Annotated in this window: 42 protein-coding genes (1 of these 42 running past the window's edge); 17 read left to right on the forward strand and 25 right to left on the reverse strand. The window is 32.7% G+C overall.

Annotated features, from left to right (window positions below; all coding sequences use genetic code 11):
* Window positions 1-58: 58 nt before the first annotated feature.
* From HY951_14795 to HY951_14815, 5 genes are all read left to right on the forward strand, one after another.
* Window positions 59-2,065: a tetratricopeptide repeat protein gene (locus HY951_14795; protein MBI5541330.1), complete on the forward strand. Its 2,007-nt coding sequence runs from the start codon at window positions 59-61 to the stop codon at window positions 2,063-2,065.
* 7 nt (window positions 2,066-2,072) lie between these two features.
* Window positions 2,073-2,789: a response regulator transcription factor gene (locus tag HY951_14800; protein MBI5541331.1), complete on the forward strand. Its 717-nt coding sequence runs from the start codon at window positions 2,073-2,075 to the stop codon at window positions 2,787-2,789.
* A gap of 187 nt (window positions 2,790-2,976) precedes the next feature.
* Window positions 2,977-3,981 carry a hypothetical protein gene (locus HY951_14805; GenBank protein ID MBI5541332.1) on the forward strand — a complete coding sequence of 335 codons (1,005 nt, stop codon included), beginning with the start codon at window positions 2,977-2,979 and terminating at the stop codon, window positions 3,979-3,981.
* Between the two features lie 34 nt (window positions 3,982-4,015).
* Window positions 4,016-5,122 (forward strand): hypothetical protein, encoded by a 1,107-nt coding sequence (locus tag HY951_14810; protein ID MBI5541333.1) that lies wholly within the window; start codon window positions 4,016-4,018, stop codon window positions 5,120-5,122.
* A 123-nt stretch (window positions 5,123-5,245) separates the two neighbouring features.
* Window positions 5,246-6,079, forward strand: coding sequence for an OmpA family protein (locus tag HY951_14815; GenBank protein ID MBI5541334.1), 834 nt, complete (start codon window positions 5,246-5,248; stop codon window positions 6,077-6,079).
* 54 nt (window positions 6,080-6,133) lie between these two features.
* On the opposite strand, the gene HY951_14820 is transcribed toward HY951_14815, so the two are convergent.
* Window positions 6,134-7,231, reverse strand: a complete 1,098-nt coding sequence (locus tag HY951_14820; protein ID MBI5541335.1) for an ABC transporter permease — start codon at window positions 7,229-7,231, stop codon at window positions 6,134-6,136.
* A 10-nt stretch (window positions 7,232-7,241) separates the two neighbouring features.
* A complete protein-coding gene (locus tag HY951_14825; protein MBI5541336.1) occupies window positions 7,242-8,186 on the reverse strand; it encodes an ABC transporter ATP-binding protein in 945 nt (314 codons plus the stop codon).
* A 285-nt stretch (window positions 8,187-8,471) separates the two neighbouring features.
* On the opposite strand from HY951_14825, the gene HY951_14830 reads away from it, so the two are divergent.
* Window positions 8,472-10,298, forward strand: coding sequence for a PKD domain-containing protein (locus HY951_14830; GenBank protein ID MBI5541337.1), 1,827 nt, complete (start codon window positions 8,472-8,474; stop codon window positions 10,296-10,298).
* Between the two features lies 1 nt (window position 10,299).
* On the opposite strand, the gene HY951_14835 is transcribed toward HY951_14830, so the two are convergent.
* The 10 genes from HY951_14835 to HY951_14880 form a co-directional block, all read right to left on the reverse strand.
* On the reverse strand, window positions 10,300-11,019 hold the full coding sequence (locus tag HY951_14835; GenBank protein ID MBI5541338.1) for a cytosolic protein: 720 nt from the start codon (window positions 11,017-11,019) through the stop codon (window positions 10,300-10,302).
* Window positions 11,020-11,518: 499 nt separating this feature from the next.
* Window positions 11,519-12,592 carry a butyrate kinase gene (gene buk, locus HY951_14840; GenBank protein MBI5541339.1) on the reverse strand — a complete coding sequence of 358 codons (1,074 nt, stop codon included), beginning with the start codon at window positions 12,590-12,592 and terminating at the stop codon, window positions 11,519-11,521.
* A 140-nt stretch (window positions 12,593-12,732) separates the two neighbouring features.
* Window positions 12,733-13,641 (reverse strand): bifunctional enoyl-CoA hydratase/phosphate acetyltransferase, encoded by a 909-nt coding sequence (locus HY951_14845; protein ID MBI5541340.1) that lies wholly within the window; start codon window positions 13,639-13,641, stop codon window positions 12,733-12,735.
* A 242-nt stretch (window positions 13,642-13,883) separates the two neighbouring features.
* Entirely contained in the window at window positions 13,884-15,017 is a 1,134-nt protein-coding gene (locus tag HY951_14850; GenBank protein ID MBI5541341.1) for a response regulator, read from the reverse strand.
* 112 nt (window positions 15,018-15,129) lie between these two features.
* Window positions 15,130-15,522 (reverse strand): response regulator, encoded by a 393-nt coding sequence (locus HY951_14855; protein ID MBI5541342.1) that lies wholly within the window; start codon window positions 15,520-15,522, stop codon window positions 15,130-15,132.
* Between the two features lie 21 nt (window positions 15,523-15,543).
* Window positions 15,544-17,526 carry a histidine kinase gene (locus tag HY951_14860; GenBank protein MBI5541343.1) on the reverse strand — a complete coding sequence of 661 codons (1,983 nt, stop codon included), beginning with the start codon at window positions 17,524-17,526 and terminating at the stop codon, window positions 15,544-15,546.
* A 55-nt stretch (window positions 17,527-17,581) separates the two neighbouring features.
* Window positions 17,582-19,312, reverse strand: coding sequence for an iron hydrogenase small subunit (locus HY951_14865; protein ID MBI5541344.1), 1,731 nt, complete (start codon window positions 19,310-19,312; stop codon window positions 17,582-17,584).
* 27 nt (window positions 19,313-19,339) lie between these two features.
* The gene (locus HY951_14870; GenBank protein ID MBI5541345.1) at window positions 19,340-21,280 is read right to left on the reverse strand and encodes a 4Fe-4S binding protein; all 1,941 of its coding nucleotides are present in this window, start codon (window positions 21,278-21,280) and stop codon (window positions 19,340-19,342) included.
* 3 nt (window positions 21,281-21,283) lie between these two features.
* On the reverse strand, window positions 21,284-21,742 hold the full coding sequence (gene nuoE / locus HY951_14875) for an NADH-quinone oxidoreductase subunit NuoE (protein MBI5541346.1): 459 nt from the start codon (window positions 21,740-21,742) through the stop codon (window positions 21,284-21,286).
* A gap of 120 nt (window positions 21,743-21,862) precedes the next feature.
* Window positions 21,863-22,354, reverse strand: a complete 492-nt coding sequence (locus tag HY951_14880) for a response regulator (protein ID MBI5541347.1) — start codon at window positions 22,352-22,354, stop codon at window positions 21,863-21,865.
* A gap of 496 nt (window positions 22,355-22,850) precedes the next feature.
* Between HY951_14880 and HY951_14885 the strand changes: the two genes are divergently transcribed.
* Complete coding sequence (locus HY951_14885) at window positions 22,851-24,917, forward strand: Cache 3/Cache 2 fusion domain-containing protein (protein ID MBI5541348.1); 2,067 nt, start codon at window positions 22,851-22,853, stop codon at window positions 24,915-24,917.
* Window positions 24,918-24,921: 4 nt separating this feature from the next.
* Window positions 24,922-25,560, forward strand: a complete 639-nt coding sequence (locus tag HY951_14890) for a response regulator transcription factor (protein ID MBI5541349.1) — start codon at window positions 24,922-24,924, stop codon at window positions 25,558-25,560.
* 47 nt (window positions 25,561-25,607) lie between these two features.
* Here HY951_14890 and HY951_14895 read toward each other — a convergent pair whose 3' ends face one another.
* Together HY951_14895 and pruA are read right to left on the reverse strand one after the other, a co-directional pair.
* The gene (locus tag HY951_14895; GenBank protein MBI5541350.1) at window positions 25,608-27,158 is read right to left on the reverse strand and encodes an aldehyde dehydrogenase family protein; all 1,551 of its coding nucleotides are present in this window, start codon (window positions 27,156-27,158) and stop codon (window positions 25,608-25,610) included.
* Window positions 27,159-27,239: 81 nt separating this feature from the next.
* Window positions 27,240-28,868, reverse strand: coding sequence for an L-glutamate gamma-semialdehyde dehydrogenase (gene pruA / locus HY951_14900; GenBank protein MBI5541351.1), 1,629 nt, complete (start codon window positions 28,866-28,868; stop codon window positions 27,240-27,242).
* A gap of 326 nt (window positions 28,869-29,194) precedes the next feature.
* Here pruA and HY951_14905 point away from each other — a divergent pair, with 326 nt between their 5' ends.
* The 3 genes from HY951_14905 (at window position 29,195) to HY951_14915 (ending at window position 33,364) form a co-directional block, all read left to right on the forward strand.
* Complete coding sequence (locus HY951_14905) at window positions 29,195-30,628, forward strand: histidine phosphatase family protein (protein MBI5541352.1); 1,434 nt, start codon at window positions 29,195-29,197, stop codon at window positions 30,626-30,628.
* A gap of 159 nt (window positions 30,629-30,787) precedes the next feature.
* Window positions 30,788-31,234, forward strand: coding sequence for a GGDEF domain-containing protein (locus tag HY951_14910; GenBank protein ID MBI5541353.1), 447 nt, complete (start codon window positions 30,788-30,790; stop codon window positions 31,232-31,234).
* A 78-nt stretch (window positions 31,235-31,312) separates the two neighbouring features.
* Window positions 31,313-33,364: a T9SS type A sorting domain-containing protein gene (locus tag HY951_14915; GenBank protein ID MBI5541354.1), complete on the forward strand. Its 2,052-nt coding sequence runs from the start codon at window positions 31,313-31,315 to the stop codon at window positions 33,362-33,364.
* Window positions 33,365-33,705: 341 nt separating this feature from the next.
* On the opposite strand, the gene HY951_14920 is transcribed toward HY951_14915, so the two are convergent.
* The 5 genes from HY951_14920 to HY951_14940 all read right to left on the reverse strand — a co-directional run bounded on the left by HY951_14920 (window position 33,706) and on the right by HY951_14940 (window position 41,523).
* Window positions 33,706-35,241, reverse strand: coding sequence for an acyl-CoA carboxylase subunit beta (locus tag HY951_14920; protein ID MBI5541355.1), 1,536 nt, complete (start codon window positions 35,239-35,241; stop codon window positions 33,706-33,708).
* A gap of 19 nt (window positions 35,242-35,260) precedes the next feature.
* Entirely contained in the window at window positions 35,261-35,788 is a 528-nt protein-coding gene (locus tag HY951_14925) for an acetyl-CoA carboxylase biotin carboxyl carrier protein subunit (protein ID MBI5541356.1), read from the reverse strand.
* A gap of 24 nt (window positions 35,789-35,812) precedes the next feature.
* Window positions 35,813-37,315 (reverse strand): acetyl-CoA carboxylase biotin carboxylase subunit, encoded by a 1,503-nt coding sequence (gene accC, locus HY951_14930; GenBank protein ID MBI5541357.1) that lies wholly within the window; start codon window positions 37,313-37,315, stop codon window positions 35,813-35,815.
* Window positions 37,316-37,689: 374 nt separating this feature from the next.
* Window positions 37,690-38,442 carry a response regulator transcription factor gene (locus HY951_14935; GenBank protein MBI5541358.1) on the reverse strand — a complete coding sequence of 251 codons (753 nt, stop codon included), beginning with the start codon at window positions 38,440-38,442 and terminating at the stop codon, window positions 37,690-37,692.
* Window positions 38,443-38,487: 45 nt separating this feature from the next.
* A complete protein-coding gene (locus tag HY951_14940; protein MBI5541359.1) occupies window positions 38,488-41,523 on the reverse strand; it encodes a histidine kinase in 3,036 nt (1,011 codons plus the stop codon).
* Between the two features lie 164 nt (window positions 41,524-41,687).
* On the opposite strand from HY951_14940, the gene HY951_14945 reads away from it, so the two are divergent.
* From HY951_14945 to HY951_14960, 4 genes are all read left to right on the forward strand, one after another.
* Window positions 41,688-44,855 (forward strand): T9SS type A sorting domain-containing protein, encoded by a 3,168-nt coding sequence (locus HY951_14945; protein ID MBI5541360.1) that lies wholly within the window; start codon window positions 41,688-41,690, stop codon window positions 44,853-44,855.
* 103 nt (window positions 44,856-44,958) lie between these two features.
* Window positions 44,959-46,971: a T9SS type A sorting domain-containing protein gene (locus tag HY951_14950; protein ID MBI5541361.1), complete on the forward strand. Its 2,013-nt coding sequence runs from the start codon at window positions 44,959-44,961 to the stop codon at window positions 46,969-46,971.
* A 345-nt stretch (window positions 46,972-47,316) separates the two neighbouring features.
* The gene (locus HY951_14955; protein MBI5541362.1) at window positions 47,317-49,107 is read left to right on the forward strand and encodes a DEAD/DEAH box helicase; all 1,791 of its coding nucleotides are present in this window, start codon (window positions 47,317-47,319) and stop codon (window positions 49,105-49,107) included.
* Window positions 49,108-49,227: 120 nt separating this feature from the next.
* Window positions 49,228-50,151, forward strand: a complete 924-nt coding sequence (locus HY951_14960) for an RluA family pseudouridine synthase (protein MBI5541363.1) — start codon at window positions 49,228-49,230, stop codon at window positions 50,149-50,151.
* A gap of 87 nt (window positions 50,152-50,238) precedes the next feature.
* Here HY951_14960 and HY951_14965 read toward each other — a convergent pair whose 3' ends face one another.
* Window positions 50,239-51,255: an aminotransferase class I/II-fold pyridoxal phosphate-dependent enzyme gene (locus HY951_14965; protein ID MBI5541364.1), complete on the reverse strand. Its 1,017-nt coding sequence runs from the start codon at window positions 51,253-51,255 to the stop codon at window positions 50,239-50,241.
* A 112-nt stretch (window positions 51,256-51,367) separates the two neighbouring features.
* On the opposite strand from HY951_14965, the gene HY951_14970 reads away from it, so the two are divergent.
* Window positions 51,368-51,841 carry a hypothetical protein gene (locus tag HY951_14970; protein MBI5541365.1) on the forward strand — a complete coding sequence of 158 codons (474 nt, stop codon included), beginning with the start codon at window positions 51,368-51,370 and terminating at the stop codon, window positions 51,839-51,841.
* A gap of 19 nt (window positions 51,842-51,860) precedes the next feature.
* Window positions 51,861-52,322, forward strand: a complete 462-nt coding sequence (locus HY951_14975; GenBank protein MBI5541366.1) for a DUF1456 family protein — start codon at window positions 51,861-51,863, stop codon at window positions 52,320-52,322.
* A 64-nt stretch (window positions 52,323-52,386) separates the two neighbouring features.
* On the opposite strand, the gene HY951_14980 is transcribed toward HY951_14975, so the two are convergent.
* From HY951_14980 to HY951_15000, 5 genes are all read right to left on the reverse strand, one after another.
* Window positions 52,387-52,899, reverse strand: coding sequence for a hemerythrin domain-containing protein (locus HY951_14980; protein MBI5541367.1), 513 nt, complete (start codon window positions 52,897-52,899; stop codon window positions 52,387-52,389).
* A gap of 69 nt (window positions 52,900-52,968) precedes the next feature.
* Window positions 52,969-53,169 carry a hypothetical protein gene (locus HY951_14985; protein MBI5541368.1) on the reverse strand — a complete coding sequence of 67 codons (201 nt, stop codon included), beginning with the start codon at window positions 53,167-53,169 and terminating at the stop codon, window positions 52,969-52,971.
* A 25-nt stretch (window positions 53,170-53,194) separates the two neighbouring features.
* Window positions 53,195-56,077: a PKD domain-containing protein gene (locus HY951_14990; GenBank protein ID MBI5541369.1), complete on the reverse strand. Its 2,883-nt coding sequence runs from the start codon at window positions 56,075-56,077 to the stop codon at window positions 53,195-53,197.
* Window positions 56,078-56,326: 249 nt separating this feature from the next.
* Window positions 56,327-57,016, reverse strand: coding sequence for a class I SAM-dependent methyltransferase (locus HY951_14995; GenBank protein ID MBI5541370.1), 690 nt, complete (start codon window positions 57,014-57,016; stop codon window positions 56,327-56,329).
* A 4-nt stretch (window positions 57,017-57,020) separates the two neighbouring features.
* Window positions 57,021-57,671, reverse strand: the 3' portion of a protein-coding gene (locus tag HY951_15000) for a DNA topoisomerase 3 (protein MBI5541371.1). It continues 1,680 nt past the right edge of the window; the window shows 651 of its 2,331 coding nt (coding positions 1,681-2,331); its start codon lies beyond the right edge, outside the window — the gene reads right to left on this strand; the stop codon is at window positions 57,021-57,023.

The raw sequence follows: 57,671 nt of genomic DNA on the forward strand, positions 1-57,671 counted from the left end.
ATTACAAATCCCGATTAGCATTATTTAGTATAAGGGAGATTATGATACAATAAAAGATATGAGGAAAATATGTATTCTTTTTATTTTCATGTTTGTATCTTTTTATACAAATGCTCAGTCTGCAGATTCAATAAAAATTGCGAAGTCGTTAATATTAAAAGGAAATGAAGCAATAAAAAACGACACGAATTTAGCAATAGAATATTTTAACAATGCAATATCTTTATCAAAAAGGCTTAAAATTAAAGACCTTGCAGCTGAAGCCTATTTTGAAACTGCCGAAATTTATACAATATTCGATAGTTTAACTAAAGCTAAACAATGTTACGAACAATCTGCATTGTTATATGAGCAAACAAATAATCTTGAAAGTGCATGCCAATCTTATATAGAATTAGGTAATTATTTATATGAAAAAAGTGAATTCAGGCAATCACATATTGCATATAACAGTGCAATGTCTTTATTAAAAGATTATAAAAACTATTTATTAAAAGCTGAGGTTCTAATTGGTTCGGGAAAAGTATTTACAAAACAAGGTAATATAACTCAGGCGCTTAATGATTTTGTAAACGCATTAGAGATTTATGAAAAAATTAATAATGAAAAGGGAAGAGCTGATGCCTGGAATCAGATAGGTATAATTCATTGGAAAGAAGGAAAGAATGCTGAGGCGTTATCTGCATATAAAAAAGCATTGGAAATTAGAGAAGGGCTAAAAGATAGTCTTGCAATGTCTGAATCTTATAACAATATTGGAATCATAAATAAACTCGAAAAAAACTATACAACTGCTTATGCATTGTATGTTCAGGCATTAGGGATTAGAAAAAAGTTTAACAATGAGAAAGGGGTAAGTCAGACTTTGTTTAATATTGGTTCTTTAAAATCTGAAATGGGGTTAATATCTGAAGCATTAGAATATTATAATCAGTCATATAAGATTAAAGTAAAATTAAAAGACGAATACGGCAAGCTTCCATGTTATTTGAACATCGGTGATGCGTATATGTTGTTAAAAAAGTATGAAGAAGCAGAAAAAAACTTTATTAACGGACTTTTACTTGCCGAAAAGCTTGGTGCAGGCGATTATCATCAGTCTTTTCATAGGGAGTTATCGAAACTTTTTGAAAAACAAAATGATTTTCAAAAAGCCTATTTTCATCATGTTAAATACATGGCCTTAAAAGATACCTTAATAAATGTAAGTAATAATTCTAAACTAGCTGAACTTCAAACAAAATATGACATCTCTGAAAAGCAGAGAAATATTGAAAGTTTAACACTTGAAAGAAAGCTGGATAAAGAAAAATATGCTCAGGAAATATATTTTAGAAATTCGTTAATTGTTATTATAATATTAATTCTAATCATAGTTTTTGCTGTATTAAACTGGGGCAGACTACTTAAAAAAAGTAACGTGCAGCTAGAAGAACAGAAAAAAATTATTGAACAACGTGAAAAAGAAAAGGAAGTACTTGTCCGTGAAATGCATCATCGTGTAAAAAACAATTTACAATTAACCTCCAGTTTATTAAATCTTCAGGCAAGAAAAATGACAGACAGCGAAGCTGTCCAATCACTTAAGCAGGCACGTGACAGAATACATGCAATAAGCTTAATTCATCAGAAACTGTATAGCAAAGATGAAATATCGCAAATCAATTTATTAGAATATATACCCGATTTGTGCAATGCTGTTGTGCAATCAAACTCACAACAAAATACAAAAGTTTTATTAGATTTTAAAATAGAGCCAATATTTATTTCTGTTGACATGGCTATTTCTATCGGATTAATTATTAATGAGGCAGTTATTAATTCTCTAAAACATGCCTTTAGTAAAGTTAGTGAAGGGGTAATAGAAATATCTGCAAACAAATCAGAAAACAATATTAATTTGTCAATTAAAGATAATGGATCTGGTATTCCCAAACTCGATAATTTAGATAATTTTGGTGGGTTTGGGTTTCAGCTATTGCGCTCGTTTACAACAAAATTATCAGGAAAAATGTTAGTTGAAAATAATAATGGAACAATAATTAAAATTCAAATACCTTTGTAACCGGAATATGGAAAAGAAAAGAATTTTTATTGTTGAAGATGATCCAATAATTGCTTCAGACCTTGAAGGAATATTAATAGACTTGGGTTATGAGGTATGCGGAATTTCGCATCAGCCATTTGATGCAAAGAAAAAAATTGAGCAACTTATTCCTGATTTGTTATTGTTAGACATTAATTTAAATAGCGAAATAGACGGAATAGATCTGGCAACATTAATTAAAAATCTGAATATTGGAATAATCTTTATTTCAGCATTTACCGATAAAAGCACAATAGACCGAGTAAAACAAATACAACCTCTGGGTTATATAATTAAACCATTTAACGAAAAGGAAATAGCAATTACACTTGAGTTGGCTTTTAACAATGTTCAAAAAGCTGAAATTGACAATAAGCTGGAAGTTGAAACTGGTTTCGTATTTGTAAAAACAAAGAATAATTTAAGCATTAAAATTAATTTCGAAGATATTTTAGTTGCCGAGGCTTACGATAATTATTCTTTTATTCATACTGTTCATGAAAAATTGATTGTAAGCTATACTCTTAAAGACCTGGAGCAACGAATTCAATCTCCATTTTTAGTTCGAGTGCATCGCACTTATATTGTTAACATTAAAAAAGTGGAAGCCATTCATTTAAACGCATTAATAATTGGAAAACACGAAATTCCAATAGGAAAATCATATCGTGAAGCGGTTTTGAAGTATTTCCCTACTTTGTAACAAATAATTCTAATCGGAGTTTATAACTCCGATTTAATTTCTATTAAATTATTCTCAAATAATTAAAAATCCCTTTACTCCCTTTTTCATTTCATTCACTCAGTTTTTTTATCCATTCACTTAGTTTATTATTTACATAAGTTGCATTGGGCTTATGTTTGCAAAAACATTAAATCAATTATAGCTTATGAAAAACTTATTTTTTATTGCAACGATCTTTATTGGATCACTATTAGTTTCTTGTGGTGGAGATACAAAGACTACAGATGATAGCAACGAAATACGTCCTCGTAACAACGGACAATTTCTAATGTATTATTATCCAACTTCTTCAATTTTTGGCTCTGAATTCGGGAAAGAGTTTGCAAAAAAAGATACTTGCATTGGTTTTCCATCATATATGACAGCTGATGAAGATGGTACTTTATATGGAAGTGTTGTTGGAACAGAAGTTAGTGTTATTAAATCAACAGATGGTGGTAAAACATGGGTGCCGGTAGAAAATCTTGATACAGCTAAAAATCCTTATGCGTCTTATGTTATTACTGCCGGAAAATCAAAAATGCTTTATGCATTAAGTTCACAGGGCTTGTTTTATATTTCTAAGGATGGTGGAAGTAATTGGGAAAAGAAAACTTCTCCTTGTTTAAAGGATACAACACATTCCAGTCCGGGCTTTGGACCAGAAGCATGGCTTGCAGTTTCTGCAGATGGTAAAAAAATTCTTGCACAGGCATGGTATTTTGAAGAAACAGTTTTGTCTATTAGCGAAGATGAAGGAAATACATGGACAGCGATTACTCCTCCAACAGAAAGAAATTCATCAAGAGGTGTTGGTTTCTGTAGCGATAGAATAGTTTATTCGTCATACGATCAGATTTTTTATACAGATGATAATGGTAAAACATGGTTAAATTCTACGCCGGATAAATTATTTTCTCCAAAATCTGAAAGCTCTTATTATGGTTATCGTCACTTTATTACCGACGGAGATCAGTTTGTGTTAGGCGTAGAAGTTCCATCTGCAGCATCAAGCCGCAGCGAAAAAAATCAATATCCTGGTGCTATTTTCTTATCAAAAGACGGTGGAAAAACATTTGAAACTCTTCCTTTTCCTTATGATGTTGATCCTACTCCAAATACTTCAGATGAGTATGTTTATTTAACATTTCTTGCAAAAAAATTGAAATAGTGTTATTTGTTAAAACAAAATAAAATAAATAGCAATGAAAAAAATACTTTTAATAGCGGTTATTTTAAACTCTTTATCATTATTGATAAATGCACAAGAGTCAAAGTTTTATGTAAATAAAGCAACTGTAACAAGTGCTGATTGCGATTGTAAGACAATAAAGTCAATAAAAGTTACTATTCCACTTCCATCAGGATTGGCGGCTTTTGATAACTATCTTTTATATATTAATTTAAGTAGTCTTGATGTGCCAACCTATATTAGTTTTGATAAAAAAGATATAGCAGCAAAACTATCAGGTAAAAAAGAATATACTGCTTATTTGTTAAAAGAAGATGGAACATCTGATTTTACTTTTGACGATGCTGGTTTTTCAAAAAAGGATTTATGTAGTACTCCAAGAATGTGGGGAATGACAGAAATGACTATGGATGCCAGTGGTATAGGATATAAAATAATAGGCTCACATTATGAAGATAAATGGAATGAGTACTATAAAAAATGGGAGAGTACTAAAATTGATGATTGGGACGAAGGTGTTATTTATGGATCAGGAAGTTTAACAATTAAACAAGCACCTCTTTCTGATGGATTTTATGATGAGAATGAGTTTATTTTTGTAAAAGCTGCGAATGCTGATAGTGCAAGCTATTCAATATCAAGCGAAATTGAAGTTAAGGGTCAGTTAGCAATTGAAGACAAATCGGAAGAGTTTAAAACTATTATTACTTATGCCTATTTTCAAAATCAGGGTAATAGCTTTGAAGAACTAAAAAATGTTGTACTTCAGGCGTTAAGTGCAAAATTTCAGGTAGGGCCTGTACATAATTTTTATTGGTTACAGAATATGCAGTTAGCTGCAAAAAAAGAAATTCCAGGTAAATCATCCGAGTTTTCTAAAGTAACCATAAATGGTATTTCATATGAAACTGCATCTTATGCACAAGGTAAAACAAAAGAGAGTAGTGCATATAACCCTTCTGATATTCCTGGTTTTTATGCCACTTATTATCTGGCCAAAGTGGGAACATACGATTTAATTATTGTTTCATTCACAGACGGAATTGATCCAAATGATGTAACAATTAAAAAAATTGATCAGATAACAAGTAAATGGTTAAATGCAACAACGTACAAATAATTTATAATGTTTGTTTACCAATAAGGATCTGAAATTTTTCAGGTCCTTATTTTATTTTTCAGGATTAACACAATATTTTGAATTGTTAAAGAGTTATTTTTAAAATAATTCTTTAAAATTAAAATGAAGTTTTCTTTATTTTTTCTTTTTGGATTATTTTTTTCTGCTTGTTATTCTCAGCAGAAGAAACAATATGAATTATATTTTGATTCTGATAAAGCGTTATTGAGTCAATCTTCTGTTAATACTATCGATTCATTGTTGGTTTTAAATAATGTCGAAAATATTAGTTCTGTAAATATTTATGGATATTGTGACAGTATTGGAAATTTTGATTATAATAACAAGCTATCTATTAGACGTGCCGAGAGTGTAAAAAACTATTTTAATGTTAAAGGTGTTGTTTCAGATTCAATTAAAATTAAAGGATTTGGGAAAACAAACTTAAAGTATAAATCAGAAAAATGGGATAAAAACCGAAGGGTAAGTATTGAATTATGCTTTAAGAAAAAAATACCGGTAAAGAATGTTGTTGTAGACAAACCAGTTGCGGTAATAAAACCTAAACAAGAAACAATTAAAAATGAAATTGCTGAATTTGTCAAAAAATCAGAAGTTGGCGATAAAATTGCTCTTAAAAATATTACGTTTTATGGGGGAACGCCCCAACCAATGCCAGAATCATTTAAAACCCTTGAGAAACTTGTTAAAACATTAAATGAGAATCCAACATTAGAAATTTGTATTGAAGGTCATATTTGTTGTCATAATAATGATGATGATAATTTATCTGGACGCAGAGCAATGGCGGTTTATGATTATTTAATAGGTTTTGGTATTGACAAAAACCGTCTTTCTTATAAGGGATTTGGGCGCACAAGACCTCTTACCGAGGAGCGAACATCGGCAGAACAACAAATGAATCGCAGAGTTGAAATAAGAATTATAAAAAAATAAATTTTCTAAATAACTTTAGACACTTTAGTCACTATAAATATTTTAGTCACTTTTTTAGTACCACTTATAAATCTTTAAACCTACAAAGAAAGTTGTTAGTCCTGTAAGCGATAAAATTAACAATGGCTGTATTATATCCATAACACCATAGCCCTCATTAATAATACTTCGTAAGCTGTCCGCAAAAAGTGTAAGAGGTAAATATTTAATAATTGGAATTATAACATCAGGAAAATTACTATAGCTAAAGAAAATTCCAGAAAGTAACATCATAGGCATTGTTATGGCACTAATAAAACCATTACCAACCTGAGTGTTTGCGGTACGTGAAGCAAGTAAAATAGACAACCCCATAAAGAAAAAACTACCGCTGATTAAAACTGCAGCGAATGCAATTAAGCTCCCTTGAATTGTAACATCGAACACATAATATGCAAATGTTAATAAAGCAATTGTTTCAAGTATTGCAAAAACAAAGCGTGAGATGAACATTGTTATCATAAACAATGATTTCTTCATAGGCGTAGCAACAAGCCTTCGCAATAATTTTTTCGATCTTTTTTCAATTAATCCGTAACTAATGCCCCATAGGCAGGAACTCATTATTCCCATAGCAAGTAAACCGGGTACAAGAAAGTCAATATATCGTGTACCTTTTGTTTCTAAAGGTTTTATTAATGTGTTTGGAGTAATAAGATTCTTTCCGTTCATCATCCCGGAAATAGTTATGTATGCAAGTCTTGATGCAGCATTGGCAGGATCGAAATGGTAATTTATTTTTCCGTTATTTTCGGTAAGAATAATTTCAATTTGTCCGCGTTTCATCATTATTTCACTTTCGTTCCATGTGGAAGGAACAAAGTGAGTAGTTGTTTTTCCAAGTTCGTTGTTATCAACAGTGTTCTCATATTCATCTTTTTGAGAAATGTCTTTACTGCAATTTTTATCTAGATATGCTTTTAATAAAGAACTATCGGTTGTTGCTGGTAAAACAATAGCTGCATGTTGTGTAATGGCAGGTTTATCAGAAAAAGCCATTCCTAAAGCAAATGACATTAAAATTGTAAAAATAAACGACCAGAAAAGTGCACCCGGCTCGCGAAAAAATTCTTTGAACTGTATAGTTAATAATTGTGTAAATTGCTTTAACATTTCTCTTTGATTAATCGGTTAACTTTCTGCCTGTCATTCTAATAAAAAGATCGTCGAGTGTAACATATCTACAGCGAAGTTCAGAAATTTTACAATCGGCATTGTTTAAATAGCTTACCATTTCTGGCAGAAAAGCGGAAGTGTTATCAACACTCATTGTAACAACGTTTGTAGAATCTTCCCATTGAATTTCGCGTAAATCTTTAAACTTACTAAAATCCGGGAATTTCGTTTTATCTAATACTTTAAATTGAACTATTTCGCTGGTTTTAGATTCGGCTATAAGTTGTTCCAGAGTTCCTTTTGCAAGAACTTTACCCTTGTCAATAATCACAATTTTTTCGCAAAGATTTTCGGCTTCTTCCATGTAATGTGTTGTGAGTATCATTGATGTTCCATGATTCTTTTTCAGTTCATGAAGTATTGACCATATCTCTCTTCTTGCAGTAGGATCAAGGCCTGTAGTGGGTTCATCAAGAATTAACAGTTTGGGATTATTTAAAAGTGCAATTCCCAATGCAAGCTTTTGGCGTTGTCCACCCGAAAGATTTACAACATACGATTTGCGTTTTTCCTGTAAATTAACAATGTTCAGAATGTCCTCAACTCTGTTATCATTTAAACCATAAAATGAAGCAAACATTTTTAAAGTTTCTGCAGCTGTTAATTTATCTTCAAACTTTGTTTCCTGAAATGATAGTCCTATTTGTTTATAAAGCTCGTCTTTATTACCACTCCAGTGTTTTCCAAATAATGTTATTTCTCCACTGTCCGGTTTTTGTATTCCTTCAATTATTTCAACTAAAGTTGTTTTTCCGGCACCGTTTGGTCCAAGTAATGCTGTAAACTCAGAAGGCATTATTTCAAGGTCAACACCGGCAAGAGCAATAACATCTTTAAATGTTTTTTTGATGTTTACAGCCTTTACAATGGGTTGAGTATTTGGGTCAATCATTTATTTCTAAATTAAAAGAATGGCAAATGTAAGAAAATAGGAGGAGTTGTGAATGTTAATTTTTATGAAGAATGATTGTCACAGATTAACAGATCTTTTGTCATTCTGAATTTAGCATCGGCGGGGTGAAGAACTTTTTCTCCGAAGGAAATCTGGTTCGGGTATTTAGACTAGATTTCTCGCTCCACTCGAAATGACAAACTGTATTCATAGAAGAAATATATATTAGTTTAGGCAACCAAAATAGTTAAAACTTGTCTTAACAAAGCAACTAGATTTAATCGTATGAGAATTTTAGTAATTTCATTTATAATTATATTTCCTTATGTTGTGCATTGTCAATCGTTTTATAAAAGATATGGCAATTCATATTCAGGAGCGGCTTTAACTGTTTCTAATGATAGTAATTTATTAATTGCTACAAGTCCTCCCGGATTACTTAAAACAGATTTATCAGGAAATTTCATTTTTCAGAAATCATATTCAGGATTTTCAAATTCAACAGTTACTAACTTTATAGTAGCTTCTGAAGAAAATGGTGCTTATATTTCACTTATGGAATATTATTCATCTGATATTTATGCCTGGATTTTAAAAGTTGATTCCATTGGCAATCCGATTTGGGCAAAAAAAATATCACGCTCTTCAAGAACTACAATAAAAGGAATGATAAAATTACATGATGGTAATTTATTAATTTCTGGAACTGATAGTTCAAGTGCGATGATTGTAAAAATGGATACAAGTGGAAATGAGATTTGGTCTAAGCATTTTCATAACAGTTTTCAACAAACACAAACAGTTAGTAGTCCAATTGAATTACCTGATCATTCAATTCTTTTTTGCGGTGGGATTTTAGATTATTTTAATTGTTTAACACAATATCCACCATATTTTCCTCAGACGCTTTGTACGCAACTTGCATATACCTCAAAGTTAGATTCAGCAGGAAACATTATTTTTAGCAAGGGATTTTATTATACAACAGAACCTTATTCTCAGTATGGGATAGTACTTTTTGGCACAAATGTTTTTTATTCTTCTGAAAATAAAATTTATGTAAGTTTTGGTTACCATTATAATAATTTTTATAGTGGAGCTCAATTTTCTTTAGCTAAACTTGATAACAATGGAAATTTTGAATCTGCTTTAACTGGATATAACGTGGCTCCATTTCGAGTAATTAATGAAGATTCAAATCATTTACTTAATGTTTTATTTCCTGGAGGAGCCAGCGGGGATATTTATTTTAGTTATAGTTCAACATTATATAAAATTGATCCTGATTTTACTTCTATAAGTTATATACAGTATTTTCCATTTGGTTCACCAGACTATCCTAGTTTTGGAAAACTTTGGTTTAATGACGAGCTTGTTTTATCAAATAAAGAGCTTGTTTATGTAGGAAAAATTGTTGATTCGCAATATATGAGTCAGAGTGGAATTTCATTAGTGTTATGCGATTCTACAGGTCTTGAAGATTGTATTTCATATCCTGGAGGTCCATATATACCTTCTGTTGATTCTGCTTATTCTACTCACAATCTTACTTTGCAGGTAGATACAGGAATAACAATTCAAAACATTTTAATTTCATCAAATAACATTATTCCTAATATTTGTTCATGTTTAGATAATCCTATAGCAAACTTTTCATATACAATTGTTGATTCTGTTGTTAGTTTTACCAATACAAGTACTTCTGCAAACATATATCAGTGGTATTTTGGTGATAATGTGACTAGTACTGAGGAGAATCCAACACATACTTATTCTGACACAGGAACTTATCAGGTAAATTTGTATGCTTATAATAGTTGTGGAGTTGATTTTGTTTCTTTTCTAATAACTATGAATTTAAGTTCAATAAAAAACAATTCTTTTTCAAATACTGTTATTGGTTTATACCCAAACCCAGCAAATTCCATATTGCATATAAATACTGAATATTTATTTGAACACTATGAAATAATAAATTCAATAGGAGAGGTGCTATGTAGAAATAAATACACAAACGAGATTGAGGTGAGTTTTCTAAATGCAGGTATTTATTCTCTAAGGCTTATAAACTCAAATAAAACAATAGTTAAAAATTTCAGTATTGTTAAATGATTTACTCAATATAAAACCTCCATGCACAAAAATGCGAATCTGGATGTTCATCAGGAGGGCAACAAATGCAAGAAGTTTTAATTCTTGGATCAATGGCTTTCGCAAATTCCGGGAATTCAATTATTCCGGCTGATTTGCAAGGATAATCATCTAGTCCTTTACGTTTACGTGCAGATTGTACACGGCAATCATCCATGCTGAAAACAAAGCTATTTCCAGTTTCCTCGATAATTGATTGCTTGTTAATAAAGGAATATAATCTATATTTAAATGCTTGTTTTAAGCCCTCTAAACCTGGTAATTCCGGCAGATTCAAAAGTCTTTTAATCGACCATGCTTCAAAGGGAGCAAATTGTGCCCAACTTGCATCATTGCAATGTTTAGCATCTGCCATACCTGAAGTAAATTCAATAGCCTGAAACCATATACCGTCATTTGCAAGCCAGTTAATTGCAACTCCTTCGCGTAATTCATTTAGCTTTTCACTTGGTAAATTTACAAGTCCTGATGGAAGTGAATCCGTCATTTCAAAACCCATGATTTTTGAAAGTCTTTTCATTTGAATCTCATAGCTTTGTTTGTAAACAGTATCTAAAATTTCATAGGCTTTTACTTTCCCAAGTTTTTCCGAAACCTCTGCAAACCAAATAGCATGGTGCATTGAAATACGATGAAAAAAATCGATTATTAATCTTGCTGTTTCAATATTATTATTGTTCATGCTTTTCTGTTTTGTAAAACATTCTGCAAGATAAAGAATAAAATTAAATTTTCTCAGAGTCCCTTTCAGGAGACTCTGAGAGAAGATGAGGAAATTGAATAAAAATAGTCAGGTTGAAAGACTAGACTGCAATTAAAATCTATTTGTGTAATACCAAAGTGAATTAATACTTAGTCCAATTTGTAACATCACAAACCACAGTCATCCTGAGGTTCTCGAAGGATTTGCCCACAATCCCTCACACATGTTTCGAGAGCCTCAACATGACTCCGTATATTGGACTAGTTTGTAAACCAGTTTATCTCAGAGTCCTTTTTAAGAGACTCTGAGGGAAGGTGAATACTATAGTGGTTCGTGAAATGCGAATAAATGAAATAAAAACAGTCAGGTCGAAAGACCTAACTGCAGTTTAAACTCGTTTGTGTTTTAAACTCCGTAGGAGTTTAATGTTTATAAAAACAAAGAAAAAAGAAAGCAGCTCCAGAGGAGCTGAATGTAATTACAAATACTCCTGAATTTCAACCTCGCCCTTTAGTGCCAGATATCCGTTATATGCCAGAGCTTCCATTTCGCTTTCTCCAGGATATATTCTAACAGGTCCGAGATGTTTAACCCTTTCTGTTATTTTTTCAACTATATATTTGCTGTAAGCAATACCACCTGTAAGCAGGATACCGTCAACTTCTCCTTTTAAAACAGTACTGCACGATCCGATTTCTTTTGCAATCTGATATGCCATTGCATCATATATAAGTTTGGTATAAACGTCTCCTTCTTCTATCAACTTTTCGATTTTAGTTCCATCGTTTGTTCCTAAATATGCACATAAGCCACCATAGCCCTTAATTTTTTTCAGTATTTCTTCTTTTGAGAATTTACCCGAAAAACAAAGTTCAACTAATTGACCAACGGGTAAGCCACCACTACGTTCAGGTGACATTGGACCATCGCCATTCAGACCGTTGTTAACATCAATAATTCTTCCTTTATAATGCGCGCCAACAGAAATGCCACCACCTAAATGTGCCACAATAACATTTATGTTTTCGTAAGAAACGCCTTGATCTTGTGCATACGTTCTTGCCACAGCTCGTTGGTTTAGTGTATGTAAAAAACTTTTACGAGGAAGTTCTGGCATTCCTGAAATTCTAGCAATATCTTCTAGTTCGTCTACACAAGTTGGGTCAACAATAATAGCAATTACGCCATTTCCTATTTCTTTTGTTAATTCGTTTGCAATAACTCCGCCTAAATTTGATTCATGCTCTCCCATTGGATTGCTGATATCGCGAAGCATATTTTCGTTAACTCTGTATACACCGCCTTTAATAGGTTTTAACAAACCACCACGGCAAACAATTATTTCAAAATTTTTGATGTCAAACCCTGCTTTTGCTAGCTCCTCAGAGATTTTGTTTTTTCTGAATTCAAATTGATGTGAAATTTTCTGGAATTGTCGAAGTTCTTCCTGTGTATGTTTGACATTTGTTAAAAAAATATTTTTGCGACTTTTATAAACAGCTATTTTTGTTGATGTCGAACCCGGGTTAATCGCTAAAATTAGGTGGTCCATAGTATTTAATTTTATAATTTTTTAATATATAAAAACTCAAATTGTCATACTGAACGAAGTGAAGTATCTATATTTAGATTCTTCGCTTCGCTCTGAATGACAAAATTTAATAAAGAACTTTATTTAGTTATAAATAACGTCTATTTTGCAATAAGTGCAGCTAAGGCAATAGAATATAGCTTTGTTTGTTCGCTATCGCCACGTGATGTTAAAACAGCAGGAACTTTGGCTCCAAAAACAACTGCACCAAGCTCGCCGTTACTTAATTTTGTACTTGATTTAAAGAAAACATTGCCAGATTCGATATTTGGAAACAATAAACAATCAGCATCACCTGCAACAGGACTTACTAATTTCTTAATTTCGCAGCTTTCTTTATCAATAGCAACATCCAAAGCAAGAGGACCATCTACTAAAGCACCTTTAATTTGTCCACGGTCGGCCATTTTGGAAATAATTGCAGCATCAACGCATGCCGGCATTCCTGGCATCATTTGTTCGGTAGCAGCGATAATAGCTACTTTTGGTAAATCAATTTGTAAAGCTTTAGCAGTTCTTATTAGATAGTTTGCAATAGTAATTTTTTGTTTTAAATCTGGAGCAGGAATAATTGCAACATCAGATACAATCAACAATTTATGATAATTTGGAACTTCAACTACAGAGACGTGACTAAGTGTAGCATTTGAGCTTTCCATAATGCCCTTGTCTTTGCTCAATATAGCACGCATGTATTTATCTGTGCTAACAAGTCCTTTCATTAAAATATCACCTTCGCCTGCATTAATAAGAGCGACTGCTTTTTCTGCAGCTTTTACTTCGTCAGCTTCCTGTACTATTTTGAATTTTGTGACATCAATTTTATGTTCCAGACAAACTTTTTTAATAGTTTCCTCGTCTCCAACTAAAGTTGCATCAATTAACCCTTTTTCAACTGCCTGACTAACCGCACCAATGGTATGTGAATCGTTTGCGTAAGCAGCAACTAATCTTTTTTTACTTTTGCTTTTAAGCACATCAAACATTTGAGCCAACTTTGTTATTTCCATAAAATTTTTATTTAATTGTTTTTTAATAAATGTTATTGAAAAGTCTGCTAATTTATTAAAAAAACAGTAGAAATGTATAATGGTCAAAAAGAAAAAACGACATCGTAATCGTTGTAACAAATTGATGAAATGAGCAATAACATGATGTTTTAAATAAATAAATGTTGTCAAACAGTTTGAAATGTGTTAAACAATATTTACAAACAGCTAAAATAAAGAATTTTTTTATTCAAAAATTGCTGTTAAACAGGTTGTGCTTTAAACGGAATTTTAACTAAAAATTTGGTTCCAACATCTGGCTGACTTTCAACAGTTATTGTTCCATTATAAAGCTCAATTATTTTTTTAACAATAGATAAACCAAGACCACTGCCACTTATATTTTGTGTCTTTTTGTTTTTAATTCGCATAAATTCCTGAAACAGGAATTCTTGTTCTTCGGCATTAATGCCAATTCCGGTGTCTTCAACAATAATGTTCAAATTTGTTTTATCTGTAAAAATTGAAATAGTAACAGTTCCATTGTCTCTGTTATACTTAATGGCATTTGAAATCAAATTATTTGCAATAATTTCAACTTCGTTACTGTCTGCAGTTAATAACAGACTTGCCGGAAAATCTGTAAGAATTTTTATATTTTTCTGAATAGCCATAGGCTCCATTGAGCTTATTGCCATTTTTGTACATTCAATAATATCTACTTCTTTTAAGTTTCTGCTCTTTGTTCCATTTTCTATGCGTGTTAAATCAAGCATATCCATTATCAGGCTTCTCATGCCGGTGATTCTTTCAATTGAGCGATTAATCATGTGCATATAATCATCAATTGAAGTACCTGCTTGCTTCTCCTGCATTATTTTTAAGTAACCTTCGATAGCGTTTATTGGTGATTTTAATTCATGCGACAAAACAGATAAAAATTGAAATCTTATCTGACGAGCGGTTTCGCTCATCTTTTTTGTCATTCGTTTTAAAAACAAATGTTTTGTAATGCTTTCAATTGCCCCACGTAATTCTTCTGGGGTAAATGGTTTGGGAACAAAATTATATGCGCCTCTTTTTGTGGCAGTAACTGCTAACTCGAGTGATGCGTAAGATGTAATCATCATTACTGCTGTGTCGTAATTTCTTTTATTTATTTGTTCGAGTACATCTATTCCCTCAATACCGGGTAATTTGTTATCTAGTAAAACAATGTCTATTTCTTGTTTTTCTAAAATTTCCAAAGCAATTTCTCCGGTTTCGGCTTCAGTTAAAGTAAAGCCAAAATCTTCTTCAAGAAATGGATATCCTACGCGGTAATTTCTAAGTATTCTTGAAATTCCTGAGCGAATTCCAGGCTCATCGTCGACTATTAAAACTTTTAAATCTGACATAATCCTTATTTGTTTTAAATTGCCTAAAGTACTTAGAGTGCCTTGAGTGCCTAAAGTTTGAGTGGTTTTATAACTTTAAGTACTTTAAACTTTAAGTATTTTAAGTACTTTTTTATTCTTTAAGTAATCTTTTTATTTCACGTTGTAACTGATCTGGACGAACACCTTTCTCCATAATCAAATCGGCTTTAATCCATTGTTGTTCCTCATGCGACTCTACTCCGAAAATTAATCCTGTTTCTGAAGTAACTGCTGTTGCAATTATTACAGGAACATCAGGATATTTTTGTTTGATTTTATATGACAAAATAAAACCGCTATCGTCTTTTTCCATCATTAAATCGAGCATTGCCAGATCTGGTTTTCTTGTCTTAATTAACTCTAAAGCTTCGTTTTCGCTGTTTGCAGTCATTGTTTCGTACCCGAATTTTTCGCAGTAATGTTTTATCTGACTAATAAAATCAATATCGTCATCTACTATTAAAATTAATTTCCTGGAGTTCATTTTATTGTATTTTTTAATTTGTTAAATATTTTTTGGTAATGCAATTTTAAATGTTGTACCTGTAGGGCCCTGACTTTTATCAACATTGGAAATAACATCAATTTTTCCTTTATGCATTTTCACAATTCCATAAACAATGGGCAAACCAAGTCCTGTTCCTTTTCCAATTTCTTTTGTAGTAAAAAATGGAGTGAAAAGTTTGTCCATATTTTCTTTCTCAACACCGGTTCCGGTATCGCTTATGTTTATTTCTATTTCTTTGTCATTTCCTTTAACAACCAACTTTAATTCTCCGCCATCTGGCATTGCCTCTATTGCATTTTTCTCAACATTTGTAAGAACCTGCATCATCTGTTCTGCATCAATCATCATTAAAGCTTCTTTAACTTCTGAGCAAAAAGATGCAGTAACATTATTTGGAATAATAACAGAACTAAGACTATGTTTTACAAATTCATTAATATCTGTTTCGGTTAGTTTAACCTGATTTTTTCTTGCAAAATTTAGTAAACCACCAACAATTACCTTGCAACGATTAGCTTGTTCGGCAATTAATTCAAGATCTTTAAACAGCTGGCTATCGGCAGGAATTTCTTCTTTAAGTAAATTACTGTACATTGTTATTACGCCAAGTGGATTATTTAATTCGTGTGCAATACCAGCTGAAAGTTGTCCCATGTGAGCAAGTTTTTCAGATTTATTTAGCTGTTGTTGTGTGTTGGCAAGTTTTCCGTTGGTAGTATGTAATTCTTCAATTGTTGAGTGAAGTTTTTTAATTGTTTCGGGTAGGCACATATCAATTTCAGCTAATCCCTGAAATATAGCAATCGCATGCTCTTCACAGGTTGCATAACCACATGCACCACAATTAAGATAATCTTCAGCTGAAGATTTACCCATGTTTTTTAAAATAAGATCAATTTCTTTTCTTTCAGGAACAGAGGCTCTTCTGTCCATATTCTCGAAATGTGTACTGAAATCTACATCGCTATATTTTTCAATATTTTTTTGCCATTCTTCAATATTTAGATTCTTGACTTTTTCGTTGGCATATGATTTTACTAAATTTCTGCGTTGAAATTTTCTGCCGTTTTTCGACATGCCTGGTCCCATTATGCAACCTTCGCAACATAATAGTTCTGTATATTGTGATTTAATGTGACCGGAGGATAATTCCATTAATGCCTCTCTGAAATTTATATAACCATCTGTTACAATAATATCATTATCGCCAACATTTACGTTTTTTGAAATATTTTGCATTAACCCTCTACTAATGGGTAGAAATGCTCCACTGCCAGCTTTTGGTTCATCCCAATCAGATTCTATAACATTGTTCTGAAATATTTTAAAACTTGCAAATAATTGTCTTAATTCAGTAAAGGTTAATACAGCATTAATTTCTTGTGATTCTGCTTTCTTTGCAATACAAGGACTAATAAAAACAATATTCACATTTTCGCCATATTTTTTACGCATTATCCTACCGGTTGCCACCATTGGCGAAACAATAGGTGCAAGTTTTGTAACTAATTCGGGCATATAATGCATAATGTAAAATGCTACAGCTGGGCAATCACTGGAAATTATCTGAAGATCTGATTTTGTAAGTAAATTTCTATATTCATTTGCAATCATATCTGCACCAAAACTTACTTCAACAACATCATCAAAACCAAGGGCTTTAATCATGCCAACAAATTGTTTGTAATTTTCAATTTCTAGAAATTCAGCTACAAAGCTTGGGGCTACAATTGCAATTTTTCTTTTATCTGACTTTAAAATATTTACTGTTTCTTCGATTGAGTTATAATATATTTTTGCTTCCTGTGTACAGTTTCTTACGCAGTTACCACAGGCAATACATCTGTCGGTTATAACATTTGCCTGACCATTAATAATACTGATAGCCTTTACGGGACACTCTCTCACGCAAGTATAACACATCTTGCAACGATTTTTTCTCGTAAAAACAAGTGGATTACTATTTGTGAACTTTGCCATTTTTTTCAATTTTTAACTTTAAGTACTTATAACTTTAGGCACTTTAAGTACTTTGTTATAGTATTACATCATCGCGTTTTGCATAACTGGTATGCAGTAAATCGTGACTTTTATGACTTAATGGTTCGCCCAAAAAATCTTTATATATATCAATAATTTCAGGGTTTTTATGAGATACTTTTATTGGTTCTTTTTCGTCGATTTTATAAATTGATTTTATTCTTTCTTTTAAAGCTTCTTCATTTGAGTTTATTGGTTGTCCGCCACCACTAATGCAACCACCGGGACATGCCATAACTTCAATAAAATGAATATCATTTCTTCCGTTTTTAATTTCTTTTAAAAGTTCTTCGGAATTTGATAGTCCGCTAACAACAGCTACACCAATTTCAAGTTTTTCTGTTATTTGAATTTTTGCAATTTTACATCCCTTAGTTCCTCTTAAAGGCGGAATTTTGAAGTTTACCATTTCTTTGCCATTTAACTTAAAATATGCAGTTCTAATCGCTGCTTCCATAACACCGCCAGTGTTGGCAAAAAGTTTACCAGCAGAACTTCTTAACCCTAAAGGTGAATCGGCTAATTGTGGTTCTATATTATTCATATCAATACCAAATAATTGTATTAGCTTAACAAATTCACGGGTAGTTAAAACAGCATCAATATCCGATATTCCTTTTTGTGTCATTTCTTTGCGTTGTCCTTCGAATTTTTTTGCAGTGCATGGCATTATTGAAACCGAATAAATGTCTTCGGGTTTTATATTTGAAATTTCTGCAAAATGAGATTTTACTAATGCTCCCATCATTTGCTGTGGCGATTTACATGATGATAGATTTGGTAAAAATTCCGGAGCAAATTCTTCGGTATATTTTACCCATCCTGGGCAACAGCTAGTTATCATTGGTAAAGTTCCGCCGTTTACAATTCTTTGTATTAGTTCGGCAGATTCTTCCATAATAGTTAAATCGGCTGTAAAAGAAGTATCAAAAACATAATCGAAACCAATTTTACGCAAAGCTGCGTTCATTATTCCGTTTAAATCTTCACCAGCTTTAAGTCCAAGTTCTTCGGCAATAGAAACTGTAATTGACGGAGCATATTGAACCACAACTGTTTTATTGGTATGAGCCAATGCTTCTAAAATTTCAGGGAAATGATCTTTTTCAGTAAGCGCTCCTGTTGGACACACCATTATGCATTGACCACAATTAACACAACTTGAAGTGTTTAGGCCCTTATTAAAAGTTGTTCCAATTTCAGATTTGCTACCACGATATAAAATATCTATGGCATTTACATTCATGATTTCGTCGCAAACTCTTACGCATCGTGCACATAATATGCATTTTGCTGGATCGCGAACAATACTGGCACTTGATAAATCTAAGTGATGTGTGTTTTTCTTACCTCTTATTCTTCTTTCTCTTACATGATAAGTTTCTGCAAGATCTTGTAATTCACAGTTTTTATTTCGTGAACAGTATAAGCAATCATCGGGGTGGTTTGAAAGTAAAAGCTCAACAATTGTTTTTCTTGATTCGGTAACTTTTGGTGAATTTGTAAGAATCTGCATTCCTTCTTCAACCGGGTATGAGCAAGCAGTGATTAATTTTCCAGTTAATTTTTGCTCCACCACACAAATACGACAAGCACCTGTTGGAATCATTCCTTTCATGTGACAAAGAGTTGGAACTTTAATTCCGTTTGCAGTTAAAGTTTCAAGAAGGGTTTCTCCTTTTACTGCTTCTATCTTCTGATTATTAACTTCTATAGTAAAGTTCATTGTTTTTGATTTTAATTGTTCTTTGTTTTATAAAATTTCAATTGCATCAAACTTGCATGCTTCAACACATGCACCGCATGAAATACATTTATCCTGAACAACAAAGTGAGGTGTTTTCTTTCCTCCGATAATTGCACCGCTTGGGCATTTTTTAGCGCAAACAGTACATCCGGTACATTTACTTACATCTATTTTGAAGATTCTTAGTTCGGTACAAACTCCTGCAGCACATTTACGATCAAAAATATGTTCTTCGTATTCGTGTCTGAACCATTTTAATGTGCTTAATACTGGATTTGGAGCAGTCTGCCCAAGTCCGCAAAGCGAAGTTTCTTTAATAACTGTGCTTAATTTTTCTAATTGAATAACACCGTTTACTCTTTCTAAAGCACTATATGTATTGTCATTACTTGGACGTTTGGTTATACCTTCAAGAATTTCCAACATTCTTTTAGTTCCTTCGCGACAGGGAATACATTTTCCACAACTTTCGCTCTGAATAAAATTCATAAAGAACTTTGCAATATCAACCATGCAGGTTTCTTCGTCCATTACAACCAATCCGCCAGAACCCATCATTGCTCCTGCTTTTATTATTGATTCATAGTCGATTGGGATGTCGAGATTTGCTTCGGTAATACAGCCACCAGATGGACCACCAATCTGAACTGCTTTAAATTTTTTATTGTCTTTTATTCCACCCGAAATATCAAACAAGACCTCGCGAATAGTTGTTCCCATTGGTACTTCAACTAATCCGGTGAAAGCAATTTTACCAGACATGGCGAAAACCTTGGTTCCTTTGCTTTTTTCGGTTCCAATTGCCGCAAAAGTTTTGTAACCATTTTCCATAATTCCGGGGATATTCGCAAGAGTCTCAACATTATTTATAATTGTTGGCTTGCCAAATAATCCGCTAACTGCAGGAAATGGTGGTCGAGGGCGAGGCATTCCTCTTTTTCCTTCGATGCTGTTTATAAGTGCTGTTTCTTCACCACAAACAAATGCACCAGCTCCCATTTTAACTTTTATATCGAAGTTTACTCCTGTTCCAAAAATATTTTCGCCAAGTAAACCATATTCTCGTGCCTGTTCCAGTGCTATTTTCAGACGTTTAATTGCCAGTGGATATTCTGCACGGATATAAACATAAGATTTTGTTGCTCCGATTCCGAAAGCAGCAATTCCCATTCCTTCAATTAGTCGATGTGGATCACCCTCAATTACAGCACGATCCATAAATGCTCCGGGGTCTCCTTCATCTGCATTGCAGATTAAATATTTCTGATCGCTTTCGGTTCCTGCAGCAAATTTCCATTTTTTTCCTGTTAAGAAACCTCCACCGCCTCTGCCTCTTAGTCCAGATTTTTCTATTTCGTCACAAACAGTTATTGAAGATTTTTTACGTAATGTTTGAAGATAAGGAGCATAACCGCCACGTGCAATGTATTCTTCTATATTTACAGGATTTACAATTCCACAATTTTTTAAAACCAAACGCATTTGTTTTTTGAAAAACTGGTGTTCGTGAATAAATGGGACATTTTCCCAACTAAGCATTTTTGGTGATTTGAATTGTCCTAAAATTTTTGAATCAGGCAGTTCAATATTTAGAATTTTATCTATAATATCTGCAACTTTTTCTTCTGTAACTTTTTCAAAAGAAATTCGATTTTTTCCGGGTATTTGAATATCTAATAATGGTTCCGATGAACATAATCCAATACAACCTGTTTCAATAACAACAGCTGTTATTTTTTTGTCTTTAAGATATGTTTCAACAGCTTTTAATATTTTATCGGCTCCAGATGCTAATCCGCAGGTACCTGCACCTACGTAAATGTGAGGAACTGTAATTTTTTCGTTTTTAAATTCGGCAAGACTGTCTTCAATATTTTTATTGACAGGTTTTTCTGAAAGTAAATTTTCAATCAGAAACTTTTTGTCTTTTTCCAACTTGTTTGTCATAGCCTAAGAGTTTTGATTCTTTAATGTTTCAACAATCTGTTTAATTTTTTCTGGGTTTACTTTTGCATGAAACTCACCGTTAATACAAATAACCGGAGCTAATCCACAAGCACCGATACATGCAACAACTTCGATACTAAATAGTCCGTCGCGTGTGGTTTTTCCGGCTTTTATTTTGAGTTGTTTTTCGAGAACATCTAAAACTGTCGAGGAGCCAAGCACGTGACATGCTGTACCTCTGCAAATTTGAATATGGTATTTACCGGTAGGTTCAAATCTAAACTGATTATAAAATGTTGCAACTCCAAAAATTCTGCTTGTTGGAATATCTAAATGTTTACCAACTCTGATAACTGCCTCGCGCGATAAATATCCTTCTGCTTCCTGTATTTCCTGAAGAATCGGGATTAAAGAATCTCTTTCAGAATCTTTGTGGGCTGTTAAAATTTCTTCAATTTGCATTTCAAAAAAGGTTTAATTTTTATTGTTTGATGTTAAAAATTCAAAGTTTGTTGTTCATATTAAGGTTACTTGGCAGATACTTTTAATAATGAACAACAAACGATGAGTGAAAAACAGTGTTTAGCCTATTAATCTTTTAACTTCTCTTAAAAGCGATTTCATTTCAACTGGTTTTCTTACAAAGCCATCAACAGATACATAAACATTTTGTCCTAATGTATTTATGTAGTCGATTCCGGCTAAATTGTGCTTATTGTTTTGAATTAACAAAACATCAAGTTCTCTGTTTTTAAATTGTCTGCGGTATTCACGAGCCATACCAATTACGTCAGGGTCTGTTGTGTCCAAAACTTCAATTGAAGTCTGAATTAATACAGGCACTTTCTTAATTTTTTCTACTTCGTTAATTTCTTTTGCAAGCTCAAATCCTTCGAAATGAGTTGTCATCATAACATCAAGGATAGCTAAATCAGGATGTGATTCCTTCATTTTTTTCATTCCTTCCTTTTTGTCGTTTGCAGTTATTACTGTATAACCGTCATTCTTAAGAATGGTTTCTACTATGTTGATAACGTCTATGTCGTCGTCAACTATTAACACTTTTTTACTCATGGCTAAAAAATTTTAAGTTTATACTCTTTTTTATTTTGCTGAAATTCTTCATTTCTGAATCTCGTTTAACGATACAAATTTATGGCGCGAATAAGCCGTCTTTTAGAGGAAAAAACCTAATTAAGTTTCAGGGGAAAACACCTAATATTGTTTTGTAAGAAGTGATTCATCAGCTAGTTACAATTACAGTTTTAAAAAATAGTTAACAAGAAATATTTTATATGTAATTGATATAGAGCTTAATTATTTTTAGATAATTTAGAGTACAGGTATTTTACCTTGTTGTAATTGTTAACTTTTAAACAGTTATTTTCATGCTATATATCAAGTTATAGCATTTAATAATACTTTAATTTTGTAATGGAATAGAAATAAAAGATATTTGGAGTAAGGTGAAAAGCTGTTTTTTTTAATAGAGTAACCATTCTACTCCACTTAGGGTGAAAAAAGCTTAATTATGTTTTACTTTTTAAAACGGTTAGCAATAAAGTTTAAAATGTTCTTGCCAATAGGGGTGGGCATATTTTTGGCCGTATTGTTTATTACATTATTGTCAATTCAGTTTATTCGTGAAAACATTTATGAGCAATTAGGACAGAACATTTCATTAGAGGTTCATACTATATCAAAAATGTTTGAACGCGAAAAGGCTTTAAAGCTTGAGCAGGTTAAAACTAATTTAAATGTTATAGAAGAACAGTTTAAAAAAGCAGATTTCAGCATATCAAACAAAAAAGTAGAAATTTATGCAATTAATCAAATAACTAACAAAACGATTAAAACGGATTTAAGTGATTGGCAAATAGATGGTAAAGAGTTATTGAAAAATTATGATTTTGTAGATAATATCCAAAAAGTAACCGGGTCAAATGCAACAATTTTTCAGAAAATTGATAGCGGATATATTAGAATTTCTACTAATGTTTTAGATAATGATGGAAATAGAGCAGTTAAAACTTTTATTCCTAACAATTCACCTGTAGTTAAAACAATTGAAAAAGGAAAAGAATTTATTGGTCGCGCATATGTTGTAAACAGCTGGCAGATTACCGCATACAAACCTATTGTCTATAAGAATAAAATAATAGGAATGTTATATGTCGGAAAAAACGAAAAAGATTTAACAGTATTAAAGCAAATATTAACATCGTTCAGAATAAATAAGTCGGGTTATATTACTGTTTGTGACAATATCGGTAACCCAATTATTTTTAATAAAAACGAAAACGAAATTCATAAAGAAATTGAACTTGTAACAAATGAAAAATCTAATACAAAAGGGATTATTAGATATTATTCTGAAGTTGATAATTCTGATAAAATGATTGCCTACCAGTATATTCCCGATTTTGAGTTAACTGTATTTGCTGCTGTTAATTTGAAAAAGGAATCGGAAGAAATTATAGATAAAATAATTTTTACTTCAATAATTGTTGGTGTTGTAATGCTGATACTTCTTTCTGTATTTGTATATTTTGTTACAACCAAGAATCTACATTCTTATTTAAAGCAACTCGAAATATCTAATTTAAAACTTGCAAAAGCCAAAGAGGAACTGGAAAAAACCGAAAAACGATTTCAGATATTATTTAACTCTGGTAGCGATGAGGTTTATGTTAGCAACTTATATGGTGAAATAATTGAAGTTAATACATATGCCTGCGAAACACTGGGTTATTCGCGAGAAGAATTACTTAAAATGCGTTGGCAGGATTTAAAAACGCCAAAATTTAAACAAGTTGTACAACAACGTATAGAAAGTATTTTAAAAAACGGAACTTTAACATATGAAACCGAGCACATTACCAAAGACGGAAAGGTTATTCTTATTGAAATGAAGAGCCGTTTAATTGAATACAATCAGGAACAGGTAATTTTAAGTATAGCAAGAAATATTACTGAAAGAAAAGCGCAGGAAAAACAAATAATAAATACAATTATTGAAACAGAAGAAAAGGAGAGAAGGCGCTTTGCTGCTGATTTACACGATGGTTTAAGTCCTATTTTAACAACTATTAAATTATATGCAGATTTATTAAAATCAGAAAACTTTAATAAAACACCAAAACAGGAAATTCTTCAAAACATTGATGAATTGGTTAGTTTAGCTTTAAAGAGTGCAAAAGAAATTTCCTATAACATAACACCTGCAATTCTTCAGGATTTTGGATTAAGTACAGCAATTAGCGAATTTACTGATTATATTAAGACAACAAATTCTGTAGAGGTTGATTTTACTTCAACTTATAATATTAAAGCTCCGGGAATTATTGAGCCTGTTTTATATCAGGTTGTTAAAGAGTTAATAAATAACACTTTAAAACATGCGAATGCTACAAAAATTCAGATTGAATTGAAATGTGAAAACAATCAGATAATTTTATACTACAAGGATAATGGTAAGGGGTTTAACTTTAAAGAAAATTTTAAGAACAGTAATGGTTTGGGATTAAATAATATTGTAAGTAAAATTAAAACCATAAAGGGTACTTGTGAGTTTCATTCCGAAAAAACTAAAGGAATGTTTGTGTTAATTGTTTTAAAAATTGACGAAAATATATAACAAAATGGAAATAATTTCTGTAATCATTGCCGACGATCATATTATTTTTAGAAAAGGGCTTAGAACTGTTTTAAATGAAATAGATAATATTAAAGTAATTGGCGAAGCATCAAATGGAAACGAGTTATTAGATCTTTTAAAAACGGATGTTGCTGATGTTATTTTAATGGATATTAAAATGCCTTATATGGATGGTATTGCAGCTACTAAAAAGATTAGCGAAAAATATCCTGACACAAAGATAATTGCTTTGACAATGCATGAAGAAATTGGATATTTTAACGAAATGATTTCATCAGGTGCATTAGGTTTTTTGCTTAAAAAGACTAATAAGGAAGAGCTTGAAAAAGCTTTAAATGCAGTAGCTTGCGGTGACAATTATTTTTCTGAGGAGTTTATTGGTAACCTTAACAAAAGAACAGAAAAAAACATAAAATCAACAGTCAAACTATCCGAAAGAGAACAAGAAATTTTAGAGTTTATTTGTAAAGGATTGTCTAATGTTGAAATTGCTGCAAAACTTGGACTAAGCCAGAAAACAATTGACGGTCACAGAGCCAGATTATTTGAAAAAACCGGTGCTGTAAATGCGCCAAACCTTGTAATGTTTGCTGTAAAAAACGGGTTGATAAAAACGCAGTAAAAAAAGGCTTCGAAAATCGAAGCCTTTTTAAACAGTTGTTGGGTTATTTAAAATGCAAACATTATACCTTGTGCTAAAGGTAATTCTTTGCTGTAGTTTACAGTATTGGTTTGTCGGCGCATATATATTTTCCACGAGTCGGAGCCGGATTCGCGTCCACCACCGGTTTCTTTTTCGCCTCCAAAAGCACCGCCAATTTCAGCACCAGATGTTCCAGAATTTACGTTTGCAATACCGCAATCGGAACCACATTCAGAAAGAAATTTTTCTGCTTCACGCATATTTAAAGTAAATATTGATGACGACAAACCCTGTGGTACTCCATTGTTTAATTCAATAGCTTCTTCAATGGTTTTAAATTTCATCATATAAAGTATTGGAGCAAATGTTTCTTCCTGCACTATGTTATAATGATTTTCTGCTTCGGCAAAAGCGGGCATAATATAGGTTCCCGAATTAAATTTTTCGCCTTCTAAAACATAACCTCCATGTAAAAGCTTACCACCCTCTTTCTGAACCTGTTCAACAGCGTGCAAAAATGCTTTTACTGCAGTTTTATCAATAAGCGGACCTACTAAAGTGTTTGCGTCTAAGGGACTTCCGATTTTTGTGTTGATTTGTTTGTATGCAGATAACAATCTGTTTTTAACTTCATCGTATACTTTTTCCTGAACAATTATTCTGCGCGTTGAGGTGCATCTTTGTCCGCATGTGCCAACAGCGCCAAATATTATTGAGCGTATAGCCATATCTAAATCAGCATGTTCGGAGACAATTACTGCATTGTTTCCTCCCAATTCTAATATTGTGCGGCCAAGTCTTTGTCCTACAATTTCTCCAACTTTTTTTCCAACCGCTGTTGACGATGTTACCGAGAATAATGGAATTCGCTTATCGGCAACAAAATTATCACCAAGTACCGAAGATTTTGCAATAACAAGATTAAAAATACCTTCTGGTAAATCGTTGTCAAATAAAACTTTTTCAATAATTTTTTGAGTTGCTATGGCGCATAGTGGCGTTTTTGAACTTGGTTTCCAGATTACTACATCGCCGGCAATTGCAGCCAACATGGCATTCCACGACCAAACTGCAACCGGAAAGTTAAAAGAAGTAATTAGTCCAACAATTCCTAATGGTTGATATTGGTCGAACATGCGGTGTTCTGCTCTTTCTGAGCGCATTGTATATCCATAAAGCTGGCGCGATTGTCCTACAGCAAAATCGCATAAGTCAATCATTTCCTGAACCTCGCCCATTCCTTCCTGTAATATTTTTCCCATTTCAACTGAAACCAGATAGCCTAAATCTTCTTTAGCTTCGCGAATTGCCATTCCAATTTGTCTAACAATCTCACCACGTTTTGGAGCGGGTATACTTCGCCATATAACAAATGCTTCCTGTGCGGTTTTCATCACTTTTTCGTAATCCTCAAGAGTTGCATTTTTTATTTTTGCAATAATAGTTCCATCAATAGGAGTTTCAGATGTGGTAATATCTCCATTAGTTTCAAACCAAACTGTACCTGTTGTTACACCCGAATTAATTTCCTTAATCCCAAATCTCTCTAATACTGCTTTTGTTTTTTTTGAAGTCATTTTTTTAAAATTATTCTATTGTTATTTTGCTAGTTGTTTCAACTTTAAATATTTTAGACACTTTACTACTTTAGGCAATTCTTATTCTTCCATAAATGGATATTTAAAATCAGTTGCCGGTGCAAAAGTTTCTTTAATTGTTCGTGGGCTTGTCCAACGTAATAAATTCAAATAACCACCGGCTTTGTCATTTGTTCCAGAGCCACGTGCACCACCAAAAGGCTGATATCCTACCATTGCCCCTGTCGGTTTATCGTTTATATAAAAATTACCTGCTGCAAATCTTAGTTTTTCACAAGCGTTTGAGGCAGCAACTCTGTCTTTTGAGAAAATTGCTCCTGTTAAACCATAAGGGGAAGTCTGGTCGCAAAGATCAAGTGCTTTGTCAAGATCAACATCATCATAAACATAAATTGTCATTACCGGACCAAAAATCTCTTCGTGCATAGTTCTGTAATTAGGGTCTGTAGTTTCAATAATGGTTGGTTGAATAAAATAACCATGCGATTTATCTCCGTTTCCACCTGCAATTATTTTTGCTACTGTAGAGTGTTTAGCTTCTTCAATATAAGTCATAATCGAGTCAAATGCCGCTTCATCTATTACCGCATTCATAAAATTGCTAACATCACTAACATCGCCTACTTTAATTTCAGAAGCCATTTGAATAAGCAAATCTTTTATTTCTTTCCAAAGTGATTTTGGAATGTATGCACGTGAGGCTGCTGAACATTTCTGTCCCTGATATTCAAATGCACCTCTTATTATTCCAACAGCAACTTCAAGTGGCTTTGCTGATGGGTGAACAAATACAAAATCTTTACCTCCAGTTTCTCCGACAATTCGAGGGTATGATTTGTAAATTTCCAGGTTTTCACTGATTTTTCTCCATAATGAATTAAATGTTTTGTTTGAACCAGTAAAGTGAATACCTGCAAGTTCTTTGTGTTGCATTGCTAAATTACCTATGAGAGAACCACTTCCCGGAATAAAATTAACAACGCCATCAGGTAAACCTGCCTCCTGAAAAATTTTCATTAAATAATAATTAGAAAGTATAGAAGTTGTTGCTGGTTTCCATACTGTTGTGTTGCCCATTAATACGGGTGACATATTTAAATTAGACGCAATAGCAGTAAAATTAAAAGGGCTAACGGTAAATACAAATCCTTCTAAAGGACGGTATTCCATTCTGTTTAACTGATTAAAAGTTGACTTTGGTTGCTCAGAATAAATTTGTGATGCAAAAAATGAATTATATCTTAAAAAGTCAATTGTTTCACAAGCAGAGTCTATTTCAGCTTGATAAATTGATTTACTCTGACCGAGCATTGTTGCAGCATTAAGTTCATAACGATAACGCATAGAGATTAAATCAGCAGCTTTGATTAAAATAGATGCCCTAACAACCCAGGAAAGATCTGACCATTCTTTAAAAGCTTTAAGAGATTCTTTTATTGCAAGATTCACTTCTTTTTCGGTTGCCATATGGTAAGTTGCAAGTACGTGACCATGATTATGTGGCATTACAACTTTTCCTGTTTTACCCGTTCTTACTTCTTTTCCACCAATTATAAGTGGAATTTCAATTTCCTGACTGCTTTGTTTTTCTAATTCCTTAAATAACAAGCCCTTTTCGCAACTGTTTTTTGCGTAATTAAAAACATGTTCATTTTTAGGATCTTCGAAATTAAATACTGCATTATTCATAATTGTTGTCTTTGTATCATTTAAATTTTCAACATTTTATTAAATGTAATACATTTTAAGGCGGTTTATTTTAAAATTTAGTTAAAGTTTAATAATTTAGCGATATGAATTAAAAAACATATCGATGACAAAGATAAACGTATCTTGTTTAACAAAAAAATGATTTTTGATGGGTAATGAACAATAATAAACAAACAAATAATAACAAAGATTACAAGTGAAAAACGTTAAATATTATAACTATTGCTCAATAACAGAAATAACGCTCAGCTAATTTGTTTATATTTGCCGCCCTTTTAATAAATGCTATTTCAAGAATAATAAATATGAAAGAAAACACAAAAGTACAGGAAGTAATAAATGAGAATATTGAAGTTGGTACAATGCATAAACCGAATAAAGGAGGTCATCTTCGCGAGCATTCAGAATTCCATAACTGCCATACAGAAGAAAGTGTAAAACAGGACATTGCTTTTTTAAGACTGGTTTATGGCGATAATTTTAAGTTAAGTGAATCTGATGTAACAAATGACTTTATAAATAAATTAAAGGTAATAAGTAAAGATATTTATTTTTTCATTGATACTTCTGAAAAATACCTGTCGCCACAGAATTACATAAAAAGCAAATATGAATTTATTCGCTATAAAATTCCTAATGCTGACCCAAATCTTTTTTACCTTGCATGGAACGGACTAATTAAAAACGATAGTTTCAGAAGGTTGTTATTACAAACTTTCAGCATAAGTAAATTTAGTGATTTGTTATGTCCACAAAATATTGCGCCAATTGGCTCAACTCTTACCCGTTATCGTTCAAAGGCAATACTTGCAGACGATATGGCAATGAATCCTGATGGTACCAGACGATTAACCGGCAGAATGTTAGTGGATGGAAGTGGTTTAAGCATGAAAGAAGGCATAGTTTGGTTGCCAAATGATAAGGCATTACCAATGTTTCCACAGGCATACGTGCCAATGAATCAGACTCATGTAGTAATGATTCGTCACGGAAAATCTATTCATGAATCGGGTGGCGATAATCCAGAATTTGTTGGTTCGGGATTATGGGATACCTGGGATAAAAACCGCAGAATTTCAGGATCAAAAAGTAATTTTCTTAAAGAAGAGGGTGTTGCAACAGCTAGGGAATTAGGAAAAGATTTTAAAGTGGCAGTTGACGTTCTTGATAAAAGTGGTTATCCGCTTTGGTTATGGTCAAAAGATGCACCTATACAGGTATTTGGCAGTGAATCTGAAAACACAGAACAAACTGCACGATATTTTTTACACGAAGCAGGTTATACCAACATGTCGTTTAATGCCATTTTTGGTTTAAACTCTCAGAAATACGGTGCTCTTACTTTCCGTTATAAAAATGAAATAATGGAAGAAGCTCTTAAAATATACAGTGGAGGAAAAGAGGTTACGCCAGCTGTTAAAGCAACAGTTTCAAAAATGTTTAAGAATCGTTTTTATCATTATCCGGAAGGCGAAACCTTAATTGAGGCAGATTGGCGAATTGCCTATACTTTTGTTGATTTATTAAATTCAAATCTGGGAAAACGAATTCTTATTGCTGATCATTCCGGTGCTATTCGTGTATTTGAAGCAATTATCAGAACTCTTGACTTTGCCGAATATAGTACAATAAAAGAATCTCAGGATTCTATTATGGCACTATGTTATCAGCAGGGACGTAACTTGCGTTATGATTATTTGCAAAAGAAAGAATATCCGTTAAGAAAAAGAAGTAAATAGTCCGTAACCATTGTAAATAATCATTTTCGCTAATTAAAACCATAGATGTTTAATACTGATTCATATTGGTATTTATTTATTATTGTTTTACTGATAATTGTTATTAGCATGTTGTTTTTTAAATTAAAACAATATATACAATTATCTCAAATTGATGAAATGACGTCAATTAGCAATTACCGTGGATTTAAGAAAGCAATAAATAAAAAAATAAAAAACAAATCGGAATTTACTCTTGCAATTTTAGATATTGATGATTTTAGAAAATATAATTTTAAAAGCTATGCTTTTGGTGATTGTGTACTTAAAGAGTTTGTGAATTTTTTAAAAAAGCAATTACCTGAAAATTCATTTATTGCAAGGTATAAATTTGGCGATGAGTTTTTAATTATAATTAACGATAATCTTAAAATTGCAGAAGAGAAGCTTAATTTAATACTGGAAAACTGTAAAAAACATGTATTTAAGAATGTTGAAGATCAAACAACATTTAATATTATTTTTTCTTTTGGTGTAGCTGGTTTTGAAAAAAACACTGACAACCTTGATAATTTGCTTATAAGAACCGAAAAAGCCCTGAAAGAGAAAAAGGCAAGTATTAGTTAGTATATATACAATAATATAAATTTTCGGACAACCAATTTAAGGGTTAAATTGTCTTACTTATATCTTAATACAACATTTATGAAAAAAATTATACTATTCTGCATTTCTCTTTTTATTGTTTTTCACTTAACAGCACAACCTGTTTGGCAATGGCAAAACCCAAATCCGCCAATGTCAAATCTTGCATCAATAAGCATGATAGATTCAACCGAAGGCTGGTTAACCGTTGGAGCTAACTCACTAATGCATTATACCGGAGGTCAGTGGAATATGTATTATTTACCAAACAGCTTAGGTGCAATATATCCAACATCGGTTTATTTTACAGCTCATAATAATGGGTGGCTAGGCTGTAGTAGTGGGATTTATAGGTATAACGGGCTGACCTGGCATAGGTATGTCGCGTTTGGAACTACGAAAATGTGTGTCGTGAGCCCAAGTAACATCTGGATAACCGGTGGTAATTGGGGTAAGGTTTATAACATTATTGGTGACGGTATTGTGGTTGATACAATTATAACCGATTCAATTTCGTCAAGAAAATTAAATTCCTTGTGTTTTCCCGATTCTCTGCATGGCTGGGCTGTGGGTGACAGTGGAACTGTTATTTCATATTATTCAGGAATATGGTACACATGGCCGGCAATTACAACAAGAAATCTTTATGATGTTCATTTTACGGATATGTATAATGGTTGGGCAGTTGGTGACAGTGGAACAATTTTATATTATAACGGAATAAACTGGCAGATTCAGAATAGTGGCATTAATTTTAAACTCAGAACAGTTGATTTTACAGATCCTTTACATGGTTTTGCTGCCGGCTTTGGGGATACTATTATTTCGTATAACGGAACATCTTGGTCTAATTATTCTACTGGTTTAGGTTATGTTCTTTCTCTTGATATGGTTACGCCTTCACGTGGTTTTGCTTCGTGTTATGGCGGAAAGATTTTAAATATTATGAATGGAAATACAACAGAGTATCCTTCAACGAATATTACACAAAACGAATTAATGGGAATGAGTTTTACAGATAAGGATCATGGCTGGTGTGTTGGGTATAATGGCACGATGTTAAAGTTTTTAAACGGGCACTGGAGTTTATTGCCACAGATTACAAATGCAAGTTTATATAGCGTTCATTTTCCAACTATTGATCGTGGCTGGTGTGTTGGACAGTATGGCATAATAGAAGCATATCAGAATGGAAACTGGTACGGACAATTTGTTGATTCGCTAACAAATCTGTATGGTGTTTATTTTGTTGATTCGCTAAACGGCTGGGCAGTTGGACAGGATGGATTAATAATGAGATATCAGAATCATACATGGCAACCACAAGTTTCAAATACAAATTCTTCGCTTTTGTCGGTTTATTTTACCGATACTACAAATGGGTGGGCTGTAGGAGCTTATGGTACAATTATTCATTATAACAATGGGTTGTGGCAAAACTATAACAACAGCGACAGTACCTGGCTAAACAGCGTTTGTTTTACATCTCCGAATGACGGCTGGGCGGTGGGCGATTCGGGTATGATAATGCATTATAACGGTTCTGGTTGGCAGGTAAATTCAACTGTATGGAACGCCGATTCTACATCGGTATTTTTTCCATGGAAAATTTTAAGATCAGTAAGCTTTACCGCTCCCAATAACGGCTGGGCGGTTGGAATGCAAAGCCTCTTTCATTATGATGGAAGTCAATGGTACGATTATAGCTATACACTGCCATCTGAATATTGTTACACAACCATTGTCTGGCCGGATGATCTGAATGGGTGGATTTCAGGACCATACGGTAATATTAATTATTGTTATAAGCCGGAGTTCCTGGTAACGAATATGTTTGCTACTCCAGAAGAAAAAGTAATTTATAGCGATGTTTACCCAAATCCGTGTGATGTGCGATGTTATTTGAAATTAGAAAATAAAAATAACGAGAAAATAAAAGTAAAGGTTTGTGGATTGTCGGGTCAGGAACTGCAAGTTAAATACGAAATAGAAAATATAAATGATGAAACTAATATTGCTTTTGATGTTTCTAAATTATATCCCGGACTTTATTTTATCACTATTGAAACAAATAGCAAAACAATTGTCAGAAAAATTATAAAAAGTAAGTAAAATTTTTTTCATTATTGTCGTAATTGCGACCTTGCCCGCCTGTAGATAGGCAGGAGACGCAATATACTTGAAGTTAACTCTGGCTAGCGTAGAGTACATTGCATGAGGCTCTGCAGGGAAAAAGTTTGTGTCCTCACTAGCCAGTGAATTTGTCTTTCGAAAATTATAAAGATTGTTGATCAATTAGCCGCTCTGCCACGGCAGAGAACGCAATGACGAATTTAACTGTATTTGGATTTGTACATATTGTAAATAGTTTCTTCAATCTGTTCAGAATGACAAACTGGTTAAACAAAAAAAGCTTCCCATTGGAAGCCTTTTATAATATGTTATAATAAATATTACAATGGAATGTTTCCGTGTTTTCTTGAAGGCATAGTAACTCTTTTATTTCTGCAGGAACGTAATGCTTCAATAATTTTAGCACGGGTTTGACGAGGATAAATAATTTCATCGATATATCCTTTTTCTGCTGCCTTATAAGGGTTAGCAAAATTTTCGTTATAATCTTCAATTGCTTTTGCGCGTTCTTCTGGACTAGCGCCACGATTTAAAATATTAACAGCACCTTCGGCACCCATTACAGCTATTTCAGCAGTAGGGTATGCAAAATTAATATCAGCACCAATGTGCTTGCTCGACATAACGTCATATGCACCACCGTATGCTTTACGAGTGATTAAAGTAATCTTTGGAACAGATGCAGCACTAAATGCATAAAGCAATTTTGCACCGTGTTTAATAATTCCACCGTATTCCTGAGTTGTGCCCGGTAAAAATCCCGGTACATCAACAAAAGTTACTAATGGGATATTGAATGAATCGCAGAAACGAACAAATCTTGCTGCTTTTGTTGAAGAATCAATATCTAAAACTCCTGCCAAATATGCTGGTTGATTTGCTACATAACCAACTGAACGACCACCTAAACGAGCAAAACCACAAACAATATTTTTTGCATAATATGGTTGAACTTCCATAAAATCGTTATCATCAGAAATTGAAATGATAAGTTCTTTTATATCGTATGGCTTGTTAGAATCAACAGGAACTAAAGTATCTAGTCTTTCGTCTTCTCTTTTAATATCGTCGGTACAGGTTTTTAAAGGAGGGTCGTCAACGTTGTTAGAAGGAAGATATCCAACTAATTCGCGAACCATCATTAAGGTATGAGCATCATCATTACCCATAAAATGTGCTACACCAGATTTTGAATTGTGAGTCATTGCACCACCCAATTCTTCTTTTGTAACATCTTCGTGAGTAACAGATTTAATTACATCTGGACCAGTTACAAACATATAACTTGTGTCTTTAACCATAAAAATAAAATCGGTTAAAGCTGGTGAATAAACTGCACCACCTGCACATGGTCCTAAAATGGCTGATATCTGAGGAATTACACCAGATGAAGCAACATTTAAATGAAATAAATCTGCATAACCTGCAAGACTTTCAACGCCTTCCTGAATACGAGCGCCACCTGAGTCGTTTAGTCCGATTACAGGGAATCCCATTTTAATGGCAAGTTCCATTACTTTTTTAATTTTATCAGCATTTGTGCGGCTTAACGAACCACCAAATACTGTAAAATCTTGTGCAAAAACATAAACCTGACGACCGTCAATTCTTCCGTAACCTGTTATAACACCATCACCAAGAAATTTTTCAAGGTCAGCGCCTAAATCTTTTGCACGATGTGTAACATATTTATCAAACTCAACAAAGGTTCCTTTGTCAAGTAAAACTTCAATTCTTTCGCGTGCTGTAAGTTTTCCCGATTTATGTTGTTTGTCAATTCTATCCTGTCCACCACCAAGTTCGGCTTGTCTGTTTAATTCTTCAAACCTGTCAAATTTTTCTTCTAATGTCTTCATATATAATTATTAAATATATTTATTCTTCAGTTTCTTCAATTGCTTCGATTTCAACCAATAGCTGATCACCGTTCACAATATCGTTGTCTTTAACGTGTACTTTTTTAACAATACCATCAACAGGTGATTTAAATTCGCTTTCCATTTTCATTGCTGAAATTATTAATACTGTATCTCCAGCGCTTATTGGTTCTCCTTCTTCAACAAGCACTTTAACAATTTTACCCGGCATTGGAGCAATAATATTATTTTGTCCGTCGTGCGAGCCACTTTGCTTATTCTTACGGTATTTGCTTAAAGCATCTTCAATTTCTACCTTAATACTTTGTCCGTATTTGTATATATTGAAAGTGTTAAATTCATTTGCTTTTGCAGTTTCCAACTCCCACGATCTATTGTTATAAAGTATAGAATAAGATCCGTTAGGGGTGAAAATAATATCAACATCGTAAATTTTATCATCAATTTTAATGCTGTATTTATTGTCTTCTCTTGATACTAGCTCTACTGTGGCTGTTCTATCATTAACTATAGCGTCTACCTTCATTTTAAATAATTTATATTGTTATTACTAGAGCTTTCTGCTGCTTAACAATCTACCGTATGCTTTCCATAATTTTCTGCTTTTCTTTCCGGTGTAGTTCTCATCATGACCACCACCAATATATTCCATAAAAGCAGCAATTATTGCCATATCTTCCAGTTCAGTTGCGTTATTATCTTTTTCGAAAAGGAAGTCATTATTTTTCTCAATAAAATGTGTGTCATATGTTCCGTTAACAAAATCAGGAGTTTCCATTATTTTCTTCATGAATTTAATAGAAGTTTTTACACCAGAAATTTTGTATTCGTCAAGAACACGTTTCATTCTGTTTATTGCTTCGCCACGTGTTTCGGCCCAAACAATTATTTTAGAAATCATTGGATCGTAGTAAATTGGAATTTCGTATCCCGAATAAACATAACCATCTGTTCTTACTCCAATTCCCTGTGCTTCAGAAATATTTTTAATTAATCCGGGACAAGGCATAAAATTATTATGAGGATCTTCGGCATAAACACGACATTCAATTGCATGTCCTCTTTGAGTAATCTGATCCTGAGTATATGTAAGTTTTAATCCGTTAGCAACATTAATTTGTTCGCGAACTAGGTCAACTCCAACAACTGCTTCGGTAATTGGATGCTCAACCTGTAAACGTGTATTCATTTCAAGGAAGTAGTAATTTCCTTTATCGTCAACTAAAAATTCAATAGTTCCGGCATTTTCGTAATTTACTGCTTTGGCAGCTTGCACAGCACTTTCACCCATTCTCTTTCTTAATTCAGGAGAAATAATTACAGAAGGAGTTTCTTCAATAACTTTTTGGTGACGGCGTTGAACTGAACATTCGCGTTCGCAAAGGTGAATTGTATTGCCGAATTTATCTGCCATTATTTGAAACTCAATATGATGAGGTGATTCAATATAACGTTCAATATAAATAGAATCGTCGCCAAATGCCGATAAAGCCTCAGATTTTGCTGCACGAATAGCTTCTTTTACACCGCTTTCCTCCTTAACCATTCTCATTCCTTTTCCGCCGCCACCTGCTGAAGCTTTGATAATTACAGGTAATCCGATTTGCTCAATAATTTTTAACGCCTCGGCTTCATCGGTTAGTTTTTCGGTAGTACCGGGAACAACTGGAACGTTAGCAGCAATCATATGTTTACGGGCTGTAATCTTATCACCCATAGTATCGATTGCATATGTTGACGGTCCGATAAAAATGATTCCTTCGGCTTTACATCTTTCAGCAAATGCAGCTTTTTCAGATAAAAAGCCATATCCGGGATGAATTGCATCAGCACCAGTGGCTTTTGCAGCTTCAATAATTTTATCAATTACTAAATAACTTTCGTTTGAAGGAGATGGTCCGATAAAGTAAGCTTCATCGGCAAACATTACATGTTTAGAGTTTCTATCAACTTCAGAGTAAACGGCAACAGATTTTATTCCCATCTCTCTGCATGTACGCATTACCCTTAGGGCAATTTCTCCACGGTTCGCAATTAAAATCTTTTTTATCATATAAATGTTCTTAAGCAGAAAAAATGCAAAATTACTCCAAAACTTGCTAAGAAAAAAAATTATTGAATGTGGTTTTTTATAAGCATTTACGAACTTGTTGAAATCATGACTTTTATCATTAAAAATCGGTTGATAATTAATAATTGCTTAAAGGGATTTAAATTAGCAAGATGATTTTCGATTCAACAATATTTTTGATAAAAACTAAATAAATAACATGTTTTTTGATGAAGTGCAATGTTTCAAATAAGCTAAAAACTGTAAAGGTTTATTTTGGTAAAGAGGGTATTGTAATTGACTAAAGCTCATGCTTCTTTTAGTTCTCAATTTTACTCTTAGTTACAGTGAACTTGTGTTTTAGAAGAGAAAAGGCCTTAGTTCATGTTATTACAAATAGCGTCAAGAAAAGCATCTTTTTTTCTTCTCGATAATTCAACCCTTGAATTATCACTTAAAATAATTTCGCCGCCGTCTTTTATATTGTATTTGCTTACATGTTTTAAGTTTACCAAATGTGATTTATGAACGCGAAAAAAATTAGTATCGTTAATTATTTTTTCGATTTCGCTTATGTTTTTCGAAACCACAAGTTTTTTCTGATTTAGCAACCACAAAGTTGTGTAGCTTAAATCGGCTTCGGCACGAATAATATCCGAACGATTTAAAAAAACAATTCCTTCAAAAGTTGGAAATGACACTTTAGTTTCATTCTGAACAGCTATTGATTCAAGTAATTGTTTGTATTTTATAAGGTTTTTGTTTTCGAGGCTTAATTTTGAGATAGCTTTATTACATGCTTCAACCACTTCTGTAATACTTACGGGTTTTAGAATAAAGTCAATTGCGTTAGCCCGAAAAGCTTTTACTGCATATTCCTGGTATGCGGTTGTAAAAATTACTTCAAAGTTTCTTTCTTGTATAATACTTAACAGTTCGAATCCGTTTATCTGAGGCATGTTAATATCTAGAAAAATAATATCAGGTTTTTTCTCATTAATTAACTTTATTGCCTCAACTGGCAAATTTGATGTTGCAACAATTTCAAGTGTAGGGCAGAAATCACGTAATATGGTTTCAATTGCTTCTATTGCACCTTGTTCGTCATCAATTATTATAATTTTCGCCATAAATCCATTTAAGTATTTGAGCAAATATAATTAAAAAATAAAATTCTATCTTTCTTCATAAATCCAAATAATTCTAACTTTTGTGCCTGTTGGTTCATTGGTATCTTTATCATAAAGATCAATATATTCGATATTATAAGTACAGTTTTGAAGTGAATTAATAAGGTTTATTCTGTTTTGAGCAATTTGTATACCTACAGATTTGTGCCCGGAACGTGATTTGTTAAGTTCTGCAGACCTTATTCTGCCGATTCCATTATCTTCAATTGTGCAATAAATACTATTGTTATTTTTCTCAATGTTAATTTTAATTTCTCCGCAACCTTCTTTAGGAAGTAATCCATGCAAAATAGAATTTTCGATAAATGGCTGAAACAGAAGTGGTGGTATTGAGCATTTTGTTGTATCAATCTGTGGGTCTACAGTTATGGTGTAATTAAATTTATTTGCAAAACGAATAGATTCTAAGTCCATATATTTTGTTAATGCATCAATTTCTTCTTGTAATTTAATAAAGTTAAAACTCGAATTATGTAATATACTGCGCATTAAGGATGCAAATTTTGATAAATACTCAGATGCTTTTATCCTGTCATTTTTTAAGATATAGTTTTGAATGGAATTAAGCGAATTATAAATAAAATGCGGATTCATTTGACGGCTTAATGCAAGTAATAGGTAATTATTTGCTTTTTGTGACAAACTATTTCTATGCTTAATGTTTTTCAATCTGTATAAAAAGAAAAGTATAATAATTGATATTATTAATATAAAGAAAACGCTATAAAACCACCATGTTTTCCAAAAAGGAGTTTTTATTGTAAAATGTATGGTTGCAGGTTTAATGCTGCTAACATTATCCTTATTAAAAGCATATACTTGAAATGCATAATCACCTGAAGGCAAATATGGAAATGTGATTTGCCTGTCCGTTGTTACAGCCCATTTAACAGTAGTATCACCGTTTTGAATAAAACGATATTTATAAGTTAAATTTCCTAGACTTTTAAATGATATTCCAGTATAATGTATGGTAATGTGATTTTTATAATAAGGTAAAATATAGTCATTTAAAACAGTTGTGTCTTTATTTAAAACAGTAAATGCAGTAAAATATATTTTAGGAGGCACATTATTTAGGTTAAGTTTATTTGGGTTAAAAACAGTAAGTCCGCCCTTTGTTGCTAAATATACATTTTCATTTAAATAACAAATGTCAGTTATTTCGTTTGATGCCAATCCATCACTAATTGTATATGACTTAATTGTAAATTTATCATTATAAGAATTTTTCCATGTTATTTGATTTAGACCTTTGTCGGTTCCTACCCAAACACATTCATTTATAATAAAAAGTGATGATATATTGTTACTTAGTAAACCATTGTTTTTATTTATTGTAATAATTTTTCCTTTGTTCCATATTATTATTCCTTTACCCTTTGTTCCAAGCCAAATACGATTGTCAAATTCTGATTTACGAATGGAATTTATTCTATTTTCAAATATTGGAATTGAGTCACCCAGATATTTATATGTATATGAATTTATTTTACCTTGTTTTTTTTTGCAAATATATAAACCAAGATTACCACCCAGCCATAATTCGCCATTTAAACCATCGCAACAAGTATTAAATCTGCGACCAAAATTGTCGTTGTTTAACGAGCTATATACTTGTTTATTGTTTTTTATATATAATGCGGAACTGATGGTTGCAAACCATAAGTTTTTGTTTTGATCGGTAATAATATCTTTTACAATAGCATCTGTTATAACCTTTTTTAATGGAAGCTGTTTTGATAAATTAAACTTTGTTACAGGAACAAAATAACATCCAGACCCAGTAGAGAGATATAGATTATTTGAAATACTGTCAAAATACATCTTTAACATTTCTGTTTCTACAGCGGATTTTATGGTAAATGCCTCTATTTTATTATTAAACAAAGAATAATAACTGTTTTTTTTACCTCCTATCCAAACTGTTTCACCTGAAAATGCAAGTGAAGTTATTTGCTCGTCTATTAATCCATCTTTTTTTGAAAATGAATTCACGTTGTTATTAAGCATATAATATACACCATTTTCACGGGTAGTAAACCAAATACCATTTTCATCATCAAATAAAATACATGTAACCGAATTTCCGTCAAGATAATGGAAATCTGGATCTGATTGAAACTGTCCGTTTTTAAAACAATATGCACCAAATCCTCTTTCGCATACCCATAAATTACCTTTTTTATCGTAGTCAATGTATATAATATCGTTATTAAAATAACGACTATATTTTAATTTGTTATTTTCAAATTCAAGCAATAAATTACCATAAGTAAAGCAAGTATTACCGTTTTTATTTTGAGCAATAGAAAGTAGTTTTTTTGCAAAAATATTTTTTTTTGAATTTTCGACAGAAAGAAGATTTCCATTTAAATTATATGTGTTATATTTTGTATTTCCTTTTAAATAAGATGCATTATAGGGTGAAGCATATAGTGATTTACCTTTTTCTGAATAAATATAAATATTTGCATTGTTTTTAATATTCTTTGTTATAATCTCTCCTGATTTTGAAATTGTTAGCGGGAGCATATCAAAAAAATTGATTTTAACATTATCCAAGGAATCAACCCTAAAGCTCTTTCTGCAATATATAGGCGACAATTCAAACGATTCAAGCATTTTATCGTTGTATGCATATTCGTAAATGCTATCGTTTTGGTAATATGATAATTTTCCCGAAAAAGAAATAAACCATATTCTGTGTTTATAATCCTCATAAATATCAAATACGGTATTATCGGGCAAACCGTTGTCCATGTTCAAATTCTTGAATGTATAGCCATCAAAATAGCAAACTCCATTACTGGTTGCAATCCATACAAAGCCCTTGCTGTCTTGCATTACATAATATGTCTCATAACTTGGTAAACCTTTTTCGGAATTATAATTCCAAAAAACAGGCGATTGAGCACTAGCGCTGCAATAGCTAAATAGTATAAAGAATATTGCTATAAAATAATTTACCAGTCTTTTAGTAGTAATAAAGTGCATTTCCAATTTCTTGATATCTGGCAAATTTATATAATAAACACAGAAAATCGCTAAATCATATTTCCCGATAATAAATTGACATTAACCTTTAATGTTTAAAAATTAACCGTTGGTATAATGGGGTTTTTTTTAATAATTGAGAATGCCTTTTTTTACAAGAGAAATTCTATTAACAAACATTATATTCTATGAAAAAAAACAAAGTAATCGGAGCATTAATTGCGTTAATATTTATGGGGATTAATTATTCTCAGGCACAATATACTGGACTTAATTGCTCTAACGCAACTTATACAGATTGTAATAAAATTAATAACCCTGTTTTCAATGGTACTTATACTCCAGACATCAATGGCTGGGATATGGATGCTTTTGCTCAACATGAAGTTCCAGGTTGGTATGGGCCTCCGGCTGGTGGATATCTATATGACGGAGTAAATATCTATATGGAAAATGGAATAACACCAAACATGGTTATGCAAAGTCAATCAGGGACATGCCCATGGTCAAACGGAATAGCATACAATTGTGTTGATCTTAAGGCAAATGTAATTTACATGATAAGGTTTGAGGCAAAATTCCATGGTCCATCAAATATTAGTTTTTGTCAAACAAAAATTAGGGTTGATGATCAAGCCACATATAATCCAGGAAATAATAGTATGGTTAGTTTTGTTAACCTGCCCAATAATAACACATGGAATAGTTATGAAAAGCTATTTCAAGTAACTAGCGATAAAGATTTATTGTTTTTACAAAATCAGTTAGCTTTTAATGATGGAGCGACTCAGTGTGGAGGTGCAAAATCATATTTTAAAAATATTCAAATTTTACCTCTCGAATTTGAAAATGTATATTTATGCCCTGGTGAGAGTAGAAAATTGTGTCCAAAGTGCCTGGATGCAAGAACAATTTTTAATGCCTCAACCCAAGTAATAAGTTATTTGTGGACTCCTTCATACGCACTAACAAATCCTACCTTAATTAATCCAGTTGTTGCTCCAAATTATAATACAACTTATCAGTTGGATTTGACAGATATTGCTGGGAATCATTTATATCAAAATGTTAATGTTATTTTAAATCAATCCTCGCCAATAGCAAATTTGAGTATCTCTTCAAATACAACAACTTCATCTGGTCCAGTTATTTTACCTGGAATGATTGTAGACATTAATGCAAATGTAATTTTAACTGTAGATAATCCAACAGTTTTTGAAAGAGTGGTTTTTAGGATGGGTGCTGGATCAAAAATTCAGGTGGCCTCAACAGGCAATGCAACATTTAATTCCTGTCATTTATTCAGTCTTAATGGTGGGGCGTCTGGATGGCTAGGTGTCAAAGTTGATGCTGGTGCACATCTAAATATGACTGGAGGAACAATTATAGAGAATTCATATGAGGCAATATCAGCATATTCATCTGCAACACAGATAGCCGATCTTAGTATATCACAAACTATATTCAATAATAATAAGACTGCCATTTCGTTTGCGATAAATTCTTTGTCTCAACCTACCAACAATCAGATAATAAACAATTGTATTTTCACTTGTCGTTCACTTCCATGCTTAGTGCCATCTGTAGAGCATTTCGCACAAGTAAAAAGTGACTTATATAATGAACTATACGCAAATTATCCAGCCATTGCTAATGCAAATCAAGGAATAAACATAATTCAAATCCCGTCTATTACAACTCCTTATCGGGTTGGATTAGCTTCCCCAGATTTTTATGCAACCGTTAATATTTTTGATAACATTGCTAAAGGACTATCAATGACCGATGGAAATTCGCAGATTCAAAATAATTTATTTCAGAATATTTTAGGAAATTCTACAGACAATACTGGTATAGGAGTTTGTATAAAAGGTTCAAGCAATTCTTCAACAATTATCGGAAATTCAATTACAAATCTTAGCTCTTTAACAAATGAACTTAACACTTTTAAGAATTGCAGACAGGCTGTATATGTAAAAGGGACATGTTATACGTACCTCATAAATAATCAGGTAACTAATTCAATGATCAGTTCAGATTTTGTAAGTTCAGGAACAAATAGCAGGGGAGAGTATGGTTATTTTCTGGATGTTTCATCTGATAACAGTAATACGAATATTCGCATCGAACATAACTCAATATTTAACTGTTCTGTAGGAGTTCATATTAATAGGTCTTCGATGTATCCGAAAGCAATAGGAATTAATGTTGACTGCAATACTATTTATGCAAATCAACCCCAGGCAATTACTGGAATAAATTTGGTTGATCAAAGTACTAATTATCCATACATAGCAGATTATGCATATACTGTAAGGTATAATACTATTTCACAAATGAAAAGTAATGCTATTTGCGCTACCTCCATTCTAAAAGGGTTGAATATCTATAAAAACAATGAATTATCTGTTAAGTATGTGGCAGGTACACAGACGATAGGAAGCGGCTTGTTAAGCAGTGCTATTGCTTTGTATTATTGTGCCAATGGTAGAATTCTTGAAAACATGTATGTAAAAACATCCTTAAATAATATAAATGTCACAAATGAAAATATTGTAGGAATATATCTCAAATATTCTAAAGGTATTGCCGTAACAAATAACAACATTACTAATGTTGGCACAGGCGTTTTATACCATGGCGATTGCACAAGCGCAGTACTTCCTGCCTTATTCAGATCAAACACAATTAAAAAGGCAAAATATGGATTATATATGTATCAGGAGGCAAATATAGGAACACAAGGATCAAATGGATTACCAATAGGTAATTTATTTGGAACAGGTATAACAACATGCCAAGTATATTGCAATAGCGGAACAAATTTAAACATTACATCAAAATTGTATGTTTCTAATTTAACTCCTCCGAGTGGTTATGTTTACGTTCCAACTACTATAGGTGTTGGACCACTTGGGTTGTGCGCTTATACCGTTGGAACAGGTACTTCAAATGGAATAATACCAACATCTGGTTATAATCCAATATATCAAAATTGTCTTACATGCAATTGCGACGTATATGGTTCATCAGGTAATAACGCAAAGTATAACGAAGTGAATAGTGAAGCTTCAGAAGGTATAGAGTTAGAAAACAGCTTAGATATGGACAAAATGGAAACAAAAATTTTTCCAAATCCAGCTAATAATGTTTTTACCATTGAGTGTATTAAAGAGTTTTATTCTGAAGTGCAAATTTTTAGTATTTTCGGTAATCTTGTTTTGTCAGCTTCATTGAATCCTAATGATAATATTCATCAAGTAGATGTTTCAGAATTTAAAAATGGAATTTACTTTATTCGTATTGCAAAAATTGAAGGAGGATTTGATACATTCAAAATTATTGTAACTCATTAAAAGACTTTTGAAAATTTATTCTTTATAATAAGTAGGATAGTAAATAAAAAGTGGAAACCGAAAAACTTAATAAGAGTAGGTAAGTTAATTTAAATATAGTATTATGAAAAAAATTTTTTTAATGGTGTGTTTTAGTTTGGTAATTCTGATCCTTGCAAAAGCTCAACAGACAGTTATTTTTAATAGCTCCAGCAATGATGGCTATGTTGATTTGTCTGGCCAAAGTTGGAGCACGCTAAGAAATGCAACACAAGGGAGTTATGTTAATTCCACAATTGATTGGGTTACAAATGACGTTGGAGCTTATATGACTTCAGGATGTCCTACATTAACTATAGCACGAGCTTTCATGGATTTCAATACTTCGAACATTCCAGATAATGCAACAATTTGTTCAGCAAAATTGAAATTTGCTGCAATAATAACTCCTCCTGATTATATTGGTTCTCTATGTGCAATGAAAGGAACACAGTTGCAGCCATTGTCCATTCAGGACTTCGATGCTTTTTCAGGATTGGAATATGGACATGTATTAGGAAATGCAACTACAAAAGATATAAATTTTAACGCTAATGGGATTAGCGATATCAACAAAACTGGTTTAACAAAGATTTGTGTCAGAGAATATGGACACGATTATCTTAATGTTCAGACTAACGGATACTATACAACGGGTATTTTCTTTGCAGAATCAAATAGCATTAATAAACTTGAAGTTGTATATGTTGCTGCAAATGCCGGACCTGATCAAACAATTTGCAGTAAATCTTCAACTACACTAAATGCCAGTGGTGGTACAAATTATTTGTGGAGTACAGGAGAAACAACAGCTTCTATTGTGGTTGCGCCGATATCCACAACAACATATACTGTAACTGTTTCTGTTGCCGCTGGATGTAGTAGCGTTGACCAAGTTGTTGTGAACACAATCCCCTCGCCAACAGTTAATCTTGGAACCGATATGAATATCTGTGCTAATTTTATGTATACATTAAATGCTGGTAATCCTGGAGCCACCTACAATTGGACTAGAGATGGCGTACCATTATCACAACACACTCAAACAATTACTACAAATCTAGAAGGAAATTATTGTGTGACTGTAACAAATACAAATGGATGTTCTGCTACAGATTGCATCGTTTTAACTTATTACCCAGGTAAACTATTAACTGCATTTACACAATCATATTCCTGTGTTAATAATACAATTCAAATTCAAGTTACTGCTTTAGGAAATGGATCTTTACATAATTGGGATATTTTTCCTTCAGATGCCCAAGGAACTATTTTAGGTAATAGTATTCAAACGGGAAGTGGAGCTAGTTTCACTTTTAATTCTGGCCTTCTTCCAGATCAATATTATTCAATTAAACATATTATTTATGGATTTTGCGGTAATTTTTCTACAATTTACCAGACAATCTTTATCGATATGCCAACTCTTAATTCTGATTTTGTTCCAACCCTTTCTCTTGTTCAAAATGGTTTTTATTCAGTAACTGCAACTATGGCGGCACTTCCCGCAGGAGCATTATACTATTGGAAAGTAGAAGAACTTGATGCAAATGGAAATACCATTCCAAATACGGTTATGGAGAATCCTTCCATTTGGTGGGCAAATCCATTAGTTTGTACATTTCCACAATATTGTTGTAATGATGTGAACAATACTCCTAATGGTAAATTCTATCCTAACCATACATATCGCATTACACGCGGAACATGGTCTAGTTGTAATCCCTGGTCTGATATTTCATATACCTTTACTAAGACATTACAAAAAAACGGACAATATGTTGAAACTATTTCAAAGACTGCAGATACAAAAGAGATGTTAAATAAGCCTGAAATTGTTAAGGAAAATACTGAAATGCTTTCGGTATATCCAAATCCTGCCGAGGGAATGGTTAATTTGATCGTTTCTGTTGATAAAGATCAAAGAAGAGTTATTCAACTTGCAGATGTGTTAGGAAATGTTATTAATGAATGGATAGCTGAAAATGGCAGTGAATTACCTAATACAATAGATTTAACAAGTTTAAAAAAGGGGATCTATTTTTTGAGATTAACATCTGAAAGAAATATGATTTCGAAAAAGATTATCAAACAATAATTTTGATAGTGTAATTTAGTAAATGAGGCTGTCTTGCATAGAGACAGCCTCTTTTGTTTTCAAAAATTTGATCAATAGCGATGAAAGTATTGTTATTTAGACAATTATTTGGAGGTGGGTTGAGAAAAACTTTTAAAATGCTTTTCATTTATAACTTATCGCAAAAAAAGTCTTACCTTTGCCGCTCAATTAATTAACCGAGCGGTTTTTTTGATTCTTTTTGGTAAGGTGCCATTTTTCAGGAAGTTTTTTCAGGAATTAGTACATAGTCTGCATATTAAGACAGACTGGCGGCGGCAGAGGATTACAATTTAGGATTAGGAATACGCGCCAAAAAGAAATAACATGAATACATTTGAAGAATCAGGCATTCGCCCTGAGCTAAAAAAAGCTGTATTGGAGCTTGGTTTTGAAACCATTATGCCAGTACAGGAACAAGTAATTCCAGTTGTACTTGAATCAAAGGACGATATAATCGCTCTTGCACAAACCGGTACAGGTAAAACCGCAGCATTTGGTCTGCCAATTCTAAGTTTATTAGATTTAGATTCACGTGAAACACAGGCTTTAATTTTAAGTCCAACACGTGAGCTTTGTATACAAATTACCAAAGATTTAATGTCTTATGGAAAGTATTTAACAGGCTTAAGAGTTACCGCGGTTTATGGCGGAGCAAGTATAGAAAATCAGATTTCGCAGTTAAAGACCGGAGCACATGTAATTGTTGCAACACCAGGAAGAATGAACGATTTAATCAGAAGAAAAAGAGTTTTTCTTTCTAACGTTCAGACTGTTGTTTTAGATGAAGCTGATGAAATGCTAAATATGGGTTTTACCGAAGACCTTAATTTGATTTTGGAAAAAGTTCCTGCAGAACGCAGAACATTACTTTTTTCTGCAACAATGTCGAATGAAGTAGCTGCTATTGCAAAAAATTACATGAAGACTCCTGTAAATATTACAATAGGAAAAAAGAATTCGGGATCAGAAAATGTGAGTCACCATGCATATGTAATTAATGCAAAAGACAGATATTTAGTGTTAAAAAGGATAGTAGATTATTATCCTGAGATTTATGGAATTATTTTTTGCAGAACACGTTTAGAAACTGCGGAAATTGCAGAAAAACTTATGAAAGACGGTTATAATGCAGATGCGTTACATGGTGATCTTTCGCAAACACAGCGCGATTATGCAATGCAACGTTTCAGATCAAAAAATTTACAGATACTTGTTGCTACTGATGTTGCTGCCCGTGGACTTGATGTTGACAACATTACTCACGTAATTAATTATAATCTTCCTGACGATAACGAGATATACACACACAGAAGTGGAAGAACTGGAAGAGCTGGTAAAACAGGAATTTCAATTTCTTTAACTCACGTTAAAGAGAAGTTCAGATTGCAACATATCGAGAAAATGATTAACCGCAAATTTGAAACAAAACAAATTCCAGGAGGAAAGGATATTTGCAAGAAGCAATTATTCAACATGATTGACAAAATGGAAAATGTTGATGTAAACGAGGATGAAATCTCAATATTCTTACCTGCGTTGTATGAAAAATTAGCGCATTTAGAAAAAGAGGAAATTATCAAACGTTTTGTTTCTTTAGAGTTTAATCGCTTTTTAGAATACTATAAAAAAGCACCGGATTTAAATCTTGAAGCAAGAAGAAGTCACGACGAAAGAAGAGAAAGACCTGATAGAAACGAAAGAGGTGATCGCAACGAGAGAAGAGAAAGAAGCGAAAGAGGTGACAGAAGAGATAAAGCACAAATTCGTGAAGCTGCTGCTTTTACTGTTTTACGCGTAAATATGGGTTCGGCTGATGGATTAGAAGTCAGAGAACTTATCGGAATGGTAAATAATTTTACACAAGACAGAAGTATTGCGATTGGTAGAGCTGAAATAAGACCATATTTTACATTATTTGGTGTTGATTCAACTTCTGTTAATCAGGTTTTAAAATCTTTTGAAGGACAACGCATTAATAATCGTGAATTAATTATTGAAGTTGCCCGTGAGTCTGATCAGCATATTGGTGGTGGTGGTAACAGAGGTGAAAGAAGAAGCGAAGGACCAAGAAAACCAAGAAACGACAGACCGTTCAGAGGAAATAGACGTTCATAAACAAATCATTTTGTCATGCAGAACTCCGCTACAGCGGAGTGAAGCATCAATAACCAGATTACCTTCGGTGAGAAAGTTCTTCGCTGCGCTCTGAATGACAAGAAAAAACAGTTTCAAAAATTGAAACCACAAGAAAACGATAGCAACTCACTTTCATTAAAACCAAAACAATCGCGGTTTGAAATAAAAGAACCCGATTTGTTGATTAAGTTTTTGCGAAAACAATTTCCTGGAAAGGGAAGTAATAAAGTTAAATCGTGGCTAGAACATAAAAAAGTAGCAGTTAATAATAAAACGGTTACTTATTTTAATTTTCCTCTTGAAGTTGGGAACGTTGTTACGGTAACGTGGATAACCGCACAAAATAACACACAACTTCCGGGACTTAAAATTTTATATGAAGACAATGCAATTATTGTAATCGACAAAGAAGCTGGTTTGCTCTCTATTGCAACAGACAGAGAGAAAGAACGAACAGCTTATGGTTTTCTTTCAGAATTTGTTAAAAGAACAAATCCAAGAGCAAGAATATTTGTTGTACATCGTTTGGACAGAGAAACGTCAGGTGTTATGATATTTGCCAAAAGCGAAGAAGTTAAACTTACTTTACAGGAAAACTGGCAGGAAATGGTCAAAGAGCGAACATATGCTGTTGTTGTAGAAGGTGAAGTTGAAGATAATGAAGGCACGATGACTTCATGGTTAAAAGAAAACAAAGCGTTTCAAATGTATTCGCAAGATGCTCCTTCGGAAGATGCACAAGAAGCAATAACTCATTATAAACTAATAATAAAAAATCAACGATATTCGCTTTTAAATGTGCAACTTGAAACAGGAAGAAAAAACCAGATTCGCGTACATTTTAACGATTTAGGGTTTCCTGTTGTTGGCGATAGAAAATATGGAGCGTTGCGAAATCCTCTTGGTCGCTTAGGTTTGCACGCAAAGGTTATTGAGTTTTTGCATCCTGTAACAAATAACATTATGCGCTTTGAATCACCCGTTCCAAAAGAATTTTTAAGATTGGTCGAGGGGAGGGGTTAACAATTTAACGTCATTCTGAACTATTGCCCTGATCTTGTCGAAGGGTTTTTTAGAATACTCTTTGTCATTCTGAATGACAGCTAGGAGTTAAAGTTTCCTAATTACCTCAATTGTCTTGTCAATCATTTCAGGGCTTATATCCAAATGTGTAATTAATCTTATTTTAGTTTCAGAAATTGGCAAACAAAGTATATTGTTTTCCTTTAATTTTGCTTGAAGTGAGGCAGCATTATATTTCTCTTTTACTTCAAGAATTATAATATTTGTTTCTACTGGCATAATGTTACCAATGAAATCTTTTTTATAAAACTCTTCTGCTAAAAGTTTAGCGTGTTTATGATCTTCTGCCAATCTTTCAATATTATTTTCAAGTGCAAAAATTCCTGCAGCTGCAATATAGCCAGCTTGTCGCATTCCTCCACCAAAAACTTTACGAATTCGTCGTGCCTGTTTTATAAACTCTTTTTTTCCTAACAATATGCTGCCAATTGGTGCACCAAGTCCTTTGCTTAAGCAAACCGAAATACTGTCGAATATTTTTCCGTATTGTAAAGGCGATTCACCTTTTGCTACCAAAGCATTCCAAAGCCTTGCCCCATCCAGATGCAGTTTAATGTCATTCTCGTTGCATAAAGCTCTTATTTTAAGAATCTCGGACATTTCATAACAACTTCCACCACCACGATTTCCGGTATTTTCAAGGCTCACCAGACTTGTTTTTGGCTTATGAACATCGTCAGGATTAATAGCTGCTTTAATTTGTTCTGCAGTAATCTGTCCTCTTATTCCATCAATTGCATGAACCTGACATCCAGAGTTAAATGCTATTCCGCCACCTTCGTAAATATAAACATGGCTTAATTTTTCGCAAATAACTTCGTTGCCTGGCTGTGTATGGCATTTAATACCAATTTGGTTACTCATTGTTCCACTAGGACAATATAATGCTGCTTCCATTCCAAATTTTACAGCAGCTAATTCTTCAAGTCTGTTTACTGTTGGATCTTCACAAAAAACATCATCACCCACTTCTGCGTTAAACATTGCATTTAGCATTGCTGCAGTGGGTTTGGTAAATGTATCTGAACGGAAATCTATAATCATAATTTTATTTTTTTCTTTCACAATTTTAAGCATTTAGTATTTTAAGTGCAAGTTTATCTTTATTTCTTATTTTGATTTTTCGTATCTTTATCTTGCAAAACTTTGTAAACAAATGAAAACAGCTTCTATAAGCGAAATAAAAAAGGAATTATATTCACTTGACGAAAAGGAAGTGCTGAAGATTTGTTTACGTGTAGCAAAGTATAAAAAGGAGAACAAGGAGTTGTTAAATTATCTGCTATTTGAAGCAAGCGACGAAGAAAGTTATATAAATGCTGTTAAAGAAGAAATTGATAAACAATATACAGAAATAAATAAAAGCAATATATATTTTGCAAAAAAAAGCCTTCGAAAAATTTTAAGATTTACCAATAAACAAATTAAATATTCGGGACTAAAACAAACAGAGGTTGAGCTGCTTATTCACTTCTGTAAGAAATTAAAAAAATCAGGAATTGATATAAATAAAAGCACTGCACTTGCAAATATTTATATACGTCAGGTTCAAAAAATAAGAAAAGCATTATCTGTTCTTCACGAAGATTTACAGCACGACTATGAAAACGATATGAGGTTAATAGGATAAATTGTTATAGAAAAGAAACATGAATAATAATGACATAATGCGACGTATTCGTTATACATTCAATTTTAACGATACTAAGATGATTGAAATTTTTGCTTTAGCTGACCAGCAGGTTACACGAGCACAAATTAGTGATTGGTTAAAAAAGGAGGATGATCCTGCTTATAAGGAGCTTATAGATATCGATATGGCGATTTTTTTAAATGGATTTATAAATGAGAAACGCGGAAAAAAAGAAGGTCCACAGCCCGAACCGGAAAAAAGATTGAATAATAACATTATACTTAGAAAATTAAAAATTGCATTAAATTTAAAAGACGAAGATATTTTAGAAATCCTTAAACTAGCAGATTTACGAATAAGCAAACACGAATTAAGTGCTTTTTTCCGCAATCCAAATCAGGAACAATACAGACTTTGCAAAGATCAGGTTTTGCGTAATTTTTTATATGGAATGCAGAAAAAGTATTTTAAATCTTAAAAGTGTTTTGAGAATTAGGCATTCTGGCATTCGTTCGCTTCCGGCAAGTAAGAGGTTACCAAATTTAAAAAACGGATTCCAGGCTATTCACAAGCAGTTCGTATTTTCCTTGAACCTCAGGTTTAGAGTTGTTTATATTTAAAAACTCGGAATACATTTTACCTACCTGTTTTGTGTCAAGGTTATTATCCATCCAAGGGTAAAGTATAGTATCTTCCTTTTGAATATGCTCAGTTAACAAATTGCAATAATTCATTAAATTATTTTTTGCAATTAAAGTGTTTCCGGTTTCAACTGCATTAAGCATTTCGGCAACATAAGTTCTTGATTGAACATGGTCACTAATCATAACTTTAATTATATCCAAAGAAGAATCAAAATATTGAAATAATATATCTTCCTCTTTTGAATGGTGATATTTATCGGCATAAATGCGAATAAAATCTGCAATGTCTTTTATTAGTTGCTTGTGTTCGGCTATTGATAAATCTAATACTTCTGCAACTCTTGGTGCTATTGCAAGTACTCTCTTAATAAGAATATGTTCATTTACCAACATTCTTAATGGTGGCGACATTGTATTACCTGTGCTTTTTTTCTCTTGTGCAATTCTCGGAATTTCAAAGGTTTCGCCGGGATAAATTATTTAAAAAATTTGTGTTATCAATTTTTTTTCATTTTCGGCATTTAAATTATGAATTCCAACAACATCTTTTAGTTTACATGTGCCTAAACTACAGGGAGCACAGCCTATTTCAAATTTATCTAATGCCTGCTGAATACCATCAAATTCGTTAATTAAATCTTTAATATTTGAATTTAAATATTTTTCAATCTTTGCCTCCATGTTAATTTTGTAAAATGTTAAGATATTAATTTTTTGACACCCATTTTAATTTGCAAACTAGTTCTTTTCCCGAAAATAAGCTAACGATATTTATTCCAGACAAATCAGGAAGGGTAATGTTTTTGTTTTCATATAGCTTGTCAATATTCTGCGACCATAATATACGACCTGATTCATCTGCTATTTGCACTAAAGTATTTTCATAAATTCTATTTCCGGAATGAATAGTTAATACATTCTCGTGTTGTGTTAAATATATAGGGGAATTTGTTATGGCATTAATCCCTGATGCATTTAATACTGTTATGTAATTATTTAAAGTCAATGTGTCATTTGGACAAAGCCCATTTGATGCAACTAATGTAACGGAGTAATTGCCACTTGCAGTATACACATGATACGGATTTTGGTCGGTAGAATTTCCGCCATCACCAAAACTCCACAAGTAATTCGTTGCATTTTGCGAATTGTTAGTAAATAGTGCAAAAGCAGTTGGAAGTTGAATTGTTGTAGTTAGCGATGAAAATTGTGCATCGGGACGAGTATTTACAACAACATAATCTGGCATAAAAACCGTATCATTTCCATTTATACCATATGCAATTAATGTAACGTCATATGTTCCTGGAGTGTTATAAACTGCTGTAGGGTTTGTTAATGCTGAAGAATTTAAATCACTGCCTGGCAGTAACCAGCTATAAGTTCCTGCATGAACACTGTTATTAGTAAAATCAATGTTTTCACCAGTGCAAATCTGGTGATTTGATGAAGTGAAATTTGCAACAGCCTCTGGATAATAGGACCATCGCATTGCATCAAATGCAACCATTTCGCCATCAACTCCGGTTGAGTCGCCCAGATAAACATAGTTTCCCTGTCCCGCATGAAAAGGAAAAATTCCCAATTCAACCCACTGATCTGAATATAAAGATTGGTTAACAACAACAACAGAATCACCGGTTTCTGAATGAATATGATAACGTGCACCAACTGCCGTTGCACCATTTGAGGGAATAAAAACCTCTACTTTATATTTTCCTGCCTGTGGTAAATTTGGTCCCCATGTTACATAACAAATGTCAGGAGATGTTGCCATTGAGCCTGTCCACCACATATGACCGTTATAGCCAACATTATAATCTCTGTAATATCGTTGAATAGATCCGTTTAACGAATTGTTCATGTAAAATCCATGATTATAATCTACATTATCAATTATTGTGTCGTTATAAACAGGCTCTGTTGTTCTTGCTTTAACGGTCCAGGCAACTCCACCATGTGTTCCCGAAGCATCAAGGTTTTGATAGCCGTTACTATATCCGGGCCAATCATAATAAGAATCGTACCCGTTGTTATTTGGATAACCAGGTAAATTTTTATTTCCGTATGGGTCATTAAAGATTAATGTGTGTTGTGTAGATAAATAGCCGGTAGTTAAAATCAAATGCCCTGATGTTGTTAGGTAATTGCATATTGGATGAACAAAACCTGCATCAATTTCTGTAATGCTATTAGCATATGTACACGATGTTGTCCAAAGTTGATTTGAAGTCATATAATGATTTTCAATATATGCTTTCATTCTTGCGTTTGGACTATAAGGGCTTGTCCACATATAACCGTAACCACCATAAGCGGTTGTTCCGTAGGCATCGGCAGTTTCCTGATAATAAATTTCGTTAAACCTGTATCGATCGGCAACATAAGAACCGTAATTGTTAATATGTGGATCCCAGCTTTGTCCGTGATCAACCATTACAGGCCAGGGAGGAAGCCTATTATAATAAGCAAATGCCATTGCAGATGTTGTGGGAGCGCATGATCCCCAGCCTTCGTGCCAGGTTGGAGTATCGTAAACCTGATTAACATAAGGCACTGTTCCAGGAACTTTTACAACTGCCTTTGCAGAATAATTATTTGTGTAAAATGTTAAATCTAATGGTGATTCTTTAGAATAAATCAGATCTGGAGCTATATGATTGCTAATAGCTTTAGCAAGTGTAGAATGGTAAATATTTCTCGTTCCCTGAGTTGTGTAATAAACATCGTTTCCTAAGACGGAAGCAAACATAGCTCCTGGCAACGTGTTTAACTTATATTGAACGATGTTAAAATTTGCAGAAATTTTTGCATAGTTAATGTATGAGTTTCCGAGTTCATTATAAGAGGTATAGAAAAATTCATTTTTGTTTATCCACTGTAAATATCCTCCTCTGCCTACTAATATTGTTTTTTTGTCAGAAATATTCTGAATAAATAAATCTCCGGAAAGACTCGAAAATACTATAAGTTTATCATCGGGTGAGAAAGATGGGTATACATAACCGCTATTATTATCTGTAATTTGTTGAGATTTGGAAGTTGCTAAATCTGTTAAGAATAATTGGTCGTTATTGTCATTTGTAACAAGAAAATTACCATCGCTAGAGAGTGCTAAATAATTTGTATAATTTGTTAAATCTATTGTTTTTGTTTCGTTAGCAGATTGTAAATAAAACGCTTCTGGAGTACTGTAACCTGTCATTCCATTTTTTGAGATAACTGGCTGAGAGCAGAATTGTTGTGGTTTGCATAGTGGTGTAACATTGCCACTTGATAAATTAAGAACTGAGGGAGTTTGTTTGCCATCTTCTCCGATAAATTTGAAAAGTATATTTTGTTTGTCGGGTGTTAACTTTATAAAACGACCACAGCCTGGCGCTGTTACTAGGGCATTTAATTTTCCATCTTTCAAAAGATAAATTGCAGATGCGTAATTATTTGTCATTACTAAGCCATAAGGTGAAGGCAGTAGATTAATAAAATATGTTTGTTCTTCATTATAATAAGCATCGTGTGGGCGACTTTGCGAAAATGTTTGTGTAATGCTTAAAGTTGCGATACACAATAAAAATATAATTTGTTTCATAGACGAATTGATTTAATACAAATTTACGGAAAAACTGAGACTAAATGTTTAGTGTCTTAAAAATTAAGGGAGAATAATAAACCATGAGTTCGATCTCCGCTAAACAGGCTTATTATATTGCCTTTTACTTATAACCCCAATGTCACACTGAGCGTAGTCGAAGTGTCTTTTTTTAATATAGATTACCTTCGGTGAGAAAGTTCTTCACTATGTTCAGAATGACAAATTTTTATTGAACTTTAGTAATTCTTATAATTTCATTGCAAAAACTGTGGTCCACAATAAATGCCGTTTTGTGCAGTCAACATTTTTGTAGCCGGCTTGTTTTAGCCAATTGGTGTGGTTTTCTAATGTAGAATGATAATCATGATCTGTTTGATGTTGCATCCACATATTCCATTCATCGTCATTGGAACCCTGGTTGAATGCATATTTTTTCCATTCGGAAATATATTTCAAATAAATCTCTTTTGTTTCGGCACTAAATTGATCACAAAATGTAATTATTCCGCCAGTTGCCTGATATTTAAATAATTTGCTGAATAATTTTTGTTTTTCAATATCATTAATATGATGTATAGAAATGCTTGAAACAACTAAATCAAAACTGTTGTCGGCAAAATTAATTTCCTTGAAATCTGCTTTTACATAGTTAACCGGAAAATTTATCAGCGATTTACATTCCTCAATGCATTCTTGTGAAATATCAACAGCTGTAATATTTGAAGAAGGGAATTTTTCGATAATTAATTTTGTAAGATTACCGGTTCCGCTTCCTAATTCTAAAATGTTTTTTGGTTTAATGTTTTCTGGTAAAAACATTAAAACTGATTCTAGCATTTCTTCATAAAATGGTACACATCGTTTTACCGATTCAGAATACTGTTTACTTATTGAATTATAAAAGCTTAAAACGTTTTCTGAATTTATGTTCTCCATAATTTTAATTTTGCTGTGATGCAATTACTTTTAGAATTTTGGTAGTAAGTTCACTTGCATTATGCTCTTTCTGAAGCGTTTCGAATGTTACTACAAATTTACAGTCTTCACGAAAACGGCTGCAGCCAAACGCAGAGTTTCCTTTAAGCATTTGTCCCTTACCGCATTTGGGACAGATAAATGGCTTTTTCTCTTTTACCTTTTTTTCTTTTTTCTCTCCCTTATCAGCAACAAATCTGGGTTTAAAACTCTCATCAAATTCCAGGTAGCCATCAGCTTTTTTATCATTAACCGTAAAGCCTTTAATGCTTGGTGATTTACCTTTGCCAATAAGAGTAAAAATTTGTTTTTCGTTTAACTTTTTTTCAAATATTGTAAATTCAATTTTAAAATCGCAACCCGATTTGTATTCTGCACAACCATAAGCAGTATTACCTTTTATTATCTGACCTTTTTTACATTTTGGACAAATAACATTTTGGTCGGAGTTTTCTTCATTTTTTGTTTTCGACTTATTTTCTTTGTCTGGTTTTACTTCTACTTTTTCTTCTTCAATGACAATAGTTTTACGACTTTCTCTTTTTACTTCAATTACTAAATCGGTTACCATTTTCTTCATTTCGTCAAGAAAGACTTTTACTTCGTATTCTCCTCG

The sequence above is a fragment of the Bacteroidia bacterium genome, assembly GCA_016218155.1.
Taxonomy (GTDB): domain Bacteria; phylum Bacteroidota; class Bacteroidia; order Bacteroidales; family GWA2-32-17; genus GWA2-32-17.

Coding starts and splice junctions, on each gene's coding strand:
- HY951_14920 (MBI5541355.1), bottom strand. CDS start 35,241: ATGAAGACATTAGAAGAAAAATTTGACAGGTTTGAAGAATTAAACAGA.
- HY951_14820 (MBI5541335.1), bottom strand. CDS start 7,231: ATGTTAAAGCAATTTACACAATTATTAACTATACAGTTCAAAGAATTT.
- HY951_14850 (MBI5541341.1), bottom strand. CDS start 15,017: ATGTCAGATTTAAAAGTTTTAATAGTCGACGATGAGCCTGGAATTCGC.
- HY951_14805 (MBI5541332.1), top strand. CDS start 2,977: ATGAAAAACTTATTTTTTATTGCAACGATCTTTATTGGATCACTATTA.
- HY951_14985 (MBI5541368.1), bottom strand. CDS start 53,169: ATGGAGGCAAAGATTGAAAAATATTTAAATTCAAATATTAAAGATTTA.
- accC (MBI5541357.1), bottom strand. CDS start 37,315: ATGATAAAAAAGATTTTAATTGCGAACCGTGGAGAAATTGCCCTAAGG.
- HY951_14925 (MBI5541356.1), bottom strand. CDS start 35,788: ATGAAGGTAGACGCTATAGTTAATGATAGAACAGCCACAGTAGAGCTA.
- HY951_14890 (MBI5541349.1), top strand. CDS start 24,922: ATGGAAATAATTTCTGTAATCATTGCCGACGATCATATTATTTTTAGA.
- HY951_14800 (MBI5541331.1), top strand. CDS start 2,073: ATGGAAAAGAAAAGAATTTTTATTGTTGAAGATGATCCAATAATTGCT.
- HY951_14990 (MBI5541369.1), bottom strand. CDS start 56,077: ATGAAACAAATTATATTTTTATTGTGTATCGCAACTTTAAGCATTACA.
- HY951_14885 (MBI5541348.1), top strand. CDS start 22,851: ATGTTCTTGCCAATAGGGGTGGGCATATTTTTGGCCGTATTGTTTATT.
- HY951_14835 (MBI5541338.1), bottom strand. CDS start 11,019: ATGAACAATAATAATATTGAAACAGCAAGATTAATAATCGATTTTTTT.
- HY951_14895 (MBI5541350.1), bottom strand. CDS start 27,158: ATGACTTCAAAAAAAACAAAAGCAGTATTAGAGAGATTTGGGATTAAG.
- HY951_14950 (MBI5541361.1), top strand. CDS start 44,959: ATGAAAAAAATTTTTTTAATGGTGTGTTTTAGTTTGGTAATTCTGATC.
- HY951_14965 (MBI5541364.1), bottom strand. CDS start 51,255: ATGATTATAGATTTCCGTTCAGATACATTTACCAAACCCACTGCAGCA.
- HY951_14815 (MBI5541334.1), top strand. CDS start 5,246: ATGAAGTTTTCTTTATTTTTTCTTTTTGGATTATTTTTTTCTGCTTGT.
- HY951_14830 (MBI5541337.1), top strand. CDS start 8,472: ATGAGAATTTTAGTAATTTCATTTATAATTATATTTCCTTATGTTGTG.
- HY951_14845 (MBI5541340.1), bottom strand. CDS start 13,641: ATGGAAATAACAAAGTTGGCTCAAATGTTTGATGTGCTTAAAAGCAAA.
- HY951_14855 (MBI5541342.1), bottom strand. CDS start 15,522: ATGAACTCCAGGAAATTAATTTTAATAGTAGATGACGATATTGATTTT.
- HY951_14975 (MBI5541366.1), top strand. CDS start 51,861: ATGAATAATAATGACATAATGCGACGTATTCGTTATACATTCAATTTT.
- pruA (MBI5541351.1), bottom strand. CDS start 28,868: ATGAATAATGCAGTATTTAATTTCGAAGATCCTAAAAATGAACATGTT.
- HY951_14980 (MBI5541367.1), bottom strand. CDS start 52,899: ATGTCGCCACCATTAAGAATGTTGGTAAATGAACATATTCTTATTAAG.
- HY951_14825 (MBI5541336.1), bottom strand. CDS start 8,186: ATGATTGACCCAAATACTCAACCCATTGTAAAGGCTGTAAACATCAAA.
- HY951_14860 (MBI5541343.1), bottom strand. CDS start 17,526: ATGGCAAAGTTCACAAATAGTAATCCACTTGTTTTTACGAGAAAAAAT.
- HY951_14955 (MBI5541362.1), top strand. CDS start 47,317: ATGAATACATTTGAAGAATCAGGCATTCGCCCTGAGCTAAAAAAAGCT.
- buk (MBI5541339.1), bottom strand. CDS start 12,592: ATGGACCACCTAATTTTAGCGATTAACCCGGGTTCGACATCAACAAAA.
- HY951_14915 (MBI5541354.1), top strand. CDS start 31,313: ATGAAAAAAATTATACTATTCTGCATTTCTCTTTTTATTGTTTTTCAC.
- HY951_14870 (MBI5541345.1), bottom strand. CDS start 21,280: ATGACAAACAAGTTGGAAAAAGACAAAAAGTTTCTGATTGAAAATTTA.
- nuoE (MBI5541346.1), bottom strand. CDS start 21,742: ATGCAAATTGAAGAAATTTTAACAGCCCACAAAGATTCTGAAAGAGAT.
- HY951_14935 (MBI5541358.1), bottom strand. CDS start 38,442: ATGGCGAAAATTATAATAATTGATGACGAACAAGGTGCAATAGAAGCA.
- HY951_14865 (MBI5541344.1), bottom strand. CDS start 19,312: ATGAACTTTACTATAGAAGTTAATAATCAGAAGATAGAAGCAGTAAAA.
- HY951_14910 (MBI5541353.1), top strand. CDS start 30,788: ATGACGTCAATTAGCAATTACCGTGGATTTAAGAAAGCAATAAATAAA.
- HY951_14795 (MBI5541330.1), top strand. CDS start 59: ATGAGGAAAATATGTATTCTTTTTATTTTCATGTTTGTATCTTTTTAT.
- HY951_14880 (MBI5541347.1), bottom strand. CDS start 22,354: ATGAGTAAAAAAGTGTTAATAGTTGACGACGACATAGACGTTATCAAC.
- HY951_14905 (MBI5541352.1), top strand. CDS start 29,195: ATGAAAGAAAACACAAAAGTACAGGAAGTAATAAATGAGAATATTGAA.
- HY951_14810 (MBI5541333.1), top strand. CDS start 4,016: ATGAAAAAAATACTTTTAATAGCGGTTATTTTAAACTCTTTATCATTA.
- HY951_14995 (MBI5541370.1), bottom strand. CDS start 57,016: ATGGAGAACATAAATTCAGAAAACGTTTTAAGCTTTTATAATTCAATA.
- HY951_14970 (MBI5541365.1), top strand. CDS start 51,368: ATGAAAACAGCTTCTATAAGCGAAATAAAAAAGGAATTATATTCACTT.
- HY951_14945 (MBI5541360.1), top strand. CDS start 41,688: ATGAAAAAAAACAAAGTAATCGGAGCATTAATTGCGTTAATATTTATG.